This is a genomic window from Campylobacteraceae bacterium (assembly GCA_013215945.1).
Taxonomy (GTDB): domain Bacteria; phylum Campylobacterota; class Campylobacteria; order Campylobacterales; family Arcobacteraceae; genus NORP36.
The window spans coordinates 1-55,190 of record JABSOM010000018.1 but is presented as its reverse complement, the minus strand read 5'-3'; the positions used below and the strand labels follow the sequence as shown (position 1 = coordinate 55,190).

Annotated in this window: 51 protein-coding genes, 2 tRNA genes and 1 pseudogene; 16 read left to right on the top strand and 38 right to left on the bottom strand. The window is 28.0% G+C overall.

The window, feature by feature from the left end; genetic code table 11:
- Window positions 1-62: 62 nt before the first annotated feature.
- Window positions 63-347: a hypothetical protein gene (locus HRT41_15210; GenBank protein ID NQY25369.1), complete on the bottom strand. Its 285-nt coding sequence runs from the start codon at window positions 345-347 to the stop codon at window positions 63-65.
- A gap of 107 nt (window positions 348-454) precedes the next feature.
- Between HRT41_15210 and HRT41_15205 the strand changes: the two genes are divergently transcribed.
- The gene (locus HRT41_15205; GenBank protein NQY25368.1) at window positions 455-601 is read left to right on the top strand and encodes a hypothetical protein; all 147 of its coding nucleotides are present in this window, start codon (window positions 455-457) and stop codon (window positions 599-601) included.
- Between the two features lie 211 nt (window positions 602-812).
- Here the strand turns inward: HRT41_15205 and HRT41_15200 are convergent.
- The 14 genes from HRT41_15200 to HRT41_15135 form a co-directional block, all read right to left on the bottom strand.
- Window positions 813-887, bottom strand: a tRNA-Asn gene (locus HRT41_15200).
- A 230-nt stretch (window positions 888-1,117) separates the two neighbouring features.
- The gene (locus HRT41_15195) at window positions 1,118-2,149 is read right to left on the bottom strand and encodes a uroporphyrinogen decarboxylase (GenBank protein ID NQY25367.1); all 1,032 of its coding nucleotides are present in this window, start codon (window positions 2,147-2,149) and stop codon (window positions 1,118-1,120) included.
- Between the two features lie 123 nt (window positions 2,150-2,272).
- Window positions 2,273-3,310: an aspartate-semialdehyde dehydrogenase gene (locus HRT41_15190; GenBank protein NQY25366.1), complete on the bottom strand. Its 1,038-nt coding sequence runs from the start codon at window positions 3,308-3,310 to the stop codon at window positions 2,273-2,275.
- Window positions 3,310-5,901, bottom strand: a complete 2,592-nt coding sequence (gene gyrA, locus HRT41_15185; protein NQY25365.1) for a DNA gyrase subunit A — start codon at window positions 5,899-5,901, stop codon at window positions 3,310-3,312. Before gyrA ends, HRT41_15190 begins: the two co-directional genes overlap by 1 nt.
- A 194-nt stretch (window positions 5,902-6,095) precedes the next feature.
- Window positions 6,096-6,311: a DUF465 domain-containing protein gene (locus HRT41_15180; GenBank protein NQY25364.1), complete on the bottom strand. Its 216-nt coding sequence runs from the start codon at window positions 6,309-6,311 to the stop codon at window positions 6,096-6,098.
- Between the two features lie 85 nt (window positions 6,312-6,396).
- Window positions 6,397-7,578 carry a bifunctional glutamate N-acetyltransferase/amino-acid acetyltransferase ArgJ gene (gene argJ, locus HRT41_15175; protein ID NQY25363.1) on the bottom strand — a complete coding sequence of 394 codons (1,182 nt, stop codon included), beginning with the start codon at window positions 7,576-7,578 and terminating at the stop codon, window positions 6,397-6,399.
- A complete protein-coding gene (locus HRT41_15170; GenBank protein ID NQY25362.1) occupies window positions 7,578-8,702 on the bottom strand; it encodes an NAD-binding protein in 1,125 nt (374 codons plus the stop codon). The genes argJ and HRT41_15170 overlap by 1 nt, the downstream gene beginning before the upstream one ends.
- Before the next feature lie 19 nt (window positions 8,703-8,721).
- A complete protein-coding gene (locus tag HRT41_15165; GenBank protein NQY25361.1) occupies window positions 8,722-8,910 on the bottom strand; it encodes a 50S ribosomal protein L28 in 189 nt (62 codons plus the stop codon).
- Between the two features lie 86 nt (window positions 8,911-8,996).
- Window positions 8,997-9,866, bottom strand: coding sequence for a glycosyltransferase (locus HRT41_15160; GenBank protein ID NQY25360.1), 870 nt, complete (start codon window positions 9,864-9,866; stop codon window positions 8,997-8,999).
- Entirely contained in the window at window positions 9,866-11,119 is a 1,254-nt protein-coding gene (locus tag HRT41_15155) for a hypothetical protein (protein NQY25359.1), read from the bottom strand. The genes HRT41_15160 and HRT41_15155 overlap by 1 nt, the downstream gene beginning before the upstream one ends.
- A 1-nt stretch (window position 11,120) precedes the next feature.
- Window positions 11,121-12,077: a glycosyltransferase family 9 protein gene (locus tag HRT41_15150; protein ID NQY25358.1), complete on the bottom strand. Its 957-nt coding sequence runs from the start codon at window positions 12,075-12,077 to the stop codon at window positions 11,121-11,123.
- Window positions 12,078-12,086: 9 nt separating this feature from the next.
- Window positions 12,087-13,058: a glycosyltransferase family 9 protein gene (locus HRT41_15145; GenBank protein ID NQY25357.1), complete on the bottom strand. Its 972-nt coding sequence runs from the start codon at window positions 13,056-13,058 to the stop codon at window positions 12,087-12,089.
- Window positions 13,055-13,804 (bottom strand): glycosyltransferase family 2 protein, encoded by a 750-nt coding sequence (locus HRT41_15140; protein NQY25356.1) that lies wholly within the window; start codon window positions 13,802-13,804, stop codon window positions 13,055-13,057. Before HRT41_15140 ends, HRT41_15145 begins: the two co-directional genes overlap by 4 nt.
- A gap of 7 nt (window positions 13,805-13,811) precedes the next feature.
- Window positions 13,812-14,513, bottom strand: a complete 702-nt coding sequence (locus tag HRT41_15135) for a polysaccharide deacetylase family protein (protein ID NQY25355.1) — start codon at window positions 14,511-14,513, stop codon at window positions 13,812-13,814.
- Window positions 14,514-14,689: 176 nt separating this feature from the next.
- On the opposite strand from HRT41_15135, the gene HRT41_15130 reads away from it, so the two are divergent.
- Both HRT41_15130 and HRT41_15125 read left to right on the top strand, forming a co-directional pair.
- Complete coding sequence (locus tag HRT41_15130) at window positions 14,690-15,778, top strand: glycosyltransferase family 4 protein (GenBank protein NQY25354.1); 1,089 nt, start codon at window positions 14,690-14,692, stop codon at window positions 15,776-15,778.
- On the top strand, window positions 15,779-16,603 hold the full coding sequence (locus HRT41_15125; protein ID NQY25353.1) for a glycosyltransferase: 825 nt from the start codon (window positions 15,779-15,781) through the stop codon (window positions 16,601-16,603).
- Here HRT41_15125 and HRT41_15120 read toward each other — a convergent pair.
- The 14 genes from HRT41_15120 to gltB all read right to left on the bottom strand — a co-directional run bounded on the left by HRT41_15120 (window position 16,600) and on the right by gltB (window position 33,327).
- On the bottom strand, window positions 16,600-17,331 hold the full coding sequence (locus tag HRT41_15120) for a hypothetical protein (protein NQY25352.1): 732 nt from the start codon (window positions 17,329-17,331) through the stop codon (window positions 16,600-16,602). The two genes, HRT41_15125 and HRT41_15120, sit on opposite strands and share 4 nt — an antisense overlap.
- A 139-nt stretch (window positions 17,332-17,470) precedes the next feature.
- Window positions 17,471-18,499 (bottom strand): dTDP-glucose 4,6-dehydratase, encoded by a 1,029-nt coding sequence (gene rfbB / locus HRT41_15115; GenBank protein ID NQY25351.1) that lies wholly within the window; start codon window positions 18,497-18,499, stop codon window positions 17,471-17,473.
- Window positions 18,499-19,374: a dTDP-4-dehydrorhamnose reductase gene (gene rfbD / locus HRT41_15110; protein ID NQY25350.1), complete on the bottom strand. Its 876-nt coding sequence runs from the start codon at window positions 19,372-19,374 to the stop codon at window positions 18,499-18,501. The genes rfbB and rfbD overlap by 1 nt, the downstream gene beginning before the upstream one ends.
- Complete coding sequence (rfbC, locus tag HRT41_15105) at window positions 19,367-19,948, bottom strand: dTDP-4-dehydrorhamnose 3,5-epimerase (GenBank protein ID NQY25349.1); 582 nt, start codon at window positions 19,946-19,948, stop codon at window positions 19,367-19,369. Before rfbC ends, rfbD begins: the two co-directional genes overlap by 8 nt.
- A gap of 11 nt (window positions 19,949-19,959) precedes the next feature.
- Window positions 19,960-20,835, bottom strand: coding sequence for a glucose-1-phosphate thymidylyltransferase RfbA (gene rfbA / locus HRT41_15100; protein NQY25348.1), 876 nt, complete (start codon window positions 20,833-20,835; stop codon window positions 19,960-19,962).
- A 30-nt stretch (window positions 20,836-20,865) separates the two neighbouring features.
- Window positions 20,866-22,089, bottom strand: a complete 1,224-nt coding sequence (locus tag HRT41_15095) for an O-antigen ligase family protein (GenBank protein ID NQY25347.1) — start codon at window positions 22,087-22,089, stop codon at window positions 20,866-20,868.
- On the bottom strand, window positions 22,082-23,059 hold the full coding sequence (locus HRT41_15090; protein NQY25346.1) for a glycosyltransferase family 9 protein: 978 nt from the start codon (window positions 23,057-23,059) through the stop codon (window positions 22,082-22,084). Before HRT41_15090 ends, HRT41_15095 begins: the two co-directional genes overlap by 8 nt.
- An 86-nt stretch (window positions 23,060-23,145) precedes the next feature.
- Entirely contained in the window at window positions 23,146-24,030 is an 885-nt protein-coding gene (locus tag HRT41_15085; protein ID NQY25345.1) for a lipid A biosynthesis acyltransferase, read from the bottom strand.
- A complete protein-coding gene (gene waaC / locus HRT41_15080) occupies window positions 24,023-25,018 on the bottom strand; it encodes a lipopolysaccharide heptosyltransferase I (GenBank protein ID NQY25344.1) in 996 nt (331 codons plus the stop codon). The genes HRT41_15085 and waaC overlap by 8 nt, the downstream gene beginning before the upstream one ends.
- Window positions 25,015-26,487, bottom strand: coding sequence for a Ppx/GppA family phosphatase (locus tag HRT41_15075; protein NQY25343.1), 1,473 nt, complete (start codon window positions 26,485-26,487; stop codon window positions 25,015-25,017). Before HRT41_15075 ends, waaC begins: the two co-directional genes overlap by 4 nt.
- A 1-nt stretch (window position 26,488) precedes the next feature.
- On the bottom strand, window positions 26,489-26,737 hold the full coding sequence (locus HRT41_15070) for a YfhL family 4Fe-4S dicluster ferredoxin (GenBank protein ID NQY25342.1): 249 nt from the start codon (window positions 26,735-26,737) through the stop codon (window positions 26,489-26,491).
- A 40-nt stretch (window positions 26,738-26,777) separates the two neighbouring features.
- Window positions 26,778-27,512 (bottom strand): hypothetical protein, encoded by a 735-nt coding sequence (locus HRT41_15065; GenBank protein NQY25341.1) that lies wholly within the window; start codon window positions 27,510-27,512, stop codon window positions 26,778-26,780.
- Window positions 27,513-28,889, bottom strand: coding sequence for a glutamate synthase subunit beta (locus HRT41_15060; protein ID NQY25340.1), 1,377 nt, complete (start codon window positions 28,887-28,889; stop codon window positions 27,513-27,515).
- Between the two features lies 1 nt (window position 28,890).
- Entirely contained in the window at window positions 28,891-33,327 is a 4,437-nt protein-coding gene (gene gltB, locus HRT41_15055; protein NQY25339.1) for a glutamate synthase large subunit, read from the bottom strand.
- Between the two features lie 375 nt (window positions 33,328-33,702).
- Here gltB and HRT41_15050 point away from each other — a divergent pair, with 375 nt between their 5' ends.
- From HRT41_15050 to HRT41_15035, 4 genes are all read left to right on the top strand, one after another.
- Window positions 33,703-34,701 carry a DctP family TRAP transporter solute-binding subunit gene (locus HRT41_15050; GenBank protein NQY25338.1) on the top strand — a complete coding sequence of 333 codons (999 nt, stop codon included), beginning with the start codon at window positions 33,703-33,705 and terminating at the stop codon, window positions 34,699-34,701.
- Window positions 34,701-35,306: a TRAP transporter small permease gene (locus HRT41_15045; protein ID NQY25337.1), complete on the top strand. Its 606-nt coding sequence runs from the start codon at window positions 34,701-34,703 to the stop codon at window positions 35,304-35,306. The genes HRT41_15050 and HRT41_15045 overlap by 1 nt, the downstream gene beginning before the upstream one ends.
- Window positions 35,303-36,583: a TRAP transporter large permease subunit gene (locus HRT41_15040; GenBank protein NQY25336.1), complete on the top strand. Its 1,281-nt coding sequence runs from the start codon at window positions 35,303-35,305 to the stop codon at window positions 36,581-36,583. Before HRT41_15045 ends, HRT41_15040 begins: the two co-directional genes overlap by 4 nt.
- 102 nt (window positions 36,584-36,685) lie before the next feature.
- Entirely contained in the window at window positions 36,686-36,826 is a 141-nt protein-coding gene (locus HRT41_15035; GenBank protein ID NQY25335.1) for a hypothetical protein, read from the top strand.
- A 2-nt stretch (window positions 36,827-36,828) separates the two neighbouring features.
- Here the strand turns inward: HRT41_15035 and HRT41_15030 are convergent, their stop codons facing one another.
- The gene (locus HRT41_15030; GenBank protein NQY25334.1) at window positions 36,829-38,397 is read right to left on the bottom strand and encodes a cache domain-containing protein; all 1,569 of its coding nucleotides are present in this window, start codon (window positions 38,395-38,397) and stop codon (window positions 36,829-36,831) included.
- Window positions 38,398-38,456: 59 nt separating this feature from the next.
- On the opposite strand from HRT41_15030, the gene HRT41_15025 reads away from it, so the two are divergent.
- Window positions 38,457-39,140 carry a response regulator gene (locus tag HRT41_15025; GenBank protein NQY25333.1) on the top strand — a complete coding sequence of 228 codons (684 nt, stop codon included), beginning with the start codon at window positions 38,457-38,459 and terminating at the stop codon, window positions 39,138-39,140.
- 4 nt (window positions 39,141-39,144) lie between these two features.
- Here the strand turns inward: HRT41_15025 and HRT41_15020 are convergent, their stop codons facing one another.
- Both HRT41_15020 and HRT41_15015 read right to left on the bottom strand, forming a co-directional pair.
- Window positions 39,145-39,981 (bottom strand): EI24 domain-containing protein, encoded by an 837-nt coding sequence (locus HRT41_15020; GenBank protein ID NQY25332.1) that lies wholly within the window; start codon window positions 39,979-39,981, stop codon window positions 39,145-39,147.
- 55 nt (window positions 39,982-40,036) lie between these two features.
- Window positions 40,037-40,909, bottom strand: coding sequence for a radical SAM/SPASM domain-containing protein (locus HRT41_15015; protein ID NQY25331.1), 873 nt, complete (start codon window positions 40,907-40,909; stop codon window positions 40,037-40,039).
- A 109-nt stretch (window positions 40,910-41,018) separates the two neighbouring features.
- Here HRT41_15015 and HRT41_15010 point away from each other — a divergent pair, with 109 nt between their 5' ends.
- Both HRT41_15010 and HRT41_15005 read left to right on the top strand, forming a co-directional pair.
- Window positions 41,019-41,333, top strand: coding sequence for a hypothetical protein (locus HRT41_15010; protein ID NQY25330.1), 315 nt, complete (start codon window positions 41,019-41,021; stop codon window positions 41,331-41,333).
- A 415-nt stretch (window positions 41,334-41,748) separates the two neighbouring features.
- On the top strand, window positions 41,749-42,951 hold the full coding sequence (locus tag HRT41_15005) for a DEAD/DEAH box helicase (protein ID NQY25329.1): 1,203 nt from the start codon (window positions 41,749-41,751) through the stop codon (window positions 42,949-42,951).
- Window positions 42,952-43,086: 135 nt separating this feature from the next.
- On the opposite strand, the pseudogene HRT41_15000 reads toward HRT41_15005, so the two are convergent.
- From HRT41_15000 to HRT41_14990, 3 genes and pseudogenes are all read right to left on the bottom strand, one after another.
- Window positions 43,087-43,323: pseudogene (locus HRT41_15000) on the bottom strand (hypothetical protein).
- Window positions 43,324-43,394: 71 nt separating this feature from the next.
- Entirely contained in the window at window positions 43,395-45,500 is a 2,106-nt protein-coding gene (locus HRT41_14995; protein NQY25328.1) for a helix-hairpin-helix domain-containing protein, read from the bottom strand.
- 9 nt (window positions 45,501-45,509) lie between these two features.
- Complete coding sequence (locus HRT41_14990; protein ID NQY25327.1) at window positions 45,510-46,034, bottom strand: 3'-5' exonuclease; 525 nt, start codon at window positions 46,032-46,034, stop codon at window positions 45,510-45,512.
- Window positions 46,035-46,162: 128 nt separating this feature from the next.
- On the opposite strand from HRT41_14990, the gene HRT41_14985 reads away from it, so the two are divergent.
- Window positions 46,163-47,239 (top strand): MotA/TolQ/ExbB proton channel family protein, encoded by a 1,077-nt coding sequence (locus HRT41_14985; GenBank protein NQY25326.1) that lies wholly within the window; start codon window positions 46,163-46,165, stop codon window positions 47,237-47,239.
- Complete coding sequence (locus HRT41_14980) at window positions 47,226-48,554, top strand: OmpA family protein (protein NQY25325.1); 1,329 nt, start codon at window positions 47,226-47,228, stop codon at window positions 48,552-48,554. Before HRT41_14985 ends, HRT41_14980 begins: the two co-directional genes overlap by 14 nt.
- Window positions 48,555-48,565: 11 nt before the next feature.
- Here the strand turns inward: HRT41_14980 and HRT41_14975 are convergent, their stop codons facing one another.
- Together HRT41_14975 and HRT41_14970 are read right to left on the bottom strand one after the other, a co-directional pair.
- Window positions 48,566-50,386 (bottom strand): hypothetical protein, encoded by a 1,821-nt coding sequence (locus HRT41_14975; GenBank protein NQY25324.1) that lies wholly within the window; start codon window positions 50,384-50,386, stop codon window positions 48,566-48,568.
- A complete protein-coding gene (locus HRT41_14970) occupies window positions 50,387-52,192 on the bottom strand; it encodes a hypothetical protein (GenBank protein ID NQY25323.1) in 1,806 nt (601 codons plus the stop codon).
- 223 nt (window positions 52,193-52,415) lie between these two features.
- On the opposite strand from HRT41_14970, the gene HRT41_14965 reads away from it, so the two are divergent.
- From HRT41_14965 to HRT41_14950, 4 genes are all read left to right on the top strand, one after another.
- Entirely contained in the window at window positions 52,416-52,817 is a 402-nt protein-coding gene (locus tag HRT41_14965; GenBank protein ID NQY25322.1) for a hypothetical protein, read from the top strand.
- 71 nt (window positions 52,818-52,888) lie between these two features.
- The gene (locus HRT41_14960) at window positions 52,889-53,095 is read left to right on the top strand and encodes a hypothetical protein (GenBank protein NQY25321.1); all 207 of its coding nucleotides are present in this window, start codon (window positions 52,889-52,891) and stop codon (window positions 53,093-53,095) included.
- Window positions 53,096-53,148: 53 nt separating this feature from the next.
- Complete coding sequence (locus tag HRT41_14955) at window positions 53,149-54,459, top strand: diguanylate cyclase (GenBank protein ID NQY25320.1); 1,311 nt, start codon at window positions 53,149-53,151, stop codon at window positions 54,457-54,459.
- A 21-nt stretch (window positions 54,460-54,480) separates the two neighbouring features.
- A complete protein-coding gene (locus HRT41_14950; protein ID NQY25319.1) occupies window positions 54,481-54,891 on the top strand; it encodes a DUF2721 domain-containing protein in 411 nt (136 codons plus the stop codon).
- Window positions 54,892-55,000: 109 nt separating this feature from the next.
- Here HRT41_14950 and HRT41_14945 read toward each other — a convergent pair.
- Window positions 55,001-55,076: transfer RNA gene (locus HRT41_14945), tRNA-Thr, on the bottom strand.
- Between the last annotated feature and the right edge of the window lie 114 nt (window positions 55,077-55,190).

Sequence of the window (55,190 nt, the reverse complement as noted above, 5' to 3'; positions counted from 1 at the left end):
AAAGGTTCGATGTGAATAAAAGATAAAATTTCTTTTTAAAATAGTAAATACTTTATTAGATTTTAAGGTGGCAACTCATTAATATCTCTTAATGTTGTTTCTTTTTTTGCATCTGCATAAATAGTAATCAAATCTTTCGTAAGTTGACTTGCTTGCCGGTTAAAATAAATAGCTGCAACTTCTTGATTTGACCATTGTTCTTTTTCATTCAATTGGATTGGCATCAAGTTTTCAGGTGTTTCCTCCACATTTTCATTATTATTAAGCTTAGTGCTTAAATTTGTGGAATTAATTGCTGGAGTATAAGTATTAAAGCTAATATTTGATTGTGCAGATATTGTGGTCATAGTGCTATCCTTATTTGATAGTAATATGATAACTCGATTTAGTGTTCTTTTGGTGTCGAAACAAACAATATTTGAGGTATAATTTATATAATATTAAGGAGATTAAAATGAAGCTAACTATATATAGTATAATTGCATTACTTATACTAGGGTTCATTGGATATTTTCAAAATGAATATACTAGTTCCTTGGCTAATAAAAAAGTAAAACACCCCTACATTCAAAATATTAAAAAAACGTTTGGAATAGATTAAACGCTTCAATTATTTGTTAATTTACATTAAAGTATATGTAAAATTGTTTCTATAATTTTATATCTTCATAGTAATTACAAATTATTATTAGTTATAGCTTTAAGATTAGTGTTGCACTTTTTAACTTGAAGGGGAGAAATAAAATTAATTTTAGGCAAAAAAAAAGCTTCTAGATAAAAGAACCAAAGTTCAAATATCTAAAAGCTTTTAATGGCTCCGGCACCAGGATTCGAACCTGGGACCAAATGATTAACAGTCATCTACTCTACCACTGAGCTATGCCGGAATCGTTGTTCTTTGCTTAATTGGAGTCGAAGTATAGTAAAAACGCATTGTTTTGTCAAGGCTTTTTTGCTTAAATATTTAAATCTTTATGTTTTTTTACTCTTTGTATTTTGAAGCTTAATATTGGCTTTTAACTTGAGGAAAATAACTAGCATTTATGATTAATTATCACAAAGAATTTAATATTTTTTTAAGAAATTAAAAAAAGAAAGCCTAAACTTTCTTTTCTTGTTAATTTTTTGAAATTCGTTGACATTCACTTACAAAATGTTTTGCATGTTCAACAGGAACATCGGGTAAAATACCATGTCCTAAATTAAAGATATGTCGTTTACCTTGCATAACATTGTTTATTTTTTCAATACTCTTTGTTGTTTGTTCTTTAGAATATAATCTACAAGGCTCCATATTCCCTTGAAGCACATATTTATCTCCAAGTTTTTCTTTTGCAAGTTCCATTGGAGTTGACCAATCTACTCCGAAAACATCAAAATTACCCTCAATTCTATCAAGATACTGCCCTATTCCTTTTGGAAACATAATAATAGGAATATTAGGATATTTTTCTTTTAAATAATCCGATATTTCAATCATGTATTTCCAAGAAAATTCAAAATATTCATCTTCTTCCAATGCAGCTGCCCATGAATCAAATATTTGAACAACATCAATACCTGCTTCAATTTGTTTTTCCATATAATACTTAACCACTTGGGTTACTTTTGCTAATAATTTGTGCATAAGTTCAGGTTGAGTATAAAGAAGTTTTTTACATAAATTGTATGTTTTTGTTCCTTTACCTTCAATCATATACGTAACCAAAGTCCAAGGTGCTCCTGTAAATCCAATCAGAGCTTTATCAGGCGCTAATTCTTTTTGTATTAAAGAAATAGTTTCATACACATAAGTAAGTTTTTCAGCAGCTTCTTTTCCACCCAAAAGAGCATCTACATCTGCTTCATTTGTAATAGGGTCTTTAAATAAAGGACCTTCTCCTTTTACAAATTCTAAATGCATTCCCATTTCATGTGGAATGACTAAAATATCAGAAAATAAAATAGCTGCATCAACACCAACTATATCCATAGGTTGTAAAGTAACTTCACAGGCTTTTTTAGGATTATGGCATAAGTTTAAAAAATCTCCAGCTTCTGCTCTTACTTTTAAATACTGTGGTAAATAACGACCTGCTTGTCTCATCATCCAGACAGGAGAATAAGGAGTTTTTTTTCCCAAACACGCATCAACAAAAATTTTTGACATCAATAAACCTTTTATTAATTTTAGAAAATATCTTTTTTAAGATATTTTTTATAATAAATTCTACAAAAAAAAACAGCGCAAAAGCACTGTTTTTAATCAAGAATTATTTCTTTAGAAGAAAATCTATTTATTTTCTTCTAAGTCTATCCACTTTAAAGCAATTCGAATAGAATTAGTAGCAGCACCCACTCTTACTTGATCTGCCACATTAAAATAATGCAACATATTCTTAGCATATAAATCTTTTCTTAATCTTCCTACATAAGTAATATCAGTATCAGTAGAAATAATTGGCATAGGATATGCATTATTTTCTAAATCATCAATAACTTCAACATTAGGAAAACGCTCTAACGCTTCTCTTACTTCATCAATATTAACATCAACATCATCTTCAAAAGTAATAGTAATAGATTCACTGTGAGATCTTAATACTGGAACTCTTACACATGTTGCTGCAATAGCTATATCTTTGTGAAGAATTTTTTGTGTTTCATTAATCATTTTCATTTCTTCTTTTGTAAACGAATTATCCATAGCTACATCTACTTGAGGAATAACATTGTTTACAATTTGATGAACAAAAGCTTCTTTTTTACTTTCACCTAATTGGAAGTTTAATAAATCTTGCATTTGATGAAATAGTTCTTCCATCCCCGCTTTTCCAGCACCTGAAACAGCTTGATACGTAGATACATCTACTCTTTTAATACCATATAATTCATCCAAAGGTTTTAATGATAATACCATTTGAATGGTTGAACAATTTGGATTAGCAATAACCCCTGTGTTTTTCCACAATTCAATATCTTCTGGATTTACTTCAGGAACTACTAAAGGTGTATTTTCATCCATTCTAAAATGGCTTGTATTATCAATTACAACAGCTCCTGCTTCAACTGCATATTTAGCATATTTAGCAGAAATATTTCCACCAGCAGAAAAGAAAGCAATATCAACTTTATTTTCTTTAAAAGATGTTTCAGTTAATTCAATAACCGCATATTCTTTACTTTTATATTCTATATTTGTTCCAACACTTTTTGCACTTGCAAGAGGAACTATATTATCAACAGGAAAATTTAACTCATCCATTACTCTAAATAATTCTTCTCCAACTGCACCAGTTGCACCAACAACTGCTACATTATATTTTCTCATTATTCATTTTCTCCATTATTATCTTCTGTTTTTTCATTATTAGTAGTTTCTTCATTTGAATTTTCTTCGTTTACACTTTCATTGTTCGCTTCAGAATTTTCTTCGTTTTTAACTACTTCACCATTTTCATCTAAATTCTCGTCATCCAATTCTTTATCTTCTTTTGGACACTTAGCAATAGAAACAACCTTATCGCCTTTTTCAACACTAACAATAATAACACCAGATGTATTTCTTCCTGCTTTTCTAATACTTTGCATATCTACTCTAATCATCTTACCAATAGAAGTTAAAATCATTAAATCTTGTTCTTCATCTACAAGAACTTCTCCAATTACATTACCTGTTTTATTCGATAATTTCATTGATATAACACCAGAACCAGCTCTGTTTGTTTCTCTGTATTCAGAAACAATAGTTCGTTTCCCAATACCTTTTTCAGATACACATAATAATTCTTGTTCAGTATTTTCTATAACATCTGCATCAACAACATAATCATTGTCATGTTTGAATTTGATACCTCTTACCCCTCTTGTACTTCTACCTTGTTCTCTTGTTTTACTTATATCAAATCTAATACATTGACCCAAAGAAGTAAATACCATAAGGTTTTGTGATTCTGGTAAAGTGATTTTAGCAGTAACAATTTCATCACCCTCATCTAAAACAATAGCTCTTACACCATTTGATCTGATATTAGAGAATTCACTTAAAGATGTTCTTTTTACAATACCATTTCTAGTAAAGAATGCTAAAGATTTAGTTTCATCAAAATCAGTCGTAGGAATTATTTCCATTATTTTTTCGCCAGCTTTTAAGTTAATCAAGTTAACAACCGCTTTTCCTTTAGCAATTCTGCTACCTTCAGGAATTCTATATACTTTTAACCAGTATAATTGTCCAAGGTTTGTTACAAACATCAAGGTATCATGAGTATTAGAAACAAAGAATCTTTCAATAAAATCATCATCATGAGTAGTAACAGCAACTTTACCCTTACCACCTCTTCGTTGTTTTTCATACAATTTAATAGGCACTCTTTTAACATAACCATTATGTGTAATCGTAACAACCATTGGTTCATTTGGAATTAAATCTTCAATATCAATTTCTTCATATGAATCTTCAATATCTGTTAATCTAGGAGTAGAATACTTTTCTTTGATTTCAAGTAATTCTTCTGTAATTATTTCATTTAATCTGCTCTCAGATTTTAAAATTGATTCTAATTCTGCAATTATTGCCAATAATTCTTGATATTCAGCCTCTAGTTTATCTCTTTGAAGACCAGTTAATCTTCCTAATCTCATATCTAAAATAGCTTGAGATTGAATTGCAGATAAAGAAAATCTTTCTTGAAGTTTTTCTCTAGCATCTGCATCATTTGATGAACTTTTTACAATTTGAACTACTTCATCAATATTGTCTAAAGCGATTTTTAAACCTTCTAAAATATGTGCTCTTGCTTTTGCTTTTTCCAAATCAAAAATAGTTCTTCTAATAATTACTGTTTTTCTGTGCGATAAAAATACTGCTAATACTTCTGGTAATTTAAATACTTTTGGTTCTTTATTTAAAACCGCCAACATAATAATTCCAAAAGTAGTTTCTAAGGGTGTTGATTTGTAAAGATTGTTCATTAAAATTTCTGCCATTGCATCTTTTTTAAGTTCAATTACAACTCTAATACCATCTCTATCAGATTCATCTCTTACTTCAGAAATCCCTTCAATTACTTTGTCTTTTGCAAGATTTGCAATTTGTTCAATTAGTCTTGATTTATTTACTTGGTAAGGAAGTTCATCAATTACAATAACTTCTTTTCTACCTTTTGTTTCAATATGATGTTTTGCTCTTATTTTTACACGACCTCTTCCTGTATTATAAGCATCAATAATTCCACGTCGTCCAAAAATAGTTCCACCAGTAGGAAAATCTGGACCTTTTATAAATTCCATTAATTCATCAGCTGTAGCTTCTGGGTTTTCAATAGTATGTAAAATAGCATCTAATAATTCACCCAAGTTATGTGGTGGAATTTTTGTAGCCATTCCAACAGCAATACCTTCAGACCCGTTCATTAATAAAGTAGGCACACGTGTAGGAAAAACCGTAGGTTCTTTCAGCGTATCATCATAATTTGGATTAAAGTTAACCGTATCTTTATCCAAATCTTTTAAAATCTCTTCTGCAATTTTAGTAAAACGTGACTCTGTATATCTCATAGCAGCTGCATTATCACCATCTACAGAACCAAAGTTACCTTGACCATCAATTAAAGGCTCTCTCATAGAGAAACTCTGTGCCATTCTTACTAATGCATCATAAACTGAAGTATCTCCATGTGGATGGTACTTACCAATAACATCACCGACAATTCTTGCCGATTTTTTATAAGGAGCACGTGCAGTCATATTTAAATCATGCATAGCGTATAAAATTCTTCTATGAACAGGTTTTAATCCATCTCGTGCATCGGGAAGTGCACGCCCAATTATAACACTCATCGAATAATCTAAATATGAAGCTTTTACTGAATCTTCAATATTTATATCTATAATATCTTGACTATTAAAAAGATTTTCCATTAAATAATACCTTTTGTCTAAATTGTGATTATTTTAGCAAAATAGTGCTTAGGACTAGGTGTAATGGGCTTGTTTATTCATTAATAAATAAGATTTCATAGGATTTTTGAGCTTATTTTTTTTAAGCAATACTAAAAAGGTTTTTGTTGAAAGAAAAAAGAAGAAAGTTCTTCTTTTTTTAGATAGCTTAAGTCTTAATTTACTTTTTTATACGATAAAATCATAGAGAATATTTCATCTTTTAATTTAAGTTTTTCTTTTTTTAGGCCTTCTATTTTAAACTGATCAGCCAGTACTTTAACCGCTTCTATTATTTCTTCATCTAAGGCATTGTGTTTATTGAATAACTTCAAAAAATACTTATCTTCATTTTTCATAATACTTACAACTTCTCTGTGTTCATGAAACATAATTAATCCTTTATACTTAATTATATCCACCCTAAACTTATAAAATAAAGATAAAAATACTTTTTATTGATAGAAAATTTTGTTTTTATGTTCTATAGTCTGCGTTAATTTCAACGTATTTATATCCTAAATCACAGCCATAAGCAGTAAAAGATTCTTTTCCTTGTCCAATATCACAAGTGATTTTATACGTATCCAAAGCAAGAACATTTGTAGCTTTTTTTTCATTGATTTCATCAAAAAATATTTCACCACAAGAATATACCAAAATATCATTGTAATAAATTTTTAATGTTTCTTCATCACAAGTGATTCGGGAAGCTCCAATAGTAGAAGCAATACGACCAAAATTAGGATCTTCTCCAAAAAGAGCTGTTTTGACCAATAAAGAATTCGATAATGCTTTTGCAGCAAGCTGTGCTTCTTCAAAACTATAAGCATTAATAACTTCAAATGCAGCCATTTTTTTAGCCCCTTCTCCATCACTTACCATTAACATTGCCATATCATGCATAACCAAAGCAAGTGCTTCAAAAAATGCTTCTTTATTATATGAATTTGATTTTTGATTGCTTAATAATAAAACCGTATCATTCGTAGAGGTATCCCCATCAACAGAAATTGCATTAAAGCTATTAATACTTGCCTTTTTTAAAGCTTCACTCATATGCTCTTTAGGAACAGCAGCATCAGTACAAACAAAACACAACATAGTTGCAAGGTTAGGATTAATCATTCCAGCACCTTTAGCAATAGCTCCTATTTTAAAAGAAGAGCCATCTTCAAGTTTCACTTCATACATACAGTGCTTTGCATATGCATCAGTAGTCATAATAGCTTCACTTAATTTTTTTGAATTTTTACTGTTTAAATCAAAAGAGTTTGCTGCTTTTATGATTTTATCTTTTGGTAAACGAGAACCTATTACACCTGTTGAGCTCATAATTGGATTTATTAGATCATGTGTTAAAGAAGAAAAAATATCATTTATATCTTCTATCCCTTTTTTGCCAGTAAGGGCATTGGCATTTTTTGCATTAATTAATACAAAATTGCTTTTAAAACCTTTTTCATACAAAGCATAATGTTTTAAAGGTGCCGCTTGAAACTTATTATTGGTAAAAAGTGCTTCAACTTCACACAAAGTATCAGAATAAATAAAACCCATATCAAACGCATCATCTTTTTTTAAACCAGCATGAACTCCATCAAAATAAAAACCATCAATTTGGTCCATATATCCTTTTATTGGGAAAATACTAAACATTAAGAACATTCCTTTGGTTTATTTATATCATTAATTAAATGTTTCGCTTTAGCAATAGCTTTTTGGCTACCCACTAACAAAAGTTTACAATTGGCTTTTATAATTACATTTCCTCTTGGCATTTGAATAAACTTACCCTTAGCTTCCGTAATTCCAATTACAGAGACTTTCATTCTGTCTCTTAAATGAACATCTCTCAATTCATTGTTTACCAACCAAGAATTTTCATTTACAATTATTTGTTCCATATCTATAGGAGTATCTGGTCTGTATAAAAACTCATCCAATACATTTTCCATATCAGGTCGTATTGCCATAGCAGAAACTCTTTTTGCCATTAAAGAAGGAGGAGCAACTACTTTATCCGCTCCCAGTTTAATAAGTCGTACTTTGTCATTTTGTGTTTCTGCATTTGAGATAATTAACAAAGGACTACGTCCTAGTTCTTTTTCATATAAACGAACAGAAGCAATGATAGTAATATTGTCTGAAATATTTTTTGATAAAGAAATAGCACCTTTAGCAGAACTCAAGTGTGATTTTAAAAATGCAGATTCTTGATAAGGCTCGTCTTTAATATAATAAGGATATTTATTCTTTTTTGCAATTTCTTCCATGTCTTCTCTTGGATCAACTACAACAAAAGGAATATGGTTTATTCTAAATTGTTTAGCCAGTTGGGAGGTATATTCATTGTGATAAAAAATCACAAAGTGACGTCTAAGGCGTGCTATTTTATAAAGCATGTTTCGCTCCTTGTATAAATCAAATAATCGACCTTTAATAACAGAATCAATTAAAATGGCAGTAGAAAGTGTAAAAATTGCAAAACCAAAAATAATAAGTGTAATGGTAAATATTCTTCCTGCAGCAGAGATTGGAGCTATTTCTCCAAAACCAACGGTAGTAAAAGTAATTCCTGTTTGGTATATTGCATCTAGTATTTCAAAATCATCAATTATGATATAACCTAAGGTTCCAACCATCATTATAATTTGTACTAGTACTAGGGGTAATCGAAAAGGTTTTAGTTGTGAGTAAATTAAAGGGCTTAAATCATATTCTGGTTTGACTGATCTAATTTCCCATCGTAGGGCTTTTTTGAGTTTAATAAAAAATCTCATAGAGGCACTCTAAGCGCTTCTATGAATTCTTTTTAAGAGTTCTTAACTCTTTAGCACAAATTTTGATCTTTTTTGTAGTACCATCATCTAAAGTAACTCTTACAGTTCTTAAGTTAGGTAAAAATCTTCTTTTTGTTCTGTTTTTCGCGTGACTTACGTTGTTTCCAGCCATAGGGCTTTTTCCAGATATTGCGCATGTTCTTGACATAATAATTCCTTAAATCTAATATATTCGCGTATTGTACCTTATTTATCTTAAGCTTTAGTTAAATTAGGCCTTAGGAGCTAAGATACTTATTCTTTTTCAAAAAGAATTGTTTTTGCTTTTAATATTTGTTTTTTTTCTAGAAATTCTATTGAAGTTTTATGATTATTATTTTGGATAAACAACAGTTCTTCTTCACTGTTTAAGATAGCATCCATTTTAAAAGAAGTCGCAGCATCTGCTCCATTTGACAAGCTTGAAAAAACATCTAATATTTCACAGGTGCTTGAGATTTTGCAAACAAATACTGCACATTTATGATACATAGCTTTTAATACATTTCTTGAAAATACCCTTAATGTTGTTGGCAATAAAAATATATCACTTGCAGCATATAAAAACCCCATGTTTTTATAATCTTCCAAAAACAAAACATTTTCAAGATATTGTTTTTTTCTGCTTATACTTTTTAATATTCTTATTTCTTCTTGGGAACCTTCAATTATTATTTGTTTATTCTTGTATTTCAAAGAAGCTGTAATGTCTAAAAAATCTTTTATACCATTCTTTTTAAAGTTTTTGGCAGTAAATAATATGATTTTGGCGCTGGGAGAAAAATTATAAGCTTTAGCTAATGTATTTTTGCATGATTCTTTGTCTAATGCACTTTCATTTATACTGGGATAAAGAACATCAATGTTTTTTTCATCAAAAGTAGCTAAGTGTTTTAATAATTCTTTTTTTAAGAATAAAGAAGAAACAATAACTTTTTTTGATGTATTTATATGTTTTATGCTGCTTTTATCAAAAACGCCATAATGAAAATAAACATCAGATTTTTTTATATCTTTTTTAATTAATTTATTCAAAAAACTTTTTGTTTTAATTTTTTCAATCTTTTCATCTTTTAATAAACTTTTTATTAATGATGTTTCATTTTTATAATCAATAAAAATCACTATTTTACTTTATGAAAAGCGTATATTGGACTTTGTGATATTTTCACATTTTCTTTTATTTCCTTGCCTAATTTATCATAAACAAGATCAAGTTCTTCAAGCTCAATATTTCTATCACTTGAAGACCAAATAATATCAAAACTCTTTTTATCTTTTTTGCAGGTTAACACATGTAAATCTTTTGAAACACTGTAGTTTTCAATACTTGCACCTTGCACAAAATGAAGCATAGTTTTATAAGCATCAAAAGCTATACGTTTTTTAAGGCCGTCTCTATTATCTACTAAGCCATAACCAGGGGCAATTAACTGGTGCCAATAAACACTTTGTACTTTTTTACTCCCTAATGCCAAAAAATAGTATCTGAGCATATAATTTGTATAATCTTCAAGGCTCACACACTCTTTTTCACTTGTAGGGGCGTAAGGTGCTGTATTTGATATAGGCCAGTTTGTTTCAGTAAGAAGGATATCACTTGATGATTTAAGACTTAATTTTCCCAAAGCATGTAAAAAACTAATTTTTTTACTCGTATCAAAAATGCTCATTTGCGTATTTTCTGGTTTTCCGCGTCTATCAACATATAACAAAGCACCTAACTTATCATACTTAACATCATGTTTATTAAATAAAGCACGGATAGTAAAATGAAATTCAAAATCAATTACAGAAGGGCCCACTAAAGAATAAGAAGAAAAATCTTCATCTCTTATATTTTGAACAACTTTATAAAATTCTAAATACTCTCCAATAGAAAAGAAACCCCACTTAGATCTATTAATAGCATTTCCAATTTGGAATTGTGTGATTAATCCTTTAAAAGCAGAGAAAATTAAAGTAATATCTTTTCGTAGTAAGACCTTGTCTTCAATATGTTCTCTGTCTTGTAAAATGCTTAATAAGATATTTTTGTTTTTAAACTTTTTTACAAAAGAAACATATTCATCTAAACGATGTATTTCACACAAAGGCATTCGTATTTGCAAGTTTTTACACTTCAATTCTTCTACTAAAGTTACTTGTTCTTCACCCTTATCTAAATTAACACAAAGAGCAAAAAAATCAGGAAATGTTTTTTGTTTAGATTTAAAAACAAAAGAAAAAAACAAAGCCAAAGGAAAAATAATAAGATTGTAAAAAATCAAAGGAATATAATCCTTAACATTCTTTTTACGCATACTTGTTTTATATTTTTTATCTCGCAGGGGATAAGGTTGATCGGAGTGTTTATCCCAAGGGAATTTTTCATTAATATTATTCATCATATCCTAACATTTTAAGTACATCATGTGCTTTTATTTCTTTCATACAATTGTGGTGTTTAAGAGGACAAACTCTTTTCATACAGGGAGAACAGGACAATTGTTTTGTAATTATTTCTCCTGTGGGATTATGCCACTGATTTGTCTCAGTGAATTTAGTAGGTCCAAAAATTGTAATTGTTTTTACTTTATAAGCAGCTGCTATGTGCATAGGCCCAGAATCATTTGTAATAAATAAATCTAAAGCTCCCACTTTTTTTATAAGCTCAGGAATAGTCGTTTTTCCTGCAAGATTATTATAGTTTTTAATTCCTGCTTCATCTAATAGTTTAGCAATATCACCAGCGATTTCTGTCTCCCCAGGGCCTCCAAAAATAACGATATCAAAGTCTTTTGCTAATCTAATAGCAATTTTTGCAAACTCTTGGGGATACCAACGTTTAGCAGAGCCATAAGTAGCACCTGGATTAAGACCCAAAGTTTCTTTAGGATATACAAACTTATCTTGATAAAGTTTTAAGTCACCTGTTTCATAAGATGATTGAATACTTAGGTTAATAAAATCGTTATAGCGAATAGTTTGATGTATTTCATTTTTACTTAATCGCTTATAAGAATACTTTTTAGAAGCACTTATAAAAAACAGTAAAAACTTTGAAGTAAAGGTACGTCTAAAAGAAATAGCCAAATCAAATTTAGGCAAGGACCTAGCTATTTTAATCAAATTAAAAAACCTATTCCCTACTTTTTTACTAGTATCAAGAAGCACTTCTTTAACATTAGGATGTTCTTTTAAAGCTGTAGTAGAAACAAAAGAACCAAAAAGTGTCAATTGCGCTTTTGGATACTTCTTAATAATACTTTCAATAGCAGGAGTTGTCATAATAGCATCCCCTAACCATGTAGGTATTTCAATAAATATTTTCATCTTAGAATCTTCTTTTATCATCATTCAATTTTATGAAAGTAAATTTTTTAAAGTATTTTCAATATTTAAATAATTTTTATTAGTATACTCTTTTGAAAGCATGAAGTTATGCTGTTGTTTTTCTTCGCTTATTGTAGCCCATCGTTTTGAACTTGCAAATAAAGAAGATCCAAAAAAAGAAAGTGTTTTAATATTCACAGCACCTGCTAAATGCATAGGACCAGTTGAAGTACTAACAAAAACTTCAAAGTTTGAAAGAAGTGCACAAAAATGCATTAAAGATAAAGAAGATTGATATAAAATCACATCCACCTTAATATTTTTGTGAATATATTCTAAAGAATCTAAATCATCTGGACCAAAAGTAAATACAATTCTTGTATTTTCTATTTTTGAAATGGATTGGGCAAGTCTAATATAATCATCGAAACTTAAGTTCCCATCGCTACTACCACCAAAACCAGGGTGAAAAGCTATAATTTTTTCTTCACTTTTTATGTTATATTCATTTTTAAATGTATTTAAAACGTCATCTTTTGTCTTTTTTTCAACATTTAGAAGAGGATAATCATATTTTAATTCTAAAGTATCGTCAAATTTTTTCAACAAATCTAAGTTGTATTCAAATTCTTTTTTTTCGACCTTAGACCTTTTTTGTTTTAACCTTTTATTAAAAAAGATTTGTGCTAATTTTGTAGCAGGAGAAATTCTTGTTTTAATACCAGCTTTAAATAATAAATATCCTAAAGAGCCATCTATAAAAGCAGAAATACTTATATCAATTTTTGCTTTTTTTATATCTTTTAGTGTTTTATGTAAATTATTAATATCATATAAAATTACTTCATCAATAAAAGAAATTTCTTTTGCAAAAGAATAATTGATTTTAGATACCAAAGCAAAGGTTTTAATATCTTTTTTTTGTGTTTTTAAAACCTTAAACATAGGTAAAGATAACATGAAATCGCCTATTTTGTCATGTCTTGTAACTAAAATATTCATTTTTTCAGCTCTTTATTCTTTTCATATAATTTTAAATATTTATAAAAATTTGTTGCCATATGAGAAAATGCGATTAGTAGACCTGGATAACCATCCAAAAATCCACGCTTGAAAATATAAGTTTTAATAAAAGAATATATACCATTCATAAAAGCTTTTAGAGGTGAAGATTTTTTTCTTCCAGCATTATCGTTTGCAAATAGTGTTGAGTACCTATCTGCTTTTATTATGAACTCACTTATACTGCTGTAACTGTAGTGCTCAATATTTCCGCTTAATTCCACTGTACTGAAATTTTCATCAATAATATTTTCATGCACTTGATTTTCATTAAAAGAAGTTTTACTTTTATTGTACAATCGTTTGATTTTTTGATTATTCCATCCCGAATATTTAATTTGAATATTTTTATAAAATGCCAAAAAATTTAATATATATACAGTATTGTTATTTAATTTTTTAGTTTTCAAGGTATTAATTAATTCCAAATCAACAACTTCATCACTATCTACAATCAAAATCCACTCATGTCTTGCATATGAGGCTGCTTTATTTTTGGTAGGTCCAAAACCAAAAAAATCACCTTCAATCAAAGTGGCATTTGAAAATTCTCTTACAATACCTTGGGTTCCATCATCTGAGCCATTATCATATACAATGACATCATCAAAATCAGTAAGACTTTCAAGTGTCTTCTTAATTGTACGTACTGCATTCTTAACTATAATTACTGCTGATATATTCATTTTTTTCCTAAAAAGATTTTATAAATGCTTTACATTTGTACTTTAACATGTTTTTTACACTAAAGATATCTTTTTCATCTATTAAATTATCCCCATCAATACGGTAAATAATCTTCCTAATACCAGAAAAATCTTTTTGTATTGCATTTCCAATTCTAAATACATAAGGATAATACTTTAGTGTTTCTTTTGCAATGTCATCATTGAATTTTCCAAAAGGAAAGATAAAAGATTCTACTTTAATATTCAATTTATTCTCCAAGAGTTCTTTTGATAAAAGTAATTCTTCTTTTAAATTGACATTTTCATCCAATAAGTTTTTATGAGAATGTGAATGTGAAGCCATTTGCACCAATCCACTTTTCTGCATTTCTTCTAATTCCTTATAGGTACAAAACGTTGCATCTTTGTAATGTAAAAACAAATCGTTGTGCTCATATTTTAAACGTTTTTCTTTTTCTTCTTGGGTATCATCCAAAATATACTTTGTTGGAACACCCAATAAAGCTTTTAAATTATACTTTTTTAACAAAGGGAATACATAATAATAAAAATCTGCATAAGCATCATCAAATGTCAAACAAATGCTATTTTTTTGAATTGTATCTAGAGGAAAAGCACTTTTATAGTTTTCTGAAATATACTTTAGATGCTTATCAAAGACGTCAAGTTTATTACTGCACCTATCACTATTAATATGGTGATACATAATACTAATCAACACTTTGAACCCTTATATCTCTTTTTTTATTTGGATTATAGCTAATTATTGCTAATTCTTAGTTTTAAAAAATACTTCTATCTATGAATTTACCTTATATTAATATGTTTTAAATATAATTTTATTCAATAAGAAAAAAAGGATTTAATGTGGAAAAAAGGATAATGCAATTTTGTTTATCCCCCAATTTAGGTGGACTAGAACTCTATTTCTATAGACTCTCTAAATACTTAAACTCAAAAACAAAAGTCACTATGATAGTTAACAAAAAAAGCGATATTATTGATAGACTAACTAGTAGTAATATTGAATATTATGATTTTGAAAGAAAATCAACATTGGGTGTACTATTTAAAGCAAAAAAAATTGCAAAAATTATTGATAACAATAAAATTGATATTATTCATATACATTGGACAAAAGACATCCCTTTAGCCGTACTATCAAGATTATTATCAAAAAGAAAACCCAAGTTAGTTCAAACACGGCACATGGCAATGACACGCTTTAAAAATGATTTTTATCATAAGTTTCTCTACAAAAATATTGATACAATCATTGCTGTAACAGATGAAGTAAAAGATCAAATTTCTAAGTACATTACCAATGAATTTAGACCAAAGACAATACGTTCGTATATTGGTGCTGAAAAGATAAATAAAATCGACTTAGAAAAACACAGTGAATTGTCCAAAAAATATATTATCGAAAACAATTTTACGATAGGTATTTTTGGCAGAATTGAAAAAGAAAAGGGACAATACCTTTTAATTGAAGCCATAGAAAAGCTAAGAGCAAATAAGCTTAATATTAAAGTATTAATTGTTGGACATGCAATGAGCGAAGAATATTTAAACGAATTAAAAGAATATATTAAAAAATTTGAACTTCAAGATAAAATTGTTTTTACTGGTTTTACCAATGAAGTTCAAAACATTATGCAAATTTGCGATTTAGTTGTTCTTGCCACAAATAAAGAAACTTTTGGTTTAGTTTTAATAGAAGCTATGCAAGCAGGTATTGCAGTTTTAGCAAGTAATAAAGGTGGACCTACTGAAATAATAGACGATAAAGTAGATGGTTTACTTTTCAAAAGTATGGATATTGAGGATTTAACAGCCAAAATAAATTATTTATATAACAACAAAAATGAAAAAAATATTTTAGCAAAACAAGGTCAAAAAAAAGCAGAAGAAAAATTTAACGATTTAGTACAATTTGCAGAAATATACAAAATACTGGAGAAAATATAAGTGAAAGTAAGTATTATCATCGCAGTTTATAAAGATATTGAAGCATTAAGTTTAATATTAAAAAGTTTGGAAAAACAATCATATACAAATTTTGAAGTAATTATTGCAGAAGATAATAATGATTCTAGAATGGTTTCCTTTATATCCACAGTTAAAAGCTTAGAAATAAAACATACGTATCAAAAAGACAATGGTGTTCAAAAATCAAAATCACAAAATAATGCAATTAAAATTGCCGCAGGCGATTACTTGATTTTTATTGATGGGGATTGTATTTTATATAAAGATTTTATCAGAAATCATGTCTTACTTTCAAGCCAAAAGCTTATTATATCAGGTAGAAGAGTTAATTTAGGCCCAAAATATTCAACTCTACTTAGAAAAGAATCTTTAAGTTCATGCGAATTAGAAAATATTTTTGTAAAAAAATACTTTGATATTGCAAAAGATGCTAAGAGTGAAAAACATACAGAGCAAGGTTTTTTAATTAAACCTTTTGGTTTAATTCACAAAATATTAGACTATAGAAAAAAAGAACTTTCTTTACTTGGTTGTAATTTTTCATGTTATAAAGATGCAATGTTTGAAATTAATGGTTTTGATGAAGGATTAGGGAATTCGGCATTTGCAGGAGACACGGACATAGAATGGAGATTTAAAGGAAAAGGATATAAAACAAGATCATCTAAATATATAACAAATCAATTTCATTTATATCATAAACGTAAAATAGAAGATTATGAAAGAGGAATAACAAAAGATATGGAGAATAATCAAAAAAATAATATTTTTAAATGCAAAAAAGGATTAATTAATTTTAGTTAATCCACGACAGGAACACCTCTAAGTCTTTTTTTCATATTAATTTTATCTTTATGCTTCTGAGAATAATATATTGCTTTTCTAATTGCTTCTACTTTATCAATCTTTGCTATTTTTGCATATTCTTCAACAATTATTTTTAAATCTTTATCTTTTGCCCATAACTTTGAAAAGTTTTTCATTCTCATATCTATACTTAAAGAATAAAAAGACATTCTATTTATATCTACAATTTTAAAAAGAAAAGTATTCGTAATTTTTTTAATTAGTATATTTCCTGGAGAATAATCATTATGTAAAATTTGATTTTCGTGTAAATTAAAAGTGAACTTTGCAAACTCTTTAAATAAAAGATCTTTATCTGCTACATTATCTTTTGTTAAAGCATCTCTTATCGTAAAATTATAGTCAAAATATTCACTTATAAAATAACTGTCATGTATTAATCCATTCTTTCTAAATTCTACAAAAGCAATTGGTTCAGGAACAAATTTTATTATTTTAAGAGAGTTGATATATGATTTCTGAGCTTTTGATTTTTTTACAAAAGAGTATATTATCTTATTTGCAAGATTTGGTACTTTAAAGGATTTAACAACATACTTTTTCGAATTGTATTCTACAATTTTAATTTCATTTCTAGCTTTATGTATACTTGAATGGCTTTCAATAAAATATTTTTTTATATTTGTAACGAATGATGTGTAGTCTGAATTTATAATTTGTTTCATAATTTTAACTTTATAAGTAGATTAGTAGCAAACTTGAAGATATTTAATATTTAAAAAGTATTTCGCTAAAAAATTATTCTAACCTCTTAATGCTAAATTTACAATAAAACAAATACTCAAAATTAAAAGGATTGCCAATTTAAACTTTATATTTTTTCAAATACCACTCAATAGTTTTAATAATACCAGAATCAAAGTTCTCACTTGCTTTCCACCCAAGTTCATCTTCGATTTTTTTTGCATCAATCGCATATCGTCTATCATGTCCAGCTCTGTCTTTTACAAAGGTAATTAATTCTTTATACGATTTTCCATTTTTCTTTGCTACTTTGGAATCAAGTATAGAACAAATTTTATCTACAATTTGAAGATTTGTTCTTTCATTTCTTCCTCCAATATTATATGTGTGGGAGGAAATACCTTTGTGATACACCAAATCAATTCCAATACAATGATCAAGTACATATAACCAATCTCTGATATTTTTACCATCTCCATAAATAGGAATGGCTTCATTATTTAAAGCTTTTCTTATTATTGTAGGAATTAATTTTTCATCATGTTGTTTTGGGCCATAATTATTTGAACAGTTTGTAATAACTGCATTTAATCCAAAGGTTTCACTATACGCTCTTATTATCATATCAGAACTTGCTTTTGAAGCTGAGTATGGTGAATTTGGAGAATAAGGCGTAGATTCAGTAAATAAATCTGTTTCATTTAATGTTCCATAAACTTCATCTGTTGAGATATGATGGAATCTACAATTATTGTAATCGTCTTTATACTCAAAAGGGTTATTCATCCAATAATTTTTTGCGACATCAACAAGAGTATATGTGCCATTTACATTGGTTTCGATAAATACTCCTGGGTCTTTAATAGAATTATCTACATGGGATTCTGCTGCAAAGTGAATCACACCTTGAATATTGTATTCAGAAAATATAAATTCAACTAATTCTCTGTTACAGATATCACCTTTAATAAATTTATATCGGGGATTAGTTTCACATTTTATAAGATTTACTATATTTCCAGCATAGGTTAATAAATCTAAATTAATTAAATTATACTCTGGATATTTTTCTAAAAAATATGGTACAAAGTTTGAACCTATAAAACCAGCTGTTCCTGTTAATAAAATATTTCTTTTGTTTTCTAACATTATTTTCTTTCTCCTAAAACTTTTAAGCATCTAGATAATGAGTCTTTCCAAAAAGGAATGCTAATATTAAATTCTTTTTTTATTTTTGATTTATTTAATAATGAATAATGAGGTCGATTGGCTGGAGTTGGATATTCATAGGATTCAATAGGATTAATTTTACATGTAATCTTAGCCATCTGCATAATCTCTTTTGAGAAGTCATACCAAGACAAAACTCCTTCATTTGTATAATTATATATTTCTATCTTTTTATTTTTAATATTAGGTAATATATCTAAAATAGCTTTTGCTAAGTCATATGCATAAGTTGGAGTTCCTATTTGATCAAATATAACACCTAGTTCATCTTTTAATTTACCAAGTTTTAACATTGTTTTAACAAAATTATTACCAAATGATGAATAAACCCAAGAAGTTCTAATAATAATAGAATTTTCTGGATTTATTTTTATCATTTCAATTTCACCTTCAAGTTTTGTTTTACCATAAACTGATTTGGGATTAGTTTGATTTTCTTCCGTATATGGTTTGAAGTTTTTACCATCGAATACATAATCAGTTGAAATATGAATTAATTTAATATTATTCTCTTTTGAAAGTTTTGCTAGTTTTTTAACAGCTTTTCTATTAATTTCATCCGCTAATTCTTCATCTTCTTCTGCTTTATCGACTGCTGTGTAAGCAGCACAATTAATAATCACATTAATGCTACACTTATTTATAAAAGATTGAATATTTTCTTCAATAGAGATATCTAAATCTTTTTTTGTTGTAAAAAAAAAATTATATGGATATTCTAATGATAATTTTTTAAGCTCACTTCCAACTTGTCCACTTGTTCCAGTTACTAATACATTTAAAGCTTTAGGCATAATAATCTACTTTATAATCAAAAACATCTTTGCCATCAACATCTTTTAAATTTTTTTGAACTTTATCTTTTTCTGATAACTTTAAATCTTTTATATCAATTTTCCAATCAATCTTTAAATCTTTATCATCAAAGGCAATTCCTCTATCGCACTGGGGTGAATAATAATTATCAACTTTATATGCAAACACAGTATCGTCTTCAAGTACCAAAAAACCATGGGCAAAACCACGAGGAACAAGTAATTGTTTTTTATTACTTGCTGATAATTCTACTGCTATATGAGTACCATATGTTGGAGAGTTTTTTCTAATATCTACTGCTACATCTAAAACTCTACCTTGAATTACACGTACAAGTTTAGTTTGTGCATGAGGAGCTAACTGGTAATGTAAACCTCGAAGAACTCCTTTTGAAGATTTTGATTCATTGTCTTGACAAAAGTTAATATTGTAGCCCAAGAAGTCATCTAATTTATCCTGTCTAAAAGTTTCTACAAAATATCCTCTATCATCACCGTGAACTTGAGGTTCAATAATTATTACATCTTTTATATCTGTTCTTATAAAATTCATTTTATATCTTTTTATTTATTTGCAATATTAAATAAATATTGCCCATATTCATTTTTCATTAAGGGTTTTGATAACTCTAATAACTTTTCCTTTGAAATATAAGCCATTTCATAGGCAATTTCTTCTAAACATGCAACTTTTAGCCCTTGTCTCTTTTCTATTGTTTGAATAAACATTGAAGCTTCTAATAAAGATTCATGTGTACCTGTATCAAGCCAAGCATACCCTCTTCCCATTAATTCTACTTTTAATCTCTCTTCTTTCAAATAATCTTGATTCAATGTAGTAATTTCTAATTCTCCTCGGTGTGAGGGTTTTACTTCCTTGGCTTTATTAACCACATCATTTGGATAAAAGTATAAACCAACTACAGCATAATTAGAAGCTGGAACTTCTGGTTTTTCTTCAATAGAAATTACATTTCCATTTTTATCAAAAGAAGCAACTCCATATCGTTCTGGATCTTTTACATAATATCCAAATACTGTAGCTTTATTTTCATCTTTAATATTTTTTATTGACTGTGATAAAAGAGCAGTTAGGCCATGTCCATAAAAGATATTATCACCTAAAACTAAACATACATCATCATCTCCAATAAATTCTTCCCCTAGAATAAAAGCTTGAGCTAAGCCATCTGGACTTGGTTGAACTATATATTCAAAATTCATTCCAATATCTTTTCCATTTCCTAAAAGCTTTTCAAAGTTTGGTAAATCATCACGAGTAGAAATAATAAGTACTTCTTTAATTCCTGCTAACATTAAAACCGATAAGGGGTAATAAATCATTGGTTTATCATAAATTGGCAATAACTGTTTTGAGACACCTTTTGTTATTGGATAAAGCCTTGTTCCTGAGCCTCCGGCTAAAATTATCCCTTTCATTTCTTTTCCTTTTATTTCTAATTATCTAGTTTAAACTTGAAAACTTTTCTCTAATTTTTCTTGAGCAAGTATAATTCCAATAAACAAAGAAAATAAATTCATTGTAAATTGCAATCTTAAAAAATTATCCCCTAATAAGGAGAAAAGTAAAACAACTAATAAAAATATTTTGATGTTCCGTATTTCTAAATCTTTTATTTCTATTTTTGATAAATAATAAAAAATTATAATAAATAACAAAAAAGAAATAAGACCACCTGCAGCAGTTAATTCCAGAAACTCATTATGATATCCACCATTATACATAGCAGATGTGTCATTTACTTGCACAACTTTTTCTATTTCAATAATTCTTTTGTAATCCAAATCTAAATCAGCTATTCCTGTACCAAAAAGAATATTGTCTTTTAAAATGTTATATGTAACTACCCATGCACTAGCACGTATTCCCCAAGAACCACTGAAATCTTTTTTTTCAATCACATTTTTAACATCTGCAATTGTTTGATTTAATCTATATTTAAAACTATCAGATAAGTGGTAGCTTGAAAAAAGAATTATTGATATTAACGTAATGCTGTAAAAAAAAGCTTTAAATTTATTTTTAAAATAAAAAATAATTAGAATAAATATCGATAAGAAAAAAGACAACTGTCCAATTCTACCTTGTATCAAAAATAAGTTTATTGTACTAATAATAAACATGATTAAATAAGTTATTTTTAGAACTGATACTGATTTTGTAAGTATTAGTTTATTAAAAAATACAAGTGAAACAACAGCTAGTAAAATGCTATATTCTAAATGATTCATAAAAGGAGTAGGATTTATTGCCGTCCCATGTTTTAATGACCAAAATTCCAAAAACATGCCATATGAAAGTATTATATCAATACTCATTGCAAATATAAAACTATACAGTAGATACGGAAGGAATTTCTTTTTTAATGAAGTAGTAATGGCAAAAAAGGTCAAATAATACCAAAATTTATCAAAATCATGATAGTTATAAGAGCTACTATCCGACCAAAAAACACTTAATAATAAATAACATGTAAGAATGATTGAAAAAAGTATAAATTTGATATCTTTTAAAATTTTAAATTTACTTTTAAAGTTTCCTTCAATTATCCATAGTACAATAATTAGAATGCTTGAAAAAACGATACCTGCTCTTGAAAGAGGAATACAAAAAGCGTATAAAATGAATGCATAATTTAAATATAAAGTTGACTTTTTAAGTTTCTCAGGCATTATTATCTAATCCTAGTATTTGGTTTATTTTTGTATTAATATTTTTTGCAGTAATTTGAGCAATGAGATCTTCATCTTTAATACAGTCTTTTCCTTGAAATATTTTATGGCCAAATTCAACTTTTGGATATACCGTATCAAAAGCACTGCTTCCTTTTCCAATTAAAACTATAAATTCAGTATTAACAGCTGCTGCAATGTGCATAGCAGAAGAATCAATAGTAACTAAAAGATCCAAGTTTGCAATAAGATCAATAAATTCTGAAACTGATGTTTTTCCTGATAAATTGATACAATCCTTTTTGGATTTATTTAATTCATTTTCATATAAATTGTTATTTGCTGTGTCTGAAGGATCTCCTAACAAAACTACTTGAATATTATTTGTATTCAGTAAAGCCATTAATTCTAAAGATAAAGAAGGAGGGTATCTTCTTGTATCTTTATTATCTCCTCCAAGTACAAAACCAAGTAAATACTTCTCTTTTTTTTCTACTAAGTTACATTTTTTAAATTCTAATTTCATTTTTGGTAAAATAGAATATTTATCACCAAAATATTTATTTACTAAATTTGCATAATGATTCACATAATGTCGTGTTCGATCTATGCCTAAATGAAAATCGAGTAATACTTTTCTACTTTCTTTGTCGTATCCAATGATTTTATTTATCTTTGATAGTTTAAATATCAAAGCATCAATAAATGTATTATGGAAGAGAATACCTAAGTCATATTCTTTTTCTCTTATCTTAGTTATTAATGAGAATGTTTTTGCTACTCTATTTTTACCTTTAGTATTGTCAATTATAATTTTCGAGATGCCCTTATCGCGAAATAAGTCTTTGCAGTGTGCCTTACAAACTATTGTTATGTTTGCATTAGGGTATTCATTTTTCACTAACTCTAAAGCAGGAAACATCATAATAGTATCTCCTATAAAACCAGGAGTTTTAATTATAATATTCATTTGCATATCTTTTTTTTATTATTTCTATTCAAGTTTTATCCATTTCTTGCATTAAAGTTATATTCTATCAAATTTTTACTAAATATTTATTTATACATATCGGGATAGTGGTACTTCCAACGCTTATGTTGCCAGAACCATTGTTCGGGAAGTTTTTGTATTTGTTCTTCAAATACATCTGCTTGCATTTGTGTTAATACTTGAATTTTATTTTCTTCTTTTAATTTTTTATGATCAATTGGTTTTTTACAAATAATCGTATATGATCCAAATTCATTCATAACACATAAAATAGGAATGATTAAAGCATCAAATTTAACTGCTAATCGTGACGTACTATCCGTTGCTCTCGCTTTTTGAGAGAAAAATTTTATGTCTACACCATATGCTGTGTTTTGATCAATCACAACAGCCAGATGTTCTTTCTTTTTTAGTGCTTTAATCATACCTTTTGCTGCTGATTTTTTTTCAATCATTACAATATTATTTTTATCTCTTGCTTTTATATATTCTTCGTTAATGTATTTATTATTCATTCTTCTATTAACAATATTAGTTGTACCATATTTTAAAGAAATGGCAGGAAGGCATTGTTCCCACGCACCATAATGTGCAGTAACAAAAATAATAAGTTTATTTTCCTTTATAGCTTCAATAATATATTGTTCATTAACAATATCAGATTTTTTAAATATGTCTTCTTTTTTAGCATATTGATTATCAATAAATTCATACATATTGTAAATAAAACTTTTATACGATTCTTTAATAATATGGATTTTCTCTTCTTTTGATTTTGTATTGTGAAAAGCGAAGTCTAAATTTATATCTGCAATCTTTTTATGTTTTTTGTTTACTATAAAGATAAAAAATGCTAGTCCATCTAAAACATACTTAATTAAAAATCTAGGAGTAAACCTAAAAATTGAAACAATAACTTTGTATATAATAAATACGAAATAATCAAACAAGTAATTCCTTTGACAATCTTACTATATCTTCAACTTTTATTTCATTGATTGAAAAATCATTTTTATTTAGTTTATAATGATTTACTTTTGATAAAGATTTAACTGTTTTGTTAATTTTTGTTTCATATACACGATTAACAGGTGTTGGTCCAAAAATAGTTATAGAAGGACGAGATAGTGCCCAAGCCATATGTGTAGGGCCTGTATCATTTCCTATTAATAAGTCTGCTTTATGTATAAGAGCTTTTAATGTGTTTAGGCTCATTCTAGGAAGCACTTTTGCATATTTACTTTCTTTTGCAATAAAATTGGCTTTTTCTTTTTCTTCCTCGTTTGCCCAAATGACTAAAATATTCTCTTTTAAATCATTAGCAATTTTAGCAAATTTTTCTTTTGGATAGTTCCTACTTTCCCAAGTTGAGGAAATAACAAAAATGATATTTTTTTTACTTTCACTAAGGTAATCATATATTATATTGTCTTCATTCTTGTAAAAAAGAAAAATTTTTTTATTTAATATATCTTCTTTTGTTATTGAAAAATTTAATGGTGATGAGAGTACTTTTGCATTTCTATCTATTGTATTCTCTTCATAAGCAATATCAACTTTTATCTTGTAAAAAAAAGAAGCGAAACCTTCTCTTATTGATTTTTTTGAAAATCCTGCAATGTTTTTTCCTATGAGTTTTGAAACAATGGCTGATTTTATCAAACCTTGGGCATCAATTACTAAATCATAGTTGTTATTTTTGTATTTTTTTATTGTTTTAATTTCTTTAAAAAAAGATGCTTTGTCTTTTTTTATTTTTTTTAAACTTACTTCAATAATATTATTTATATCAGGGTTATATTCAAGTATAGGTGCAAATACTTTTTCTACAAACCAATCAATTTTAATATCTTTATTGTATTTTTTAATATACTGCAACGCTACCATGGCATGAATAATATCCCCCATAGCAGAGAGTTTAATAATGGCTATTTTCATAAAACAACTTTTACTTTGCAGCCCTTTGGACTTTCTAATTTATCTACTTCATATTTTACCAAATACATTTCTTCTTCGAAAGCCAATTTTAGTTTGTTATCATCTAAAATGTAGGTAACTTTAGGACAAGAGAAATCTCGATTTACACATAAGTTAATGCTAATCATAAAAGATAAATATTGCATGGTTTCACAACTTGGGAGTAAGTCTTCATACTCAAACATGTCTTTTTCTTTAATCAAGGATTTTTTAGAGAATTTAATAATAAATGCAATAACAATTCTAGCTTCATGACAAATATCGTAATTTAAACCATTGAGTATAAAATCAAATGTATTATCATTGGCTTTATAAAAGTTTAAAGAAATACCAATAGAGTGAAGTTTTGAGGCAATTACTAAAAGTGTTTTATATTTATCATCTAAATTATGCAGAGGTTTTAATACTTCAAATATTTTTCCAGCATTGGAACCTAAATAAGAACTTTGTTTAGAATCTACATTAAATCTATCAAGTAAAGACCTAACACTTACATTATAATTACTAGGAAATTTATAATTAGAGTTTCTTAATAAATCATGTAAAAAAACACCTTCTCTAACCCCAGTTCCTGAACTCAAAACATCTTTTATCTTAAGTTCATCTAAGACTGTTTTAAAAATAAAAGTACCTTCTTTAATTGTATCAAACCTGTCTTTTTTTACACCAAGATTTTTTAGCTCTTCTTTACTAGAAGCATCAAGAATAGCATCAAAAATATATTTATATTTACTAACATCATAGGAAAAACCATGAATTACATCCAAAGGATATTCTTCTTTTTTAAGAATGATTTTACTTAAAGTTCTTATTGTTCCACCAATACCAACAACGCAGGAAGAAATATCAAAATCAGCATTTTTAATTTCATCCAATTGTTTTATTATATATTCTTTAGCACCAGCAATATCGTTTTTTGAAAAAAACAATTCGTTCATACGAACGGTTCCTATGTTTAAAGAAATACATTTTTGAATAATTCCCTCTTTTACAAGAGCAAACTCAGTAGAACCCCCACCAATATCCATAGTAATAAAATCTTTTTTATCTAAAAGATTCAAAGCTGCAATTCCTCCATAATAGGCTTCTTTTTCACCTTCAATTATTTTAATATTTAAAGACAGTTCATTTTTAACTTTGTTTAAAAAAACATTTGAATTAGGAGCATCTCTTAAAGCAGAAGTAGCAACACATAATACTTTTCTCGATTTTAGTGCTTTTGCAATATTTAAAAAAGATTTAAGAGAATCAAAAGCACGTTTCATTGGTAATTCTTGTAAATTACCATTATTTTCATAAGAACCTTCAGAAATTTTCACTCTTGCTTTGGTTTCATTAATCAAATGAAATGCATATCGTGAACTTTTTTCCAGGACAACCATCCTCATTGAGTTGGACCCAATATCTATAACAGTTGTTATTTTAGCCATATTATATTTCTTCTAAATTATCAAATTTAAATTGTAATTCCGCACTTGTTTCTACAATGTTTTTATCCAAGATAATACAATCAACGGGACAAACTTCTACACAGGAAGGTTCATCATAAGAACCTACACATTCAGTACATCTATCTGATTCAATTACATATATTGGATCGCCTTCTTCAATAGCTGTATTAGGGCATTCTTCTCTACAAGCATCGCACGCAATACATTCATCCATAATTATTAATGACATTTATTTTCCTATTTCTTTTAATTACAGCAGTTATAACCAATTATTCATTAATAATTTCTTTAATCTGTTCTAACATAGTAGAACTCTTACTTACAATTAAGAATTCAGGTGAAATACTTATATGTAAATCCTCACAAATATGCAAAGCAGCTTTTACATCAAAGTCTCTTATTTTTCCAGCAAACATAACAAACTTGCAGCTATGCGCCATACATAAAGATAAAGCAATGGCTCCTAAAGAACGATATTTGATATTCTTTTCAAAAAAAACACCACAAATATCACTTCGTTTATAAGCTCTTTCAAAAATACCAATATTTGTTGTTGTTTCCTCAAGATAAACTCTGTTTTCTAAAGTAAAAAGATCAACTCTGTGTACTTTTTCATCAAGTTTATACACTAAAGAGGCCTCATTTAAATTACAAATACAAGAAGCAAATACTTTTCCATTTACTTCAATAGCTACACTCGTACCATAATAAGGAATATTACTTATAAAGTTAGAACTTCCATCTAGGGGGTCAATTGTAATTATGTATTGTTCTTTGAAGTTTTTTGACGTTTTTAAATAACCGATTTCTTCTGAATATATATCTCCAAAAATACTTAAGTGTTTAATAAAAATATTTTCGCAAATAATATCGATTTTAAGACTTTTATCTCCACCCGCCCCAATAGTTTGGGTATACGAATAATCATCAAGAGATAATGAAGTATTTAAATATTCATATATCTCTTGGTTGGCTTTGATGCAAGCATCAAGGAATTTTTTCATCTAAGCTAAAAGTTCTTTTACCATTAGTTTTGCAGCATCTCTTCCATCTGCAGCTGCCGTAACAGCTAAGTGAGCACCTCGTTGGCAATCTCCACCTGAGTATACTTTTGCATTAGAAGTTTTAAACAGTGTTGTTTCAACACAACCCCATTCATCTCTTGAAATATTTAATTCATCTAAAAACTTAGGTTCTTCACAAGAAAATCCCAAAGCAAGAACAATAATATCTGCATCTTCTAGATAAGAAGAATCAGGAATAATTTCAATTTTTTGTCGTCCACCTTCTTTTGCGTCACTCAATTGTGTTTTTTCTAATTCAACAGCTGAAGCTAAATTATCTTTAGAAAGAATTTTTACTGGGCTTACATTAAATACAAACTCAACCCCTTCTTCTTTTGAGTTAACCACTTCTTTTCTTGAACCAGGCATATTTGCTTCATCTCTTCGATAAAGACATTTAACGCTTGTAGCACCTTCTCGTACAGAAGTTCTAAGACAATCCATTGCCGTATCCCCTCCTCCAATTACTACTACTTTTTTATCTTTAACATTTAGAGTTGCTTCACTAGTACCATTAAAGTTTCGTTTTTGAATGATTTTTAGAAAATCAATTGCCATATATACATTAGAAGATTCTTCGCCTTCTAGGTTTGATTTTCTTCCTTTAGTTGCCCCAATTGCTAAATAAATTGAATCAAAGTTTTCTTCTAATTCTTTTATTTGGACATCTTTCCCAATTTCACAATTAAGCTCTAATTTCATACCCGCTTCCAATAACCAGTCAAATCTTCTTCTAACTACTGCTTTGTCTAATTTAAAACCTGGAATACCGTAAGTTAATAAACCACCAGCAATATCATCTCTTTCATACATAGTAACGCCAATACCTTTTCTTAAAAGAAAAGTAGCAGCAGAAATTCCAGAAGGCCCAGAGCCAATTACAGCTACTTTTTTAGTACTTGTAATTCCTGGGAACTTAGGTTTTAAACCTCTGGCAAATGCTTCTTCTGAAATATGTGTTTCAACAGCCCCAATAGAAATAGCTCCATGTCCTGTATTTAACGAACAGGCTCCTTCACATAAAACATCTTGAGGACAAATACGCCCCAGAATTTCTGGAAAAGGAGACGTTTCATTAGATAATGCAAAAGCCAAATCAGGATTTTTTGTAGCTGTTTGTTTTAACCATGAAGGAATAAAGTTATGCAAAGGGCAGCCTGTGTGACAATAAGGAATTCCACACTGCATACATCTATCAGATTGTTCTTTTGCTCTTTGTTTTTCAAATACTTCATATACTTCGTCATAATCTTTTAAACGTTGAAGGACATCTCTTTTTTCAGGATTTATTCTCTCAAATTTAGTAAAATTTATCATTCTAATCTCCTTCGTCTGGATCTAATGGTAAAACCGTCATATTTTTTGGTTTAACCATCCAGAAGTTTCTAATTTCAGCTCTGTAGTTTTCTAGAATATCTTGCGCTTTTAAACTTTCAGTTTCATTAATATAATCCAATAATAAACGTTTTAAATACAAGCGCTCACGTTCGGTATCATCGGTATCAATTCGTAAAGCTTCTACTAATTCTTGATTCATTTTATCAACAAAAGATTTTTCAGGATCGTAAATAAATGCCAATCCACCTGTCATTCCAGCACCAAAATTAATTCCAGTATTTCCAAGCGTTACAACTATCCCACCTGTCATATATTCACAAGCATTATCCCCTGTTCCTTCAACTACTGATACCGCTCCTGAGTTTCTTACAGCAAATCTCTCCCCTACACAAGCTCTGATATATAATTTACCACCAGTAGCTCCATATAAACAAGTATTTCCACCAGCGGCAAACTCTTCACCTTGATGAAAAGGATTAATAATGATTTTACCACCATTCATTCCCTTACCAATATAATCATTCGCCGGACCATCTAAGAAAAGATTCATTCCTTTAGATAAAAATGCTCCAAAACTCTGACCAGCTGTTCCTTTTAAATGAATATTAATAGAATTATCAGGTAAACCCTTATCTCCATAATATTTAGCAATCTCACCTGAGATTAGTGTTCCAAAAGATCTGTTTGTATTACAAATATTAACTTTTATTTTAATTGCAGAAGAAGGATTTTCAATTGTTCTATGAACTTTTTTTAAGAGTTCTTTTTCAAATTTATTTTTATCATAAGGTACATTTCTTTCTTTTTGACAGGTATCAACTCCATCAATTCTTCGTAAAATATTTGAGAAATCAAATTTTTGGGCCATTTTATCATCAATAACTTTTAATAAATCACTTCTTCCTACAATTTCTTCTATGCTTGAATATCCAAGTTTTGCTAAAATATCTCTCACATCACTTGCGATAAAGCTAAAATATGAAATTAATCGCTCAACGGTACCTGTAAAATACGTTCTTAAATCTTCATCTTGAGTAGCAACTCCTACGGAGCACTTATTTGTGTGACAGATTCTTAATATTTTACAACCAAGAAGTGTTAAAGCAGCCGTACCAAATGCATAAGACTCAGCACCTAACATAGCAGCTTTTATTACATCTAAGCCTGTTTTTAATCCACCATCTGTTTGTAAATGAACAGATCCTCTTAAATGATTGGCTTTTAGTGCATTATGTGCTTCAGTAAGTCCCATTTCCCAGGGATTTCCTGTATGTTTTAATGAAGTTAAAGGAGCAGCTCCTGTTCCTCCATCAGCCCCAGAAATTACAATTCTATCAGCATACGCTTTTGCAACTCCTGCTGCAATTGTTCCAACACCAACAGTTGATACCAATTTAACTGTAATCTTAGCTTCTGGATTGATTTGTTTTAAATCAAAAATCAGTTGAGATAAATCTTCAATAGAATAAATATCATGATGAGGAGGAGGTGAAATTAACGTAACACCTTCAACTGTATGACGTAAACCAGCAATATAAGCAGTAACTTTATGCCCTGCTAATTGTCCACCTTCTCCAGGTTTTGCACCTTGTGCAACTTTAATTTGTATTTCTTCAGCTGAGCGTAAATATCCAGGAGTAACACCAAATCTACCTGAGGCAACTTGTTTAATTTTTGAGTTTTTAAGTGTTCCAAATCGTTTAGGATCTTCTCCACCCTCACCTGAATTTGACATTCCACCAATAGTATTCATTGTAATTGCCATTGCTTCATGCGCTTCTGGTGATATTGAACCAAGTGACATAGCAGCAGATGCAAAACGTTTAAAGATTTCATCTAAAGATTCAACTTTTTCTAAAGGTATAGCTTTTTTATCAGAATTAAATTCAAAAAAATCTCTAATAAATTTTTTGTCTCGTTTTTCAACCAGTTCTCTTAACGCGTCAAAATCAGTTATATCTTCTTTAATTTTTGCTTTTTTATTATGCATTGCCATAAGTGTATTCGGACCATAATCATGGTATTCTCCGCCATCAATATACTTATAAAAACCACCTAAATCTAAAGGAAACATATGAGAATCATCATAATAGGCATTAAAATGAGATTTTTCTATTCTTTTTTCTATGTCTTCATAACCTAAACCAGCTAAATCAGAAAAACTTCCATCAAAACAGTCTTCTAGAATTTCATCACTTAAACCAATTAAATCAAATAAAGCAGAGTTTCTATAAGATGCAATTGTACAAATACCCATTTTTGACATGATTTTTAATAAACCACCATTTAAGGCTTTTTGCGTATTTTTAAGTTTCTTTTGCATGTCGTATTTATTAGTAAGGCGTCTTTCATGTAAAGCAACAGTAGATGCATACATCATGTATGGATAAATTGCTGTAACTCCATAAGCTAATAAAACAGCAGCCATATGAGGATCATATACTTCCCCAGATACTGCAATAAAAGATGCGCTGTGTCTAATTTTGGCTTTTAATAAAGCTTGATTTAAATATCCAACAACCATAGCCATAGGAATAATTTTATTATCTTTTGATACCGCTCTATCATCTAAAAGAATAATATAAACATCATTGTTTACAATAGAATAAATTACTTCTTTCGCAAGGTTTTCTAAGGCTTCTTTTAATCCCGTTTTAAATGTTGTTGAAAAACGCTGATTTTTATAATATTTGTCATATCTTGGTGAACTTTTTTCTCCAAAGGATACCAATACATTGTATTTTTCTTGCATCAAAATAGGAGAAGTAACTTTCAATCTTTTTGCATAAGAAGATTTTTCATCTAAGATATTATGAATTTGTCCAAATCCTGTTTCCAGCGACATTACAACTTTTTCTCGGTATGGATCAATAGGAGGATTCGTTACTTGTGCAAATTTTTGTCTGAAAAAATCTGTAAAATTTCTATTAACCTCTGAAAAACAGGCTAAAGGTGTATCATCTCCCATAGAACCTACAGGTTCTTTTCCATCTTTACTCATAGGCTCAATCATTTGATCAATAGCTTCATAGGTAATATTATAGAATTTTTGTCTGTTTTCTAAATCATCAAAAGTATAATCACTAATATCTAAAAAAGACTCATCAATGTATTCTTGTAAATATTCCATATCATTGTTTAACCATTTAGAATAGTTTTGAGAAGATTTCAAATAATCATTGATATCATTTTCTTTTAAAACAACACCATGTTTTAAATCCAAACCAATCATTTCCCCTGATTGTAATCGTCCTCTTTCTTTTATATTTTCTTCTTCAAAATCAATAGTTCCATACTCAGAAGTAATATAGATTTTATGATCTTTAGTTATTACATATTTAGAAGGTCTTAAGCCATTTCTGTCAATTAAACAACCAATATATCTACCATCTGTTAAGGAAACAGCTGCAGGTCCATCCCAAGCTTCCATTGCAGTTGATGTATACTCATAAAAAGCTCTTAACTCAGGATCCATATGTGGTGCATTTTGCCAAGGAGCAGGTATTAATGAACGTGCTGCTTTAAAAAAATCACAACCATTTACTAATAAAAATTCAAACATATTATCCAAAGACGCAGAATCAGATCCGCCTTCTTGAAGAATCGGGAATAGTCTGTTTAACTCTGCTTGTGTAAATACTTCAGATTCTATTTTTTCTGATTTAATACGTACATTTACTCTATTAGCTTCTACAGAATTTATTTCTCCATTATGAGCAATAGTTCTAAAAGGTTGAGCTAATCTCCATTGAGGAAGTGTATTGGTTGAGAATCTTTGATGAAATAATGCAAAAGTAATAGCAAAATCTTCATCATTAAAATCAACATAAAACTGTTTGATATGCGTAGGCATTATCAAACCTTTATAGGATATTACTCTAGAAGAAAATGAGGGAATATAAAATTCTTCTTTTCCTAATAATTGATGTTCACATTCTTTTCTTGTTAAATACAACATAGCATCAAGTCTTTTTGATGACATTAATGAATTTGCAGCTACAAATACTTGTATGATATAGGGTAAACAGGCTAATGCTTGTGCCCCTAATGCATCTTTATTAATAGGTACTTCTCGTGTGTATAATATTTTTAAATCGTTGTTTTCACAAATGCCTTTGAAGATTTCTATATCGCTTAAATCTTCAGTAAATATCATAGCAATACCGTAGTTTTCAGGTAAATCAATACCTTCTTCAGAAGTAATTTTTCTCATGAATTTTTCCGGTATTGACATTAATAATCCAGAACCATCACCTGTTTTTCCATCAGCAGCAACAGCACCTCTGTGCATCATTCTCTCTAGTGATGTAATCGCATCTTCTAAGTTATTATGGCTTGGTCTGTTTTTTAAATCAGCCATTAACCCAAAACCACAATTATCTTTAAATGAAGTAAGTAATTTTACATTGTTACCCATCTTTATCCTTTAATTTTTATTCCCTAAGTGTAAATAGGATAACTAAGTTTTCTTTAAAGATTGGTTAAAATAGAATAAAATGTCACGCAGGGTTCATTTCTAAAATAATAACAACTCTCATTAAAGCCCTAAAACAAGGTATTAAGGAGGAAAACTTGTAGTTTCCTTTAAAGAAAAAACTACTTGTCTATTTTTACTTATATTATTAAATAACCCAAAGTATTATTTAATATACCTATCTTTGTTTAATAAAATTATTGCCCTTAGAATATGTTCAAAAAAATAAAAAAAGACACAATATATACATAAGTTTTTATTATACTTTTCACACTTAACATTAAAGGAGTTAATATGACTACAAAAATTAAAGGTTTGATGTCTAGTGTTGCAGTTGCAGCATTGGTATTATTATCAGGTAATGAAGTACAAGCAGCAGAGGCTGAATATGTCTTAAAATTTTCACACGTTGTTAGTGCAAACACACCAAAAGGTAAAGCAGCTGTATATTTTGAAAAAAGATTAGAAGAATTATCTAAAGGTAAAATTGATGTACAAATTTACCCATCTTCACAGTTATATAAAGACAATGCAGTTTTAAAAGCTATTAAACTAAACTCAGTTCAAATGGCAGCACCAAGTTTTTCTAAATTTGGTAAAATTGTACCTCAATTAGCTTTATTTGATTTACCATTTTTGTTTAAAGATATTGACCAATTACACAGAGTTCAAGATGGTAGTGTTGGTGCAGATTTAAAAGCAATGGTTAATAAAAAAGGTTTTGTTGCTTTAAACTTCTGGGACAATCACTTTAAACAATTATCATCTGCTAAAAAAGCACTAATTGTACCTGCTGATGCAAAAGGTCAAAAATTTAGAATTATGTCTTCAAAAGTACTTGAAGCACAATTTCATTCTGTAGGAGCAAATCCACAAATGATGCCTTTTTCTGAAGTATACTCAGGTTTACAACAAGGTGTAATTGATGGACAAGAAAATACAATTTCTAACATCTATACTAAAAAATTCCATGAAGTTCAAAAATACTTAACAATTACTAACCACGGTTATTTAGGTTATTTAGTAATTATGAGTAAAAAATTCTGGAATTCTTTACCTGCTGATTTACAAGCGAATGTTACACAAGCTATGAATGATGCTACGGATAAAGAAAGAGAATATGCAGAAGAATTAAATAATTCACAATTAGAACTAATCAAAGAATATGCTGCAAAAACGGGGAAATTAGAAATATTTACATTGACAGCTGAGCAAAAAAATGCTTGGAAATCTGCTGTAAGTGTTATTTATCCTAAGTTTTATGATAAAAAGCTAATTGGAGAAGATCTAATTAAAGCGGCATTAAATACGAAATAATTATGTTTAATATTATTAGTATAATTATTGGTCATATAAACCAAAAAATAGCAGCCTTCGGCATTTCCGCCGGAGTTGCTGTTGCTTTCACGAATGTTGTTGCAAGATATGCGTTTGATGCGTCTTTAGTTTGGGCGACCGAACTTACAATTTTTTTATTCTTGTGGTCAGTTTTTTTTGGAGCTGCTTACTGTTTTAAAAAGAATGCACATATTGCTGTTACTGTTATTGTAGATATTGTTCCCTCAAAAATTGCAAAAATAATGTTAGTTACTTCTAGTTTTATTTCTTTTATATTTTTAATTACAATATCTTATTATGGATATCAATATACACTGTTAATACAAGAGTTAGAAGAAAAGTCCATTGATTTATGGGATTTACCAATGGAATACGTTTATGCTGTTATTCCTATTTCTTTTGCTTTTGGTGCTTACAGAGTTGCAGAAAGAATTATAGTTCTTATAAGAACTCCACATGATAAAATTGTAGAAGAAAATGAAGGACAAGTAGTGCTAACGGAAGCAGGAATTACAAGTAAAGATGCAATCAAATTAAATGAGATTGTAAAAGAAGCTGAGAAAAAAACAGGAGGTATGTTATGAGTGTAGCAGTACTTTTTGGTATTTTCTTCACCCTAATTATTTTAGGTACCCCCATTTCTATCTGTTTAGGTGCAGCTACATTTACAACATTAATGTTATTCACAGATATTTCACCTATTGAAATTGGTGGATTAATGTTTGATAAAATTGAGCATTATTCACTTATGGCAATTCCTATGTTTATTCTTGCTGGTAATTTATTATCAAAAGGAAGTGCGGCGCAAAGAATTATTGAATTTGCTAAATCTATTGTAGGACATTTACCTGGTGGTTTACCTATTTCTGCTATTTTTGCATCTATTATTTTTGCAGCGGTTTCAGGAAGCTCACCAGCAACTGTTGTAGCTATTGGTTCTATTATGTTTGGGGCTATTATGCAAGCAGGTTATCCTAAAAAATATGCTGTTGGTACTATTGCAACAGCTGGTTCTTTAGGAATTTTAATTCCACCTTCAATTGTTTTAATTGTATATGGGGTTACAGCGGAAGTTTCTATTGGAAGACTGTTTATGGCAGGAGTAGTTCCTGGTATTATGCTAGGTATTATGATGATGGTTGTTACGTATATTGGAGCTGTTCGTTTAGGATTTAAACGAAGCGAACCAAAACCTTGGAAATACAGACTTGAGAAAATGAAAGATGCTTCTTGGGGATTAATGACCATTGTTATTGTTATTGGTGGTATTTATGGAGGAATTTTTACTCCTACTGAAGCTGCTGCAGTAGCCGCTGTTTGGGCCTTTATTGTATCTGTATTTATTTATAAAGACATAACTTTTAAAGAATTTTATAATGTATCTTTAGATTCAGCAAAAACAACAGCTATGATTATGTTCATTATTACCAATGCCATGCTTTTTGCTCATTTTCTAACCATTGAAAATATTCCACAAGGAATAACAGAAACATTAATTGAAGCAAATGTTGATAAATATATGTTCTTATTGTTTGTTAATGTATTATTAATAGTTGCTGGTTCTTTTATGGAACCAAGTGCTATTATTATGATTATGGTACCTTTATTACTTCCAGTTGCAATGGCACTTGGAATTGATCCTATTCACTTTGGAATAGTAATTACTATTAATATGGAATTAGGAATGGTATCCCCTCCTGTAGGTCTTAACCTCTTTGTAACCTCAGGGTTAACAGGAATGTCAATGAAAGATGTAATTGTTGCAGCTTTTCCTTGGACACTAACTATTTTTGTAGGACTTATACTAGTAACGTATATTCCAGCAATTGCTTTATGGCTTCCAAATCTTGTTTATGGATAGGATGTCATAATATTTTAAAAAGCAAGCAGAAATGCTTGCTTTTTTTTGCTTTATTATTTAGAAGAAGAGAAAAAATACCTATAAGTTAATACAATAAAGCTTATGATACAATTCTTTATGAATGATTTATACAATGAATTAATAGGTTTTGCTTTAGTTTCTGCCGTAGTATTTATGTTGGCTTATTTAACAAAGAAAAAACAAGAGCAGTTTTTAAAAAATGAAGAAAAAAAGGACGTATAAAATCAATCCTTTTTAGCCTCTTTGGGCATATGAATAGAAAATTTCGCACCTACGTTGGTATTTCTAACTCGCAAACGCCCGTTCATATTTTTATCTACAATAATCTTACTCATATACAAACCAATACCTGTACCTTCACTGTCTTTTTTAGTAGTAAAATACGGATCAAATATTTTCCCCTTAGGTTCAACATGAACTCCTCCCCCATTATCTTCTATATATAAAACAACATAATCTTCTTCATTTAAAGCTGTAATTTTAATATAAGGTTGGACAATATTTTTCTCAATCAAAACATCTTTCGCATTGGAGATAATATTAAGCACAACCTGCTCAAATTCATTCAAATAGGTATTAAGTGCAATCTTCTCATTAATATCAATGATAAGAGCAATATTATAGTTTTTAAGCGTGCTTTTGATAATTGTTCTAACGGATTGTAAAGCATTTGATAAAAGAAAGTCTTGTTTCTCTTTTTTTGGCATAAAAAAGTTTCTAAAATCATCAATAGTATGAGACATATAATCAATAATAAGTTCTGCTTCTTTGGCTTTTTTGTTCATTGTTACATCATCTAATTTTTGAATATTATGTTTAAACTTTATACTCATTAATATTGAAGACAATTCAGATAAAGGTTGTCTCCACTGATGAGCAATATTAGAAATCATTTCTCCCATAGAAATAAAGCGAGATTTTTCAATTAAAACTTGTTCTTTTTCTCTGTTTTTTTCCAGCTCTAACTCTACTCTTTTTTCCAAAGTCTCATTTAATTCTTCAAGTGCTTTAGATTTATTTTTTACACTCTTTCTATACTCTTTAAAAAATTCATCCATTCTATCACTCACAATAATCGTCACAAAAATACCAAAAGATAAAAACAAAAAGAATAAAAGTATGGTTTGAACTATTTGTTTTTTAACCTGCTCATTTAATTCTTTCTTTTTAAGTCCTATATCGTATTCAATGTCATCCAGATAAATTCCAACACTAATAACCCAGTTCCAAGGCTCATAATATTTAAAATAAGAAAGTTTTTGATTGATTTTTCCAGAGCTTATTTTTGTATAGGCATATTGAGTGTAGGATTCACCCTTATTTCTTATATCTTTCAAAAAGTCTTCTCTAAACTTTTTACCATCAACATCCTTATAATTGGTAGATAGTTTAGTACCTACTAAATCAGGACGATTGGGGTTAACTAAGAGTTCTGCAAAATCATCTCCACCTTGCATTTTTAAAATATCATATACAAAAATATAATTGCTTCGTTTTTCTTCAAAACGAATATTATTTAACAAACCAATAGTATGCTCTTTTAACTCAGCTAACTCTAAAGAAGAAGTAGAAGCATTATAGGTAATAACATCAATAATAATATCAATTTCTTTTTTTAGAAGAATTTTCTGTTCTTTATAATGAGTATGAACAAAGTCTTTCATTGAAGCATCAAAATCTTCATTCGTATTTTTGACATAAAAATACGAAATCAAAAAAATCATAGAAGAGAGTATAAATACAAATAAATAAATAATGACTTTTGAAATATTTTTTTCTGTTATAAAGTTCACATCTTGGCCTATAATGAATTTTTTGTTATCATAGCATAAATGTTTAAATAAGGTTTTCTATGACATCTCAATTAATTAATAAATTAAAAAGTTTCACTTTGTTATATGTAGAAGATGAAGTAGGTATTAGGAATAATATTTATGAAATTCTTGAATGCATGTTTAAAGATATTTCTGTAGCATCTAATGGAGAAGAAGCCTTTAAACTCTATGAAGAAAAAAAACCAGACTTAATTATTACCGATATTCAAATGCCTAAAATGACGGGAATTGAACTTATTAAAAAAATACGTTTAAGAGACAGTAAAACAAGAGTTATTATTACCTCTGCTTTTACTGATTTAGAGTATATGCTTGAAGCAACAGAGTTACATTTGGTTAAATACATAGTAAAACCTATTACAGAAGAAAACTTAAGCCTTGCATTAGAGAGTTTTATCAAAAGTTTTGAAGGAAGCTCCATTTTTAATATCATTCCTTCTTGGATATACGATGAGAGTAAATCCCTTGTTACAGGGCCTTCAGAAGAATATTTATTAACAAAAAAAGAAAATATATTTTTTAAACTGCTTTTGCAAAAAAATAGAATTATCACTTATGTTGAAATTGAAAATATTCTTTGGGATGAAAATCAAATTATGACCCAAAATGCACTAAGACTTTTTATAAAAAATTTCAGAAAAAAACTTCCAAAAGACTTACTAAAAAATATTCAAGGCACAGGCTATCAATTACTTAATTAAGTATTTAATTTAAAGTAATTTTCCTCTTTTGATTTTCCAAAGAATTTTTACCTATATTATTTGAATCTTCTTTTTTTCGTAATTTTTCTAAAGCAAGGAAATATGCATTTCCAATATAAATGATATAAAAAACAGAAGTAAACAAAGTAATAAAAGGAATCATAGATATAAAATACAAAAACAAGGTTCTTGCTCTAAATCCACCTGAACTTTTAGCACTAATAACTTCATACTCTTCTTTTTTTAACATAGAAGAAGAAACGTCAAAATTAATAAGTTTATGAAAGAGATAATAAAAAGGCAAATTAAAAGCAATAATATTAATTAAAGGTATGAAATATAAGGGAATAAACAAAATAAATAAAAATAACATTATAAATATCGTTTTTATTAAAACAAAAAGAATAGTGCTTAAATTTCCATGCTCATAATATCTAAGATGAGAATAATGTTTTTTATGTAAAATCTTTAAAATAAGAGGTGTTAAAAAGCCTACAATAATTAAAGTAATAAAAACAGAAAACATTAATATAAATAAAGAACCCACCGTATAGAATAAAAATCCAACAATCCAAGAAGTGATAGAATATTGAAATAAAAATATAATAGCAGAGCTTAACCATACAAAATAAAAAGGAGCATCAGCACTTATAAATACTTCTTCACCATTTTGTGCCTGTGTCATTATCTCACTTAAAGCAGAAAAACCAAAATCAGCAGCTATAAAAAAAAGTACATACATGCAAATAAGCACAATAAATAAAGGAATAAAAGCAATTTTCAGCATGGGTTTTGAAAAGAAGTCATTAATACTTCTAAAAATAAGAGAAAGTTCGTTCAAAAAATATCCTTAATAATTTTTTGTATTATATTAAAATATAGATAAAATTTGTGTATTAATCAAAACGTGTACGATAAGAGCATTTTTGGCATAACTCTTCAACCACATTTTTTTCTCTAAAACCTTTTTGAATATTTTTCACCCTGCTTGTAGCTAAAATATTTTCCAAAGACTCATTTTTAATATTTCCTAAATTAATAACGCCATCTTTATCTAAACAACAAGGAGTAACTACCCCTGAACTTAAAATAGAAAAGTGAGAATCCAAACCGTAACAAAAGCCCTTAGTACTTACAAAATCATTCTTTAAAGAAGGCCAATCAAAATACTCATCAAAATTAAAAAATACCTTAGGCGCTATTCGTATATTTTTAGGAGTATTTAAATAAATATCATCTAAAGAGATATTACAGGCAAAAACTTTATTCGCTTTATCAAATACTTTTTGATTAAAATCTCTAGCACTTTGAGTATCATCTAAATTCCAAATACGTAAATTAATAAAATGATTTTGTTTATGTTTTACCGCATATAATATAAAATCAAAAATAGGGTCTAAGTACTCATCCAAGGTTTTTTTGTGAGAATTAGCATTGTATGAATTAATAGAAAAATTAACTTGTTTTAATGTTTCATGCATTAAAGCTTCATAGTTTTTTTCTTTAATATTAATGGCAGTCGTTGTAATATTAATTTTAAGGTCATGTCTAAAAGAGATATCTAAATACTGTTTTAAATTACTAAGAACCAAAGGATCACCTAAAACATGGTATGCCAATTCTTTAGTGTATTTTCGTGCGTCTTCATTAATTTTCTCAAATTCTTCAAGTTTCATACTTAAACTGGGCAGCGTGGGAGGAGGACAAAAACTGCATTTAAGATTGCATATATTGGTGATTTCTACATGTATTTTTTTAAACTTTTTAATATCAAACCTTCTTTTTATGATAAATGCGATTATAGCTGATTTTTAAGGAAAAATTGTTATTATTGCAAAGATACAAAGAGCAAAACTATGTGCTAAGAAAAGGTTGAAAATGGAAATGTTAATGAACGATGATGATATAGTTATAGGTGCCAGGTTTGAAAATGGAACCATTCAAGATTATATTGATGAAGAAAAAACATATGGCTTATTACGTTTTGAAGAAACAACTGTTAATTGGTTTTTATTTAACAAAGATGATTCTCCAGAAGATATTCAAGAATTGTATTTAAAAATAAAACAAAATGAACATTTTATTCAAGACGATCATGGAGAAGAAATTGTTCTTTTCAATAAAGATGGTGAGAAAAAATTTGACACTTTGGTTCAAATTATTGATGATTATTTAAACGATGAACTGGGTTAAAACAATAATTCCCTAAAAAGGAATTATTGTATCTAATGTTTCACCCACGCCACTTATACTATCACCTACAATATCTGGAGCTACAGTATTTATTACAGCCCCAGTAACTCTAAAAGGTAAAGCAACTACATCCCCCACAATACAAGCATTAAAGCTTATAGAAATTAATAAACATAGTATATATAATGTAACTGTTTTAATATTTATTCCTTGAATTAAAAAAGTATTATAGCCTTTCTTTTGAAAATATAATCATAATAAATCGTAGCTCTTAACTTTATGCTATAATGCAAAAAAATACCAAGAATATAATATTGGCGTAAAAGGAAAAACTATCAAAACATTTGGTTCAATAATACTATGTGATGAGATTTTAAAAGCATTAGAAGAAGAAGGGTACGAAACCCCAACAGAAATACAGACAAAAACAATTCCAGTACTGTTAAAAGGTTCTGATTTAATAGGTGCTGCAAAAAGTGGTACAGGTAAAACTGCTGCTTTTGTTTTACCTATTTTAGAAAAACTTAAAAAAACACAAAACAATGAACCAAAAGTTCTTAGATGTGTAATTTTAGTACCAACAAGAGAATTAGCAAAACAAATTTCAAAAGCGGTATCGCATTATTCAAGACATCTAAATATTAAGTATGCAGAGATTTTTGGTGGTGTTTCTAATAAAATACAAGAAACAAAACTAAATAAAGGTGTAGATATAATCGTTGCAACCACAGGAAGACTAAAAGATCATATTACGAATAATGGTTTAAATTTATCCAGTGTGAATATGATTGTTGTTGATGAAGCGGATACTATGCTTGAACTTGGTTTCTTAAAAGATATAGAAGAAGTTTTATCACTTGTATCCCCTCAAAGACAAATCATGATGTTCTCAGCAACGATTTCACAAAATGTAAAACAACTTGCGAAAAAATTTTTGCGAACACCTACTGTTGTTGAAATAACAAACAGAAGAGAAACGGTTGCGTTAATTGATCATTTAGCTTACAGTGTTGACAGCGATCAAAAAAAAGAAATGTTATCGTATTTAATTGGTTCTAAAAATTATCAACAACTTTTAGTATTTGTAAATACAAAAAAGATGGCAGATACCCTAACAGAACATTTAAACTTAGATGGTTTAAATTCTTTATGTATTCATGGAGATATTAAACAACCCGCACGTGCAAGAGCACTAAGGAAATTTAAAGCAGGTGAAATCAGAGTATTAATTGCTACAGATATAGCAGCACGTGGAATAGATATAGAGCAACTGCCTATAGTAGTTAATTATTCTCTTCCTGAAACAACAGATGATTTTACTCACAGAATTGGAAGAACAGGACGAGCTGGAAACAAGGGCTGTGAAATTTCTTTATTATGTGTAAAAGAATATAAACTATATGCACAAATTCAAAAAGATTTAAAACTAGATACTCAAAAAGAGCAGTTAGAAGGTTTTGAATTAACACAAAAAGAACACAGAGTAGCTCGTTTTAAACGTCTGTCTTTAAGTGAGAAAAAAGGTTTGAGAAAAGTAAAAAACCCTTATGAAAAAAAGGTCAGCAAAACTAAGAAAACTACAAAAAGAGATGCAAACAGAACATTTAGAAAAAAATAAAAAGTCTTAAGACTTTTTATTTTTCAAATACTTTCCAAACAACATTAATCCTGCACCTACTAATAAACCTGTATACAAAGAAGAATTAAATTTATTTTCACCTAGCGAATTATTGGAGACATTTAGTTTTACATTTTCAATTATTTCTAAACGTGAATAATAATCCCCCAGTTCATTTAAATGAGCCAGTGCTATTTTTCCTGTTAAAAGCATATCATTATGCGTAACGTCTGTATTACTATCAATAATTCCATGTTCTAACTCTACTTCAAGGCCTCGTCTGAACTGATTAATATCAATTACATTCCAGTTAATGTTTAAAGAAGCGCCAATTCCATAGGCTTCATCTTGGCTTATATTTTTTATTATCATATTTTTTCCTAACTAAGTCTACTTAAGTTTATATTATTTTCAATAAAAGTCTTGTTAAATAAGAGCTCATATTATTTCAAAGACAAAGAAATTTTTTGTTTTTCTTTATCTATACTCAAAATTCTAATATTTTTTAATTGTTGATTAATTGATAATACATCCATTACATGTGAAACGCGTTTATTTGAAACTTGTGATATATGTAAAAGAGCATCATTTTTCAAACCAATGTCAATAAATGCACCAAAATCAGTAATATTACGTACAACACCATTTATTAAATCATTCTCTTCTAATTCATCAAAACTCTTAATTTCTTCGCAAAAAGATATTTCTTCTAATTCATCTCTAATATCAAAACCTGGTTTCTCTAACTCCATTATCACATCATTTAAACTTTGTATTCCACAATTGAATTTTATACATAAAGTATTTTTTACCTCAGCACTTATTTCATTTAACACATAGTGTTCTTTTAAGTTTTTTGCCAAAGCATAGTTTTCAGGATGAATTCCAGAATTATCTAAAAAATTCTTTGTTTCTTTTATTCGTAAAAAACCCACACATTGTTCATAAATTTTCTTTCCCAAACCTTTTACTTCTAATAATTGTGCTTTATGTGAAAAAGACTTATTAGCAGTTCTATACTCAACAATGTTTTTAGCCATTTTTTCAGAAATTCCAGAAATAAAAGATAAAAGTTTATAAGAAGATGAATTTAAATCTACTCCTACTTTATTAACCAAAGAAGAAGTTACATCATTTAGTTTTTTACTTAAGTCATTTTGATTCACATCATGCTGGTATTGTCCAATTCCTAAAGATTTAGGATCAATTTTCACCAATGCAGACATAGGATCTCTTAAGCGTTGTGCAATTGAAATAGCACCTCTTATTGTTACATCTAAAGAAGGATACTCTTCTTGTGCAATTTTTGAAGCAGAATAAACAGAAGCACCTATTTCACTAACTACTGCATATTTAAGACTTAAGTTGTTTTCTTTTATTAAAGCAGATACAAAAGCAGCTGTTTCTTTTGACCCTGTTCCATTTCCAATTGCTATACAAGTGATTTTATATTTTTGTACTAATGCAAGCACAGTCTTTTTGGCTTCATCTTCTTGTTTTTTGCTTAATAAATAAATAACCTTGTGCGCTAAATATGCCCCGTTTTCATCAATAATTGCTAGTTTACACCCACTAATAAAACCAGGATCCATTCCTAAAATAACTTGTTTCATTAAAGGGGGTGTTAATAAGAGCTCATTAAGATTTTTACCAAAAAGATTTATTGCATGTTTGCTTGCTTTGTCTTTTAACGCATTTAAGTACTCTCGTTTTAAACTTGGCAATAACAAACGTTTTAAAGAATCCGTATACGCTTCTAGTACATACAAAGAGGAAGATTTGGCATATGCTGGTATACGGAACTTTTTAATACCTTCAATTAAATACTGCTCATCAACATCCACTTTTAAACTTATTTCTTTTTCATTTACCGCTCTCAATATGGCTAATAGTCGGTGTTCTTTTAATAAATAGCCCTTAGTACTAACAGCCCCTAGGTTTTTATATAAACCATCTTCTTGAAATGTTTTTGTTTTTTTTGTTTTTAATAAAGCATGGTTTATTATATTTTTTCGTAAAGCTTCTTTTGTTCTTATCTCTTGGGAATAATATAAAGCAATTATATCTTTAGCGCAGTTTATTGCTGTATCTACATCTTGAATATTTTTATTTAAAAAAGCCTTTGCTTTATTTTGTATTTCTTCTTTACTATACTTCATACATAAAATAAGCTTTGCTAAGCCTTCTTGCTTATTATCTAGGGCAAAGTCTGCTCTGGTGCTTTTAGTGCCTTTAAAGGGTTCATATATATCTTCTAAGAGTGTTTTTGTATTCGCTTGCTCTATTGTTTTTGCAATACTTTCATTTAACTCACCTTTTTCTTTTAATATCTTAAGAATCTCTTCTTTTCTCTTTTCAAGTTTAAGTGCATATTCATATATCTCTTGGAAAACTAAGAGTTCTTCATCGCTAGTATTTCCAGTACTGTCTTTTCTATACCTTGCAATAAATGCAATAGTACATCCTTCTTCTAATAAAACAATAATATTGTTTATATGTTTTTCAGATATTGTGGTTTTATTTTTTAAAATTTCTATTATGTTTTGCATGTATATTCTTTATATTATGATTTTCATTTGTTTTAATATCTCATAAGTTTTACTTACATCATAGGTTGCACTGTGATAAGAGTCTGGATCAAAAGGGATGCCATAATGTAAACAGGTTTCATCAAGTTTAGGATTTTTAATCCTTCCGTTCTTATTTAAAGCTTTTACTATATGCTTGTTTTCTTTCATTGTACAAAAATGTTTTTCAAAAGAAACAATGTTTTTTAAATGTCTTAACTCAAAACTTATATTATGAGCAATAAGTACTTGTGTATTTTTACAAAAATTGACAAAATCTTCATCTTCACTAAAATAAGAACTGTAAGAAGAATCTGCTCGGTGTTTTAATATTTTTTCAGGTGTTAATTTGTGTACTGCATAGGAATAAGGATTAACACCCCACCTAGAGAGATAATACCTGTGAAACTGTTCTATTACTTCATAGCTATTATCACGTAGTTCAAGTTTAACAGCGGCTACTTCAATTACATCATGTTCATTAGTACTATTTGTTTCAAAGTCTAAGATAATCATTTTTAATCCTTTAAAAAAAGAATTATATCCAATCTAGATTAATAAATTGAAGACTAAAAACAATAATTACAAAAAAATGAAAAGAGTTTTATGTATTATTAGTTAGAATATTTGAGCAAGGAGTTTTTATGAACAATACAAAACAAAGCCTTAGTTTTTACCTTGGGCGATTTATAATAGTACTTAGTATACCTTTCATACTTTACAGTTTTTTATTCTTAGCATTTTTGGGTTATGTGCCTCTACAAGTAGAGATGCATACCCTTATTACCAATGCTTTAATTTTATTGATTTTTATTTCTTTTATTCAACACAATGCCTGGTATTCCCTAGAAAAATTTAAAACAACTTTTACTAAAAAAACAGCAGGTATTGAAGAATATATTAAAGAAAATGAAATTATTATATCTGGCAAAAAAAAATCACTCTCTTCTTTGGAGCATTTTTTTGATGATGATTTAAGAGAAATTAGAAATGACCACTTTTCTTCTATAGCAGCATCTATCTTTCCAACATTAGGAATATTAGGTACATTTGTAGCTATTGCTATATCTATGCCAGATTTTACTTCTTCTTCACAAGAAGCATTAGATAAAGAAATCTCTTCGCTCTTAGCAGGTGTAGGTACAGCTTTTTATGCTTCTATATATGGGATATTTTTGTCTCTTTGGTGGACTTTTTTTGAAAAAAGGGGTTTGTCTAAGATTGAAACTATTATTTATAACTTAGAAGAAAAATATGAAAATAAGGTTTGGAATAAAGAAGAAATAGAAATTTTAAGTCTTATTCAAAATAAAAAAAACAATGATACTTTATTAAACAATATACAGCATTTAATTTCTCCTTCTTATGTTACAAGAATAGAAGAAATTGCAAAAAGTAAATTAGAAGAAATAAAAAACCTCAATCTTGAGCATCAAAATGTGCATCAACTCTTATTAAATAAATACAAACATCTGGAAGATTTATTAGCAGAGTCTTCAAAAACAGAAACAAGTATTCAAAACAATTTAAATACCTTAGAAAAGTCTGTACAAAGTACCAATTCATCTTTGGTTTTAAGTATTGAAGAACAAAACAAACATTCAAAAGCATTAAAAGCAGAAATATACTCTGTTCTTTCTTCTTTTGAATTAATATCAGGAGATTTGAAAAATTTAGGGGAACAATTAATTGCGAAAAGTATAAGTGATGAAAAGAAATAATAATAACAACAATAATAATACCAACTTCTGGATTTCTTATGCAGATTTAATGGCAGGATTATTGTTTGTATTTATCTTACTTATTGGTGCAATTATTGTTAAGTATTCATTTTTGGAGAAAAAGTCTGAATTATTACAGGATTCTTTAAATACTGAAAGTTCTGCATTAATACAGGCAAAAAAACTTATAAATGAAAAAAATGAAAAAATCTCTTTAACACTTAAAGAATTAAAACAAACATCTGCTGCATTAAAAGTAAATACACAAAACCTTGTAAAAAGTACAAAAACGCTTGATGAAAAAAATGAACTCCTAAAAAATAAAGAAATTATTTTACTTGATTTAATAAAAGAAAAAGATGATTTAAAAATATATTTAAGCCTTAAAGATAAAGAGTTTAAAGATCAAAGTCAAATACTTTCAAATACCAGTGTTTTATTAAAAAATAAAGAACAAGATTTATTGAAAAATAAAATTTTAATCATTTCTTTAGATGAAAATATTAAAAAACTCTTAACAACAAACAACAATAAAGACAAAGAACTTAAGAATATTTCTAAAAAGAATGATTTATTATTAGAGAGTCTAAATTCTTCTTATATTGTAATAGATGAAAAAAACCAAAACCTGCAAGAACTTCTAAAAACAATCTTAGAAAAAAAGGTTCTTTTAGAAGACTTTAAACAAAACAGTGATTCTTTAGATGATGAAATTCGTTTATTAAAAATACGAATACAAGAAAAAGAAGATAAATTTGCAGCTGTTGCCCAAGACTTAGTTATTACTAAAAATAAAATCAAGAACTTTACAGGAATGAAAGTAAAAGTCATTTCTTTATTAAAAAAATCTTTGGGCAGTGATATTAAAATTGATGCACAAAGTGGGAAAATCATTCTTTCTTCTAATGTTTTGTTTGAACAAGGAAAATCACAGTTAAAACCAGAGGCTAAAAAAGCATTAAAAAAAGCGGTTTACAATTATTTTAATACCATTTTAGAAAATGATGACATTAATAAACACATTGATAAAATCATTATTGAAGGGCATACTAACTCTGTTGGTAGTTTTTTATACAACTTAAATCTTTCACAAAAAAGAGCCTTTGCTGTGATGGATTTTATTTTTGCACAAGACTTTAAGAGAAAAGACAAACTAAGACATTTAGTAATTTCAAGTGGGCGTTCTTATTTAGATCCAGTTTATAAAAACAATATAGAAGATAAAGAAGCTTCAAGACGAATTGAAATAAAGTTCTCACTAAAAAATGAAGAAGCAATAAAAGAAATAGAAGCTATTTTAAAAGTTACTAAATAAGATTTAGTAACTTAGTTTAACGCAGTGTTCAAAGATTTTACTTCATATATTTTAGTTGCAACAGATTTTCCTTTTAATTCTATACTGTCCAAGTATTTACAAGTGAAATCATCTTTAATCGCTTCAAAAACCTGCGAAGAAACAATAATCTTAGTTTGGTATACCTTATTAATATTTTCAAGCCTAGCAGCCACATTAACACTGTCACCAATTATTGTATAATTCATTCTTTTACTAGAGCCAATGTTTCCAACAATTGTTTTTCCATAATGAAGCCCTATTCTGGTTTTAAAAGAAAAACCAAAATTCTTAAATAAGTTAGTATTAAAAATTTCTAATACTTTTTGTATTTCAAGAGCAGATAAAACTGCTTTATGTATTGGATTTTTAATATCAAGGGGTGCTCCCCAAAAAGCCATTACGGCATCACCTATATATTTATCAATAGTTCCTTCATTGCGTGAAATTATTTCTTGCATTAAGTGAAAATATTGCGATAAATATTTGGTTAAATCTTGATTGGATATTTCTTCACTAATAGAGGTAAAACCTTCTATATCAGTAAACATAATTGCCAATTGTTTTTCTTCTCCACCTATCTTAATTTCTTTTTTGCTTTTTACAAGAATTTTCACCAAATTATTAGGAACATATTTTGAAAAAGAGTTTAGTCCAATTTTTAGAGCTATCAAAGCATCTTGTGCGACTTTTATTTCGTATATATTTGAATTATTATCAATAGCATGTTTTAAATCTAAATCAACTAATCTTTCTATATCTTTAGTAAGTTTTGTTATAGGCAAAGAAATACTGTTTAAAAACTTTTTTAATATAAGAATAAACAATAAAAGCATAAAAATAGAGATAAACAAACCTTCAAAAAAGGATTCTTTAATACCTTTTAAAACAATACCTTCAGGAACAATAATAAGAATATTCCAAGACAAATTTTTACTAGGAGAGAATTGTTTCCCTACATAAATATATTTTTCACCTTCCTTATCTAAAATAGTAGTATTGTTTCTTAGATATGCTTTAGCACTAAGTGCAACAATATTATTCTTCTCTAAGTCATAAATAGTATTTAAAGAAGTGTTTTTTTTTCCTTGATTTTGTGAAGAAACAATAATATCTCCACTTGAAGACATAATTAATACAATACCCTTAATCTTTTGGGCTTCTTTTTTTACAAAAATAAGTAAATTATTCAAAGAAATATCAACAGCGCTTACTAATACTTTTTTCTTATTTTCATATTTTGCATAAGAAACAGTAATTCCCAGTTTTTTGGTTGATTCAAAGATATAAGGTTTTGAAATAATAAATTGATTTTTTAGTGCTTTTTTATACCAGGGTCTAAGAGTTGGATTGTATTTACTTAGCTCCTTTAAACTAGCCTTATTATCACGTATCCATGTTTCATAGCGGACATTATTAATTTTTTTAATAATCCGTGTTTCAAAATGTGGTTCTTTTCTGACTTGTATAAAGTTCGCTTTTTCATCTGCAATAAAAATACTTGATAAATGTTTTTTATCTTTAATATATTCTTCCATTACTTTATGTATATTTTCATAATTATCAAACATTAAAGAAGGGGTAAGCCCTGAAATAATTTTTAAAGCACTGTTCCCTTCATTTAAATAATCCATTACTTTAAAAATTGTTTTAGAGGCTAAGTCATTTTGTACATTATTTATATAAGAATGTGATTGTTTTGATGTTTTGTAATAATTGTAGGACATTATAATAATAAAAGACAAGAATATTAAACTTCCAAAAACAAGGCTTAAAATAACTATCAAGGGTCTTTTATTATTGTTAGTTTTCAATTATAAAAGACCTCTTACTTCATAAATTTTTGTTGAAATGCTTTTGCCTTTCAACGCCAACTCATCCAAATAAACAATATCAAAATTTGAAGCAATTTTTTCATAAACTTCATTGGAAATTATAATTTTAGTTTTATAGACTTTATTTATATTCTCAAGTCTTGCTGCTATATTTACGTTGTCACCTATTATTGTATAATTCATTCTGTCATTACTTCCAATATTACCAACAAGTGTTTTACCATAATGAACACCAATTCTGGTATTAAACCTAACTCCTACTTTTTTAAATAATTCATCATTAAAAACTAAAAGTTTTTCTTGTAAAATAAGAGATGATCTTACTGCTTTTTCAATAGGATCTTCAATATCAAGAGGTGCACCCCAAAAAGCCATAACAGCATCACCAATATATTTATCAATAGTACCTTCGTGACTTGAGATGACTTTTTCCATTACATCAAAATATTCTGATAAATACTGCGTCAAATCTTTTGTTAGCAGTTTTTCAGATATTGTTGTAAAACTTTCAATATCAGTAAACATAATGGCTAAGTTTTTTTCACTTCCACCAATTTTAATCTCTTTTTTACTTTTAATTAGAATTTTTACCAAATCCGAAGGCATATATTTTGAAAATGATTTTAAACCAAGTCGTAAAGAAATAAGAGAATTCTGTGCAGTATTAATCTCTGTAATGGTAGAACTGTTATCAATTAAGATATCTAAATCCAGTTGTTCTAGGTTTTTAATATCTTCAGATAAACGTATTATTGGTTTTGATAAACCCTGAGATATTTTTAAAGCGATTAATAAAAATAAAATTAAGATAATAAAAGAAATAATAAGTGTTTCAAAAAAAGTATTATTTACACCTTCTAAGATTTTACCCTCTGGAACTGAAATAACAATATTCCAGGATAAATTTTCACTGGGATTAAAGTTTTTTCCAATATATACATAGGTATCGCCTTCTTTATCTTTAAAACGACCTGTTTTATTCCCATTTAAATAAGCTTTTGCACTTTGAATAGTTACATTATTAAAATCAAGTTTATTTATATTTTTTAATAAAGAGTTTTTATTAATAACGTCCTCAGAAGAAACTATAATATCGCCTATTGAACTAATTAAAGAAATCACCCCTCCAATACTATTGGCCTCATTTTTAATAAAAGAGCTTAAAGAGCTCAATGAAATATCGCTTGCGACCACATATGATTTTTTTTCATTCTCATAAAAAGCATAATAAACAGTAATTCCAAGTTTGCCCGTCGAAGAAAATAAATAAGGTTCAGATATAGAAATTTTATTCTTTTTTGCATCTTTATACCAAGTACGTGTTCTTGCATCATAAGTAGCTAGTTTTTTTACAATTTTATTATTATCATATGTCCAAGTATCCATAAACACATCATCTTGTTTTTTTATAATTCTAAGTGCAAAAGCAGGTTCTCTTCTAACTTGAAAAAAATTCCCATTTTTGTCTCCAATAAAAATACTTGCTAAATGTTTATTGGTATGAATATACTCATTCATTACAGATAAAGTATTTTCATAATTAGAAAAAATTTCAGAAGGAGTGATGCTTGAGATTACCCTCAAAGGCGTATTTGCATCATTTAAATAAGCACTTGTGCGTGAAATAGTTTTTAAAGCCAACTCATCCGTAACTTTATTAATATACGCATATGAATGCAAAGAAGATTTATAATAGTTATAAGACATAATAATGACAAAAGAGAGTAAAAGAATACTAATAAAAACAGTACTAAGCTTAAAAGTTATGGAGTTTGTTTTTTTCATTTTTGCCTTTCTTTAAATACAAATCAAAAATTAAAATTATTTTTAAGTGATATATAATATTACATTAGTATTAAGCTTACCTTATAGCACAATAATTGCACCCGTTCTTTATAAAAACAAACACTTATAATTATTTATATTTTATGATAAATTATTACAATTTGTCATATATTTGATTATATCTTTCTTTCTTTCCTATAATTAAAAAAAGAAAAGGACTAATATGTCATTTATTAAAACTCTAGGCATTTGCCCCTCATGTAAAGTTGGAAATATTGAAATAAGAAAAAAAGAAATAAGAGGTAAAAAAGTCGAACTATATGCTTGTTCAAATGCTAATTGGTATACAGAAGATGATGGCGAAGTTTTCGAACTTACAAAAGATTCGACCTGCTCTTTTAGGCTTTGGCAAAATACTTTTTCAAGATATGGTTACTGGTTAAAACATAAAGATGTGCGTTCAATATTAAATGAAGAGGATACAATAGTAGAACTTTCATCAAAAAAAGTATTTTACGAAAACAATAAAAGTGTTTTTAAAAAAATAAAATACAAAAAATACATTGCTTTAGATTATGAATATGGTGCCAGTATTTTATTTGATATTGATTGTAAAGAAGAATAATCTTAAATAAGTTGCATATTGTACTTTATATAATAAAATTAGCTATAATTGTGCAAATATAAAGGCATACAATGATTGAAGAAGTAGAAATAACGGAAACACCAGTAAAAGAAGAAAAAAAAGTTTATACAAAAAAACCAAGAAAAATACTTGATAAAAATGCAAAACCAAGCAAAAAAAAATTAGCAAAAATTGCAGATAAAAAAGCCTTTGAAAAAAGAAAAGTTTTAAAAAAGAAAAAAGTTAAGAAAAAATCCAAACTAAAAAAGAGCAGATAAGTTACAATCTTATTTGTGCTATTATTAAGATAAAAGATATATAAAGTAAAAAAATGAAAAAATATATTCTATTTATCTTAATAAGCATATCCACGCTAGTATCATTGATGTTTTATTATATTAATTACAGTCAATTATCCTATCTTACAATGTCAAAAGAAATGTTATTTCAAGAAGCATTATCTAACTTTAAATCTATGACTTATACCAGACAATGGAATTCTGATCATAAATCTGTTTATGTTATACAGCACGACAATATAAAACCCAATCCTTATTTAGAAGACAATATTCTCTATACTAAAGAAAATAAAGTATTAATTAAAATCAATCCAGCGTGGATGACCAGACAAATATCTGAATTAGCAAATAAACATGGTGATTATTTTTTTAGAATAACTAGTCTAAGACCACTTAACCCAGATAATAGTCCTGATGGCTTTGAAAAAAGAGCTTTGCTTTATTTAAAAGATAAAAAAAGTGAAAAGTACTACACTGAAATTGCGAAAGACAAATATAATTTTTTAGGATCACTTAAAGTAAAAAGTTCTTGCATATCCTGCCACGAAGCTCAGGAATATAAATTAAATGACGTAATTGGAGGCTTAAGAGTTAGTATACCTATTCAATCTTATTTAGAAAATGTAAATGAAATAAAAAATAAATCTAATATTTTATATGGTATTACTCTTTTAATAGCTATTGTTTTTGGCTTTATAGCCTTCTATTTTTTAAAAATAATAAATAAAAGACAATATATCATTGAAAAATTAAATCAAAACTTAGAATACAAAGTTAAGGAAAGAACCAAAAAACTGGAACTTACAAGTAAAAAGTTAAAAACATCTAATGCAAAACTCATTAAAATTTCTACAATAGATTATTTAACAAAAATTTCTAACAGAAGATATTTTTTTGAATTAGGTGACAAACTTTTCAAATTATCTAAACGACACAACACTTCTTTTTGCCTTATTGCAATTGATATTGATTTTTTCAAGAAAATTAACGATAATCATGGACATAATATTGGGGATGAAGTTTTAAAATTTATTTCACTTACTATTCAAAATACTATAAGAGATACAGATGTACTAGCAAGAATTGGAGGAGAAGAATTTGCCATCATACTTAAAGATACCAATATTAATGGAGCAAAAGAATTGGCTGAAAAAATTAGATTTAATATTGATTCACATCTCTATACTACGTCAACACTCAAGATACATTGTACTATTAGTTTAGGTTTAGTATCAATGAATAAAGAAGATAAAAGTCTTTCTACCCTCTTGGATAAAGCTGATATTGCCTTATATCAAGCAAAAGAAGCGGGTAGGAATACCTATAGAGTTTTTCAACAATAATATACTATATAAGGATTTTTTATGATATTAGATATTTCAACACCAGCGTTGTTGTTTCCCGCAATTTCTTTACTATTATTAGCCTATACCAACAGATTTTTAACAACAGGGCAATTAATTAGAGGCTTAACAAAGAATTCAAATAAAGGTAAAATAGAACAAGTTACAAGACAAATTTTTAATTTAAAAAATAGAATTGAACTAATAAAATGGATGCAACTTTTTGGTGCATTTTCTTTATTATTATGCACTTTTTCAATGTTTTTTTTATTTTTCCAATACGATTATTATGGAAAAATAGTTTTTGTTTTATCTTTATTAGCTATGTGTATTTCATTAATAATTACAATGATAGAAATTTCTATATCTTCAATTGCTTTAAATATTGAATTAGAGGGTATTCAAAATAATTGTAATAATTACAAAAAATAATCTATAAAATCTCTTTTGAAGGAATACGTTAAAATTGTAATATAACTCAATATGAATATATTTAGTTAAAAGGTTAATTGTTACATGTGTAGGGAAATCATATTTAAAGTGGTGCTCACACCGGGATTTGAACCTGGAACCTCGTCCTTACCATGGACTTGCTCTACCGTTAGAGCTATGCAAGCATTAAATAGAATTTTAAATTAAAAAAAAGCTTATATGAAAAACAACTAAAGTTGAAATTCATATAAGCTTTATAAAATACTTAAATCTGGCAACGGCCTACGTTTCCGACAAGG

Excerpts from the sequence above, each read along its gene's own strand:
- HRT41_14980 (NQY25325.1), top strand. The coding sequence starts at position 47,226 with ATGAAAAGAAATAATAATAACAACAATAATAATACCAACTTCTGGATT.
- HRT41_15065 (NQY25341.1), bottom strand. The coding sequence starts at position 27,512 with ATGAAAAAATTCCTTGATGCTTGCATCAAAGCCAACCAAGAGATATAT.
- HRT41_15035 (NQY25335.1), top strand. The coding sequence starts at position 36,686 with ATGATACAATTCTTTATGAATGATTTATACAATGAATTAATAGGTTTT.
- gyrA (NQY25365.1), bottom strand. The coding sequence starts at position 5,901 with ATGGAAAATCTTTTTAATAGTCAAGATATTATAGATATAAATATTGAA.
- HRT41_15210 (NQY25369.1), bottom strand. The coding sequence starts at position 347 with ATGACCACAATATCTGCACAATCAAATATTAGCTTTAATACTTATACT.
- HRT41_14970 (NQY25323.1), bottom strand. The coding sequence starts at position 52,192 with ATGAAAAAAACAAACTCCATAACTTTTAAGCTTAGTACTGTTTTTATT.
- HRT41_15040 (NQY25336.1), top strand. The coding sequence starts at position 35,303 with ATGAGTGTAGCAGTACTTTTTGGTATTTTCTTCACCCTAATTATTTTA.
- HRT41_15190 (NQY25366.1), bottom strand. The coding sequence starts at position 3,310 with ATGAGAAAATATAATGTAGCAGTTGTTGGTGCAACTGGTGCAGTTGGA.
- HRT41_14960 (NQY25321.1), top strand. The coding sequence starts at position 52,889 with ATGATTGAAGAAGTAGAAATAACGGAAACACCAGTAAAAGAAGAAAAA.
- HRT41_15095 (NQY25347.1), bottom strand. The coding sequence starts at position 22,089 with ATGCCTGAGAAACTTAAAAAGTCAACTTTATATTTAAATTATGCATTC.
- HRT41_15195 (NQY25367.1), bottom strand. The coding sequence starts at position 2,149 with ATGTCAAAAATTTTTGTTGATGCGTGTTTGGGAAAAAAAACTCCTTAT.
- HRT41_15170 (NQY25362.1), bottom strand. The coding sequence starts at position 8,702 with ATGAGATTTTTTATTAAACTCAAAAAAGCCCTACGATGGGAAATTAGA.
- HRT41_15145 (NQY25357.1), bottom strand. The coding sequence starts at position 13,058 with ATGAATATTTTAGTTACAAGACATGACAAAATAGGCGATTTCATGTTA.
- HRT41_15165 (NQY25361.1), bottom strand. The coding sequence starts at position 8,910 with ATGTCAAGAACATGCGCAATATCTGGAAAAAGCCCTATGGCTGGAAAC.
- HRT41_14990 (NQY25327.1), bottom strand. The coding sequence starts at position 46,034 with ATGATTATCTTAGACTTTGAAACAAATAGTACTAATGAACATGATGTA.
- HRT41_15180 (NQY25364.1), bottom strand. The coding sequence starts at position 6,311 with ATGTTTCATGAACACAGAGAAGTTGTAAGTATTATGAAAAATGAAGAT.
- HRT41_14995 (NQY25328.1), bottom strand. The coding sequence starts at position 45,500 with ATGCAAAACATAATAGAAATTTTAAAAAATAAAACCACAATATCTGAA.
- waaC (NQY25344.1), bottom strand. The coding sequence starts at position 25,018 with ATGAAAATAGCCATTATTAAACTCTCTGCTATGGGGGATATTATTCAT.
- HRT41_14950 (NQY25319.1), top strand. The coding sequence starts at position 54,481 with ATGATATTAGATATTTCAACACCAGCGTTGTTGTTTCCCGCAATTTCT.
- HRT41_14985 (NQY25326.1), top strand. The coding sequence starts at position 46,163 with ATGAACAATACAAAACAAAGCCTTAGTTTTTACCTTGGGCGATTTATA.
- HRT41_15075 (NQY25343.1), bottom strand. The coding sequence starts at position 26,487 with ATGGCTAAAATAACAACTGTTATAGATATTGGGTCCAACTCAATGAGG.
- rfbC (NQY25349.1), bottom strand. The coding sequence starts at position 19,948 with ATGAATTTTATAAGAACAGATATAAAAGATGTAATAATTATTGAACCT.
- rfbA (NQY25348.1), bottom strand. The coding sequence starts at position 20,835 with ATGAAAGGGATAATTTTAGCCGGAGGCTCAGGAACAAGGCTTTATCCA.
- HRT41_15025 (NQY25333.1), top strand. The coding sequence starts at position 38,457 with ATGACATCTCAATTAATTAATAAATTAAAAAGTTTCACTTTGTTATAT.
- gltB (NQY25339.1), bottom strand. The coding sequence starts at position 33,327 with ATGGGTAACAATGTAAAATTACTTACTTCATTTAAAGATAATTGTGGT.
- HRT41_14955 (NQY25320.1), top strand. The coding sequence starts at position 53,149 with ATGAAAAAATATATTCTATTTATCTTAATAAGCATATCCACGCTAGTA.
- HRT41_15135 (NQY25355.1), bottom strand. The coding sequence starts at position 14,513 with ATGTATCACCATATTAATAGTGATAGGTGCAGTAATAAACTTGACGTC.
- HRT41_15010 (NQY25330.1), top strand. The coding sequence starts at position 41,019 with ATGGAAATGTTAATGAACGATGATGATATAGTTATAGGTGCCAGGTTT.
- HRT41_15120 (NQY25352.1), bottom strand. The coding sequence starts at position 17,331 with ATGAAACAAATTATAAATTCAGACTACACATCATTCGTTACAAATATA.
- HRT41_15140 (NQY25356.1), bottom strand. The coding sequence starts at position 13,804 with ATGAATATATCAGCAGTAATTATAGTTAAGAATGCAGTACGTACAATT.
- HRT41_15090 (NQY25346.1), bottom strand. The coding sequence starts at position 23,059 with ATGAATATTATAATTAAAACTCCTGGTTTTATAGGAGATACTATTATG.
- HRT41_15050 (NQY25338.1), top strand. The coding sequence starts at position 33,703 with ATGTCTAGTGTTGCAGTTGCAGCATTGGTATTATTATCAGGTAATGAA.
- rfbB (NQY25351.1), bottom strand. The coding sequence starts at position 18,499 with ATGTTAGAAAACAAAAGAAATATTTTATTAACAGGAACAGCTGGTTTT.
- HRT41_15070 (NQY25342.1), bottom strand. The coding sequence starts at position 26,737 with ATGTCATTAATAATTATGGATGAATGTATTGCGTGCGATGCTTGTAGA.
- argJ (NQY25363.1), bottom strand. The coding sequence starts at position 7,578 with ATGTTTAGTATTTTCCCAATAAAAGGATATATGGACCAAATTGATGGT.
- HRT41_15060 (NQY25340.1), bottom strand. The coding sequence starts at position 28,889 with ATGATAAATTTTACTAAATTTGAGAGAATAAATCCTGAAAAAAGAGAT.
- HRT41_14965 (NQY25322.1), top strand. The coding sequence starts at position 52,416 with ATGTCATTTATTAAAACTCTAGGCATTTGCCCCTCATGTAAAGTTGGA.
- HRT41_15205 (NQY25368.1), top strand. The coding sequence starts at position 455 with ATGAAGCTAACTATATATAGTATAATTGCATTACTTATACTAGGGTTC.
- HRT41_15150 (NQY25358.1), bottom strand. The coding sequence starts at position 12,077 with ATGATAAAAGAAGATTCTAAGATGAAAATATTTATTGAAATACCTACA.
- rfbD (NQY25350.1), bottom strand. The coding sequence starts at position 19,374 with ATGCCTAAAGCTTTAAATGTATTAGTAACTGGAACAAGTGGACAAGTT.
- HRT41_15130 (NQY25354.1), top strand. The coding sequence starts at position 14,690 with ATGCAATTTTGTTTATCCCCCAATTTAGGTGGACTAGAACTCTATTTC.